The sequence below is a fragment of the Biformimicrobium ophioploci genome (assembly GCF_030270605.1).
Taxonomy (GTDB): Bacteria; Pseudomonadota; Gammaproteobacteria; order Pseudomonadales; family Cellvibrionaceae; genus Biformimicrobium; species Biformimicrobium ophioploci.
On the sequence record NZ_BSYJ01000003.1, the window covers coordinates 460,504 to 517,694 of the forward strand.

53 protein-coding genes (2 of these 53 only partly in view) are annotated in these 57,191 nt (G+C 58.8%); 35 read left to right on the plus strand and 18 right to left on the minus strand.

From position 1 onward, the window contains the following. From alr to QSJ80_RS08770, 7 genes are all read right to left on the minus strand, one after another. Positions 1–836, minus strand: the 5' portion of a protein-coding gene (alr, locus tag QSJ80_RS08740) for an alanine racemase (protein ID WP_285764054.1). It extends 295 nt beyond the left edge of the window; only the first 836 of its 1,131 coding nucleotides appear in the window; it begins with the start codon at positions 834–836; its stop codon lies off the left edge, out of view. A 2-nt stretch (positions 837–838) separates the two neighbouring features. Beyond that, positions 839–2,416, minus strand: coding sequence for a serine hydrolase (locus QSJ80_RS08745; protein ID WP_285764055.1), 1,578 nt, complete (start codon positions 2,414–2,416; stop codon positions 839–841). Positions 2,417–2,726: 310 nt separating this feature from the next. Further along, a complete protein-coding gene (locus QSJ80_RS08750) occupies positions 2,727–3,983 on the minus strand; it encodes a ribonucleotide-diphosphate reductase subunit beta (RefSeq protein WP_285764056.1) in 1,257 nt (418 codons plus the stop codon). 134 nt (positions 3,984–4,117) lie between these two features. Then, on the minus strand, positions 4,118–6,988 hold the full coding sequence (locus QSJ80_RS08755) for a ribonucleoside-diphosphate reductase subunit alpha (RefSeq protein ID WP_285764057.1): 2,871 nt from the start codon (positions 6,986–6,988) through the stop codon (positions 4,118–4,120). A gap of 506 nt (positions 6,989–7,494) precedes the next feature. Beyond that, positions 7,495–8,571 carry an ABC transporter ATP-binding protein gene (locus QSJ80_RS08760; protein WP_285764058.1) on the minus strand — a complete coding sequence of 359 codons (1,077 nt, stop codon included), beginning with the start codon at positions 8,569–8,571 and terminating at the stop codon, positions 7,495–7,497. Position 8,572: 1 nt separating this feature from the next. Further along, positions 8,573–9,484, minus strand: a complete 912-nt coding sequence (gene argF / locus QSJ80_RS08765; protein WP_285764059.1) for an ornithine carbamoyltransferase — start codon at positions 9,482–9,484, stop codon at positions 8,573–8,575. 39 nt (positions 9,485–9,523) lie between these two features. Continuing rightward, positions 9,524–10,708: an aspartate aminotransferase family protein gene (locus QSJ80_RS08770; RefSeq protein ID WP_285764060.1), complete on the minus strand. Its 1,185-nt coding sequence runs from the start codon at positions 10,706–10,708 to the stop codon at positions 9,524–9,526. Positions 10,709–10,977: 269 nt separating this feature from the next. Between QSJ80_RS08770 and grxD the strand changes: the two genes are divergently transcribed. Beyond that, positions 10,978–11,319 (plus strand): Grx4 family monothiol glutaredoxin, encoded by a 342-nt coding sequence (gene grxD, locus QSJ80_RS08775; RefSeq protein ID WP_285764061.1) that lies wholly within the window; start codon positions 10,978–10,980, stop codon positions 11,317–11,319. An 86-nt stretch (positions 11,320–11,405) separates the two neighbouring features. Here grxD and bfr read toward each other — a convergent pair whose 3' ends face one another. Together bfr and QSJ80_RS08785 are read right to left on the minus strand one after the other, a co-directional pair. Then, positions 11,406–11,891, minus strand: a complete 486-nt coding sequence (gene bfr, locus QSJ80_RS08780; RefSeq protein ID WP_285764062.1) for a bacterioferritin — start codon at positions 11,889–11,891, stop codon at positions 11,406–11,408. Positions 11,892–12,239: 348 nt separating this feature from the next. Then, a complete protein-coding gene (locus QSJ80_RS08785; protein ID WP_285764063.1) occupies positions 12,240–12,455 on the minus strand; it encodes a bacterioferritin-associated ferredoxin in 216 nt (71 codons plus the stop codon). Positions 12,456–12,807: 352 nt separating this feature from the next. Here QSJ80_RS08785 and QSJ80_RS08790 point away from each other — a divergent pair, with 352 nt between their 5' ends. Continuing rightward, positions 12,808–13,410 (plus strand): peroxiredoxin, encoded by a 603-nt coding sequence (locus tag QSJ80_RS08790; protein WP_285764064.1) that lies wholly within the window; start codon positions 12,808–12,810, stop codon positions 13,408–13,410. A gap of 201 nt (positions 13,411–13,611) precedes the next feature. Then, on the plus strand, positions 13,612–14,775 hold the full coding sequence (locus tag QSJ80_RS08795; protein ID WP_285764065.1) for a serine hydrolase domain-containing protein: 1,164 nt from the start codon (positions 13,612–13,614) through the stop codon (positions 14,773–14,775). Between the two features lie 151 nt (positions 14,776–14,926). Here the strand turns inward: QSJ80_RS08795 and QSJ80_RS08800 are convergent, their stop codons facing one another. Further along, positions 14,927–15,865: a D-2-hydroxyacid dehydrogenase gene (locus QSJ80_RS08800; protein ID WP_285764066.1), complete on the minus strand. Its 939-nt coding sequence runs from the start codon at positions 15,863–15,865 to the stop codon at positions 14,927–14,929. A 236-nt stretch (positions 15,866–16,101) separates the two neighbouring features. On the opposite strand from QSJ80_RS08800, the gene htpG reads away from it, so the two are divergent. From htpG to QSJ80_RS08825, 5 genes are all read left to right on the plus strand, one after another. Beyond that, positions 16,102–18,024, plus strand: coding sequence for a molecular chaperone HtpG (gene htpG / locus QSJ80_RS08805; protein WP_285764067.1), 1,923 nt, complete (start codon positions 16,102–16,104; stop codon positions 18,022–18,024). Positions 18,025–18,256: 232 nt separating this feature from the next. Continuing rightward, a complete protein-coding gene (locus tag QSJ80_RS08810; protein ID WP_285764068.1) occupies positions 18,257–19,276 on the plus strand; it encodes an NAD(P)H-dependent glycerol-3-phosphate dehydrogenase in 1,020 nt (339 codons plus the stop codon). After that, on the plus strand, positions 19,276–19,812 hold the full coding sequence (locus QSJ80_RS08815; RefSeq protein ID WP_285764069.1) for a DUF4389 domain-containing protein: 537 nt from the start codon (positions 19,276–19,278) through the stop codon (positions 19,810–19,812). Before QSJ80_RS08810 ends, QSJ80_RS08815 begins: the two co-directional genes overlap by 1 nt. After that, positions 19,812–20,261 (plus strand): phosphohistidine phosphatase SixA, encoded by a 450-nt coding sequence (gene sixA / locus QSJ80_RS08820; protein WP_285764070.1) that lies wholly within the window; start codon positions 19,812–19,814, stop codon positions 20,259–20,261. The genes QSJ80_RS08815 and sixA overlap by 1 nt, the downstream gene beginning before the upstream one ends. A 111-nt stretch (positions 20,262–20,372) precedes the next feature. Further along, positions 20,373–21,260, plus strand: coding sequence for an alpha/beta fold hydrolase (locus QSJ80_RS08825; protein ID WP_285764071.1), 888 nt, complete (start codon positions 20,373–20,375; stop codon positions 21,258–21,260). Here QSJ80_RS08825 and QSJ80_RS08830 read toward each other — a convergent pair. After that, entirely contained in the window at positions 21,240–21,584 is a 345-nt protein-coding gene (locus QSJ80_RS08830) for a 5-carboxymethyl-2-hydroxymuconate Delta-isomerase (RefSeq protein WP_285764072.1), read from the minus strand. The genes QSJ80_RS08825 and QSJ80_RS08830 overlap by 21 nt on opposite strands. Positions 21,585–21,621: 37 nt before the next feature. Next, on the minus strand, positions 21,622–22,164 hold the full coding sequence (gene folE, locus QSJ80_RS08835) for a GTP cyclohydrolase I FolE (RefSeq protein ID WP_285764073.1): 543 nt from the start codon (positions 22,162–22,164) through the stop codon (positions 21,622–21,624). Between the two features lie 172 nt (positions 22,165–22,336). Here folE and prmB point away from each other — a divergent pair, with 172 nt between their 5' ends. From prmB to QSJ80_RS08865, 6 genes are all read left to right on the plus strand, one after another. Further along, positions 22,337–23,254 carry a 50S ribosomal protein L3 N(5)-glutamine methyltransferase gene (prmB, locus tag QSJ80_RS08840; protein WP_285764074.1) on the plus strand — a complete coding sequence of 306 codons (918 nt, stop codon included), beginning with the start codon at positions 22,337–22,339 and terminating at the stop codon, positions 23,252–23,254. Positions 23,255–23,372: 118 nt separating this feature from the next. Then, entirely contained in the window at positions 23,373–24,470 is a 1,098-nt protein-coding gene (aroC, locus tag QSJ80_RS08845; RefSeq protein ID WP_285764075.1) for a chorismate synthase, read from the plus strand. 221 nt (positions 24,471–24,691) lie between these two features. Further along, on the plus strand, positions 24,692–25,255 hold the full coding sequence (locus QSJ80_RS08850; protein ID WP_285764076.1) for a thioredoxin domain-containing protein: 564 nt from the start codon (positions 24,692–24,694) through the stop codon (positions 25,253–25,255). Between the two features lie 213 nt (positions 25,256–25,468). Then, complete coding sequence (locus QSJ80_RS08855) at positions 25,469–25,594, plus strand: hypothetical protein (protein ID WP_285764077.1); 126 nt, start codon at positions 25,469–25,471, stop codon at positions 25,592–25,594. A 50-nt stretch (positions 25,595–25,644) separates the two neighbouring features. Next, positions 25,645–25,938 (plus strand): class I SAM-dependent methyltransferase, encoded by a 294-nt coding sequence (locus tag QSJ80_RS08860; RefSeq protein WP_285764078.1) that lies wholly within the window; start codon positions 25,645–25,647, stop codon positions 25,936–25,938. A gap of 220 nt (positions 25,939–26,158) precedes the next feature. Further along, a complete protein-coding gene (locus QSJ80_RS08865) occupies positions 26,159–26,665 on the plus strand; it encodes a Tll0287-like domain-containing protein (protein WP_285764079.1) in 507 nt (168 codons plus the stop codon). Between the two features lie 66 nt (positions 26,666–26,731). Here the strand turns inward: QSJ80_RS08865 and QSJ80_RS08870 are convergent, their stop codons facing one another. Beyond that, positions 26,732–28,546: an ABCB family ABC transporter ATP-binding protein/permease gene (locus QSJ80_RS08870; protein ID WP_434219175.1), complete on the minus strand. Its 1,815-nt coding sequence runs from the start codon at positions 28,544–28,546 to the stop codon at positions 26,732–26,734. A 305-nt stretch (positions 28,547–28,851) separates the two neighbouring features. Between QSJ80_RS08870 and QSJ80_RS08875 the strand changes: the two genes are divergently transcribed. Continuing rightward, on the plus strand, positions 28,852–29,061 hold the full coding sequence (locus tag QSJ80_RS08875) for a cold-shock protein (protein ID WP_285764080.1): 210 nt from the start codon (positions 28,852–28,854) through the stop codon (positions 29,059–29,061). A gap of 93 nt (positions 29,062–29,154) precedes the next feature. Here the strand turns inward: QSJ80_RS08875 and QSJ80_RS08880 are convergent, their stop codons facing one another. Both QSJ80_RS08880 and QSJ80_RS08885 read right to left on the minus strand, forming a co-directional pair. Beyond that, positions 29,155–29,898 (minus strand): TIGR04219 family outer membrane beta-barrel protein, encoded by a 744-nt coding sequence (locus tag QSJ80_RS08880; protein WP_285764081.1) that lies wholly within the window; start codon positions 29,896–29,898, stop codon positions 29,155–29,157. Positions 29,899–29,996: 98 nt separating this feature from the next. Further along, a complete protein-coding gene (locus tag QSJ80_RS08885) occupies positions 29,997–30,890 on the minus strand; it encodes a LysR family transcriptional regulator (protein WP_285764082.1) in 894 nt (297 codons plus the stop codon). A 120-nt stretch (positions 30,891–31,010) separates the two neighbouring features. Between QSJ80_RS08885 and leuC the strand changes: the two genes are divergently transcribed. The 20 genes from leuC to QSJ80_RS08985 all read left to right on the plus strand — a co-directional run bounded on the left by leuC (position 31,011) and on the right by QSJ80_RS08985 (position 55,310). Next, positions 31,011–32,438, plus strand: a complete 1,428-nt coding sequence (gene leuC / locus QSJ80_RS08890; RefSeq protein WP_285764083.1) for a 3-isopropylmalate dehydratase large subunit — start codon at positions 31,011–31,013, stop codon at positions 32,436–32,438. Positions 32,439–32,454: 16 nt separating this feature from the next. After that, complete coding sequence (gene leuD, locus QSJ80_RS08895; protein ID WP_285764084.1) at positions 32,455–33,102, plus strand: 3-isopropylmalate dehydratase small subunit; 648 nt, start codon at positions 32,455–32,457, stop codon at positions 33,100–33,102. A gap of 18 nt (positions 33,103–33,120) precedes the next feature. Continuing rightward, positions 33,121–34,194, plus strand: a complete 1,074-nt coding sequence (gene leuB, locus QSJ80_RS08900) for a 3-isopropylmalate dehydrogenase (protein WP_285764085.1) — start codon at positions 33,121–33,123, stop codon at positions 34,192–34,194. Between the two features lie 105 nt (positions 34,195–34,299). Further along, positions 34,300–35,421 (plus strand): aspartate-semialdehyde dehydrogenase, encoded by a 1,122-nt coding sequence (gene asd, locus QSJ80_RS08905; protein WP_285764295.1) that lies wholly within the window; start codon positions 34,300–34,302, stop codon positions 35,419–35,421. A 174-nt stretch (positions 35,422–35,595) separates the two neighbouring features. Beyond that, positions 35,596–36,597, plus strand: coding sequence for an Asd/ArgC dimerization domain-containing protein (locus QSJ80_RS08910; RefSeq protein WP_285764086.1), 1,002 nt, complete (start codon positions 35,596–35,598; stop codon positions 36,595–36,597). A 194-nt stretch (positions 36,598–36,791) separates the two neighbouring features. Further along, positions 36,792–39,626 carry a FimV/HubP family polar landmark protein gene (locus tag QSJ80_RS08915; protein WP_285764087.1) on the plus strand — a complete coding sequence of 945 codons (2,835 nt, stop codon included), beginning with the start codon at positions 36,792–36,794 and terminating at the stop codon, positions 39,624–39,626. A gap of 84 nt (positions 39,627–39,710) precedes the next feature. After that, the gene (gene truA, locus QSJ80_RS08920; RefSeq protein ID WP_285764088.1) at positions 39,711–40,595 is read left to right on the plus strand and encodes a tRNA pseudouridine(38-40) synthase TruA; all 885 of its coding nucleotides are present in this window, start codon (positions 39,711–39,713) and stop codon (positions 40,593–40,595) included. A 124-nt stretch (positions 40,596–40,719) separates the two neighbouring features. Then, the gene (locus tag QSJ80_RS08925; protein WP_285764089.1) at positions 40,720–41,367 is read left to right on the plus strand and encodes a phosphoribosylanthranilate isomerase; all 648 of its coding nucleotides are present in this window, start codon (positions 40,720–40,722) and stop codon (positions 41,365–41,367) included. A 111-nt stretch (positions 41,368–41,478) separates the two neighbouring features. Further along, positions 41,479–42,663: a tryptophan synthase subunit beta gene (gene trpB / locus QSJ80_RS08930; RefSeq protein ID WP_285764296.1), complete on the plus strand. Its 1,185-nt coding sequence runs from the start codon at positions 41,479–41,481 to the stop codon at positions 42,661–42,663. A 9-nt stretch (positions 42,664–42,672) separates the two neighbouring features. Further along, positions 42,673–43,476, plus strand: coding sequence for a tryptophan synthase subunit alpha (trpA, locus tag QSJ80_RS08935; RefSeq protein WP_285764090.1), 804 nt, complete (start codon positions 42,673–42,675; stop codon positions 43,474–43,476). Between the two features lie 143 nt (positions 43,477–43,619). Beyond that, a complete protein-coding gene (gene accD / locus QSJ80_RS08940; RefSeq protein ID WP_285764091.1) occupies positions 43,620–44,480 on the plus strand; it encodes an acetyl-CoA carboxylase, carboxyltransferase subunit beta in 861 nt (286 codons plus the stop codon). A 92-nt stretch (positions 44,481–44,572) separates the two neighbouring features. Beyond that, positions 44,573–45,832: a bifunctional tetrahydrofolate synthase/dihydrofolate synthase gene (gene folC / locus QSJ80_RS08945; RefSeq protein ID WP_285764092.1), complete on the plus strand. Its 1,260-nt coding sequence runs from the start codon at positions 44,573–44,575 to the stop codon at positions 45,830–45,832. Then, positions 45,825–46,388, plus strand: coding sequence for an SPOR domain-containing protein (locus QSJ80_RS08950; protein WP_285764093.1), 564 nt, complete (start codon positions 45,825–45,827; stop codon positions 46,386–46,388). The genes folC and QSJ80_RS08950 overlap by 8 nt, the downstream gene beginning before the upstream one ends. Before the next feature lie 109 nt (positions 46,389–46,497). Next, positions 46,498–46,992, plus strand: coding sequence for a CvpA family protein (locus tag QSJ80_RS08955; protein WP_285764094.1), 495 nt, complete (start codon positions 46,498–46,500; stop codon positions 46,990–46,992). Positions 46,993–47,016: 24 nt separating this feature from the next. Further along, positions 47,017–48,522 carry an amidophosphoribosyltransferase gene (gene purF / locus QSJ80_RS08960; RefSeq protein ID WP_285764095.1) on the plus strand — a complete coding sequence of 502 codons (1,506 nt, stop codon included), beginning with the start codon at positions 47,017–47,019 and terminating at the stop codon, positions 48,520–48,522. Positions 48,523–48,673: 151 nt separating this feature from the next. Further along, complete coding sequence (locus QSJ80_RS08965) at positions 48,674–49,861, plus strand: O-succinylhomoserine sulfhydrylase (RefSeq protein WP_285764096.1); 1,188 nt, start codon at positions 48,674–48,676, stop codon at positions 49,859–49,861. 213 nt (positions 49,862–50,074) lie between these two features. Beyond that, positions 50,075–50,992: an AAA family ATPase gene (locus QSJ80_RS08970; RefSeq protein ID WP_285764097.1), complete on the plus strand. Its 918-nt coding sequence runs from the start codon at positions 50,075–50,077 to the stop codon at positions 50,990–50,992. 1 nt (position 50,993) lies between these two features. Further along, a complete protein-coding gene (locus QSJ80_RS08975; RefSeq protein WP_285764098.1) occupies positions 50,994–52,031 on the plus strand; it encodes a DUF58 domain-containing protein in 1,038 nt (345 codons plus the stop codon). Next, entirely contained in the window at positions 52,028–54,058 is a 2,031-nt protein-coding gene (locus QSJ80_RS08980; protein WP_285764099.1) for a transglutaminase TgpA family protein, read from the plus strand. The genes QSJ80_RS08975 and QSJ80_RS08980 overlap by 4 nt, the downstream gene beginning before the upstream one ends. A 1-nt stretch (position 54,059) precedes the next feature. Next, the gene (locus QSJ80_RS08985) at positions 54,060–55,310 is read left to right on the plus strand and encodes an MFS transporter (protein ID WP_285764100.1); all 1,251 of its coding nucleotides are present in this window, start codon (positions 54,060–54,062) and stop codon (positions 55,308–55,310) included. Here QSJ80_RS08985 and QSJ80_RS08990 read toward each other — a convergent pair. The 3 genes in view from QSJ80_RS08990 to QSJ80_RS09000 are tightly spaced (at most 22 nt apart) and all read right to left on the minus strand, a layout consistent with a single transcriptional unit that may run on beyond the window. Then, a complete protein-coding gene (locus QSJ80_RS08990; RefSeq protein WP_285764101.1) occupies positions 55,307–56,074 on the minus strand; it encodes a TrmH family RNA methyltransferase in 768 nt (255 codons plus the stop codon). The genes QSJ80_RS08985 and QSJ80_RS08990 overlap by 4 nt on opposite strands. A gap of 22 nt (positions 56,075–56,096) precedes the next feature. Next, complete coding sequence (locus QSJ80_RS08995; RefSeq protein ID WP_285764102.1) at positions 56,097–57,029, minus strand: Rossmann-like and DUF2520 domain-containing protein; 933 nt, start codon at positions 57,027–57,029, stop codon at positions 56,097–56,099. Then, positions 56,989–57,191: the 3' end of a pyridoxine 5'-phosphate synthase gene (locus QSJ80_RS09000; protein ID WP_285764103.1), read on the minus strand. 559 nt of this gene lie beyond the right edge of the window; the window shows 203 of its 762 coding nt (coding positions 560–762); its start codon lies off the right edge, out of view; its stop codon occupies positions 56,989–56,991. The genes QSJ80_RS08995 and QSJ80_RS09000 overlap by 41 nt, the downstream gene beginning before the upstream one ends.

The window sequence follows — 57,191 nt, forward strand, 5'->3', positions numbered from 1 at the left end:
CGGGCAGTCTGTGGGTAGCCATCGGCATAGCCGCAGGGAATTGTTGCGATCAGGGAGTCGCGCTGTGCCTGCCAGACGCCGCCGTAGCCCACCGTTTCCCCCGCAGCAACCCTGCGTATGGCCATAACGGCGCTCTTGAAGGTCATTGCTGGTTCCAGTGGCAGGGCAGGTGGTGCGGGCAATGGCGAATAACCATATAGCATGAATCCCGCGCGGCCCCATTCGTCGCCGCGGCTCTGGCGCAGTTGCAGGCCCGCAGAGTTGTTCAGGCTGATTTCAAAAGGGCCGTCTGGCAGGTGCGACAGGAACTGGCTTTCCTGTTGCCGGGTTTGCGGCTTGTCAGGTTCATCCGCAGAGGCAAAGTGTGTAGCGATCACCAGTCGGTCTGTATAGGGTGCCGCCTTCGCGCAGGCTGCGGGTATCTCTGCGAGGGTGAAACCAAGGCGATGCATACCGGAATCGACTTTCAGCCAGAGCCCCGGCAACTTCGTTTTTGCTGGCAACAGGTCCAGCCAGTCGAGCTGGTGCGTGCCGTGCAGCATTACCCAGCAATCCCGTGTAATCGCCTCGCGCAGGTCGCCCGCGTTGAATACGCCTTCGAGCAGGAGAATCGGCTTTGTGATGCCGGCGGCCCTGAGTTCGAGCGCTTCCTCGAGAAAAGCCACCGCAAACGCCGGTACCTGTGATTCCAGAGCGCGCGCGGTCATCACCCCGCCGTGGCCGTAGGCGTTGGCCTTTATTACCGCCAGGTTGCGGCTGCGCGGTGCCAGCAGGCAGGCGGTCCTGTAATTGGACTGGATCGCAGAAAGGTCAATTTCTACACGGGTAGGTCGCATTGCTATTCCTGACTGCGGGTAAATGTCAGGTCCTGGAAGTCATAGCTGAAATCGATACCCTTTTCTGCCGGCTGCATGTCGAAGCCGATTACGCTGCCGTTCTTCTCGCGCCTGAAGTTGATCAGGGCATCGGCATTGAGCTGTCGATCATCCCAGTTCACCCGGAACTGGTCGCCACCGAGCCAGGACAGGCTGCCGATCAGGCGGGGAGATTTTTCTGAAACAAACCGCAGCGCACCATCCTTCTCTTCCAGGCGCACCTCGCCGAACCAGGGATCAGTATAAGTACCGGAAAAAGCAGCATTTTCCGGCGCTGTTCCCGGAGGGGCGGACACCGTGGCGACCTGCTTTTCAGATTTTTCCTCCTGGGACTCCTCTGCAGGCTCGGGCGTGTAAGCGGCAAACCAGTCGGCATCCTTGTCACTGATAAAGGGTTTGAGCAGGCTGAACATGAGGCCGCGGCGGGCGATGGAGGAGTGCTGGTTCATCAGGATAACCGCGCCGATATTCTGCTCGGGGATCATGGCGGCGTAGGCGTACATGCCGGAAAGGCTACCGGTATGGTGTACCAGCAGGTGGCCATTTACATCCTGCAGGCGCCAGGCCAGCCCGTAAGCCGCAAAGTGGCTGTTATGGCGTTCCTTCTCTTTGTCGGATAGCGGCATCAGGGTATGCGGTTTCCACATCTCTGCAGATTGTTTCTCGGAGAAGATACGCTTGCCGTGGATCTGGCCCTCGCCGAGCTGCAGTTTTACCCAGTGCGCCATGTCCCGGATGCTGCAGCGAATACCCCCCGCTGCGGCCCAGGTCAGGGTCTTGTTGGGTTTGGGCATCAGCTTTTCAATCTTGCCATCGAGGGTACCGTGCGGTTTTGCCACATTGGTCCAGTCGCCTTCCTGAATTTCGCCGGCATAACAGCGTTTCATGCCCGCGGGCTTCATCAGGCGTTTTTCGACAAACTCCTTCCAGCTCATACCTGTGATCCGCGGTACCAGCTCGCCGGCGACTATGTAGAGAAGGTTGTCGTAGGCATAGTCCTTGCGAAAGCTGCGCGTGATGGGGAGGTAGGCTAGGCCATTGAGGATATCGGTGCGGGTGAAGTTATTGGGCTCGGGCCAGAGCATCAGGTCCCCGGCGCCCGGCCCGAGACCGCTTCGATGAGTCAGCAGGTCGCGAATGCGAAACTCGTTGGTGATCCATTCGTCCTGCAGGCGGAACTCGGGGATATGGTCTGTTACGCGGTCATCCCACGTCAGCTTGCCCTCATCGACGAGCAGGGCCAGTGCAGCCGTTGTGAAACTTTTACTGACAGAGGCAATTCCGAAAAGGGTCTCTGTGTTGACTTTCTGCTCAGAGCCGATTTCTGCGATTCCGTAACCCTTTGCATGCAGTATTTCACTGTCAGTGACGAGGGCGATGGCGACACCGGGGACGAGATAATCCTTCATCACCCGCTCGGCGAGGGCGTCGATGGTTGCGGCATCAATCTCGGGGCGGCTGAAAGACTTGCTGGCGTCCGCAGCGCTGGTGATAAGTGGCAGCAGGACGCTGCAGCCTGCGATCAGATTCCGGAGTTTCATTGCGCGTGCTAGTTCCCTATGAGTTCAGGCTTCGCTGGTTAAATCCTGCGCACCCGAGCTTGATTTTTATCACCGGATATTCGCAGTTTTTGGCATTAATGTCGACAACAGGGGGGCAGTATCGGGGCCGGGCGCACACTGCGGGCGGAAGTATTCTGCGGGCTGCTTAAAATTTGCAAATAAATTCTGCGGGATCTAATGAGGGGCGTGAAGCGTGGAAAAACAATGCGGGCCGAAGCCCGCGCAATGGTCCTGTGAGCCGTAGATTACAGCTTTTAATTGTTTTTAGAGGTGCTGGGAAATTCTGTGTTTACCACTGTAGTGCGCCACCGGTCTGGTATTCGATAACACGGGTTTCGAAAAAGTTCTTTTCCTTGCGCAGATCCATGATCTCGGACATCCAGGGAAACGGATTCTGGGCGCCGGGGAATTGCTCTTTCAGGCCAAGCTGGACGAGTCGGCGGTTCGCAATGAAGTTCAGGTATTCCTCCATCATCTGTGCGTTCATACCGAGCACTCCGTGGGGCATGGTGTCCCGGGCATAGGCAACTTCCAGCTCCATACCTTCGAGAATCATCTGGGTGACCTCGGCCTGGAAGGCATCGGTCCACAGGTGCGGGTTTTCCAGCTTGATCTGGTTGATGACGTCGATGCCGAAATTCAGGTGCATGGATTCGTCGCGCAGGATGTATTGGAATTGCTCGGCGACACCGGTCATTTTATTGCGTCGGCCCATGGAAAGAATCTGGGTAAAGCCGCAATAGAAGAAAATACCCTCCGTCACGGCGTAGAACGCGATCAGGTTACGCAGCAGTTCCTGATCCGACTCGGTTGTACCGGTGCGGAAATTCGGGTTGCTGATTGCTGCTGTGTGGGAAAGGCTCCACGAGGCTTTCTTCGCAACAGCGGGTATTTCACGGTACATATTGAAAACTTCGCCCTCATCCATGCCCAGCGACTCGACACAGTATTGATAGGCATGGGTGTGGATGGCCTCTTCAAAGGACTGGCGCAATAGATACTGTCGGCATTCCGGATTGGTGATATGGCGGTAAATGGCCAGCACCAGGTTGTTGGCCACCAGGGAATCTGCGGTGGAGAAATAACCGAGCGAGTACTCGACGATGCGGCGCTCATCGGCGGAAAGACCCTCGGGGTCCTTCCACATGGAGATGTCCTTGGTCATGTTGACCTCTTGTGGCATCCAGTGGTTTGCGCAGCCATCGAGGTACTTTTGCCAGGCCCAGTCGTACTTGAACGGTACCAGCTGATTCAGGTCCGCCCGGCAGTTGATGATCCGTTTTTCATCCACCTGCACGCGGGCTGCACCCATTTCCAGCTCTTCCAGCCCGGGTGCGCTGTCGATACTGGCAACTGCGCTGCGCGCAGCTTCAATCGCGCTGCCTGCCGGCTTCTGGTCCGCCGTCGGCGCCGAGGCAGGGGACTGTGCGCTGTAGGTGGCTACAGGCTCCTGCACGGCCGGCGCCGGTTGCGGTTCTGGCGCGGGCTGCGGATGGGTTTTGCCCTTGTTCGGTTCTGTTTGGTTGTAGTCGTCCCAGCTCAACATGTTCTGAATCCTGGTCTTGTTATTGATTACCGCTCCGGCCCTTTGGCATTCCCCCTGGAAACTGATTGCCGCCGGGCCGTCACGTACTGCGCGGATGCTTCGCATCCGCTTGCTCTCCCCCGAGCTTGAAAACTCTACTGGCAGGCCTCGCAGTCCGGGTCGTCGAGGCTGCAGGCCTGGGGCACCGCAGCGGGGCCGGCCTGTGTCGCACTGCCATTGGCGCTGACAGCATTCAGTGCGCCAGTGTCGATGGTGGACTTTTCAGTTGTGGTGGCCGCCAGCGCACGCAGGTAGTAAGTGGTCTTGAGGCCCCGGTACCACGCCATGCGATAAGTCAGGTCGAGCTTGCGACCATCGGCCCCGGCGATGTAGAGGTTCAGGGATTGGGCCTGGTCGAGCCACTTCTGGCGCCGACTGGCGGCATCGACGATCCAGCGCGGCTCCACTTCAAATGCGGTGGCATATTTGGCCTTCAGTGCATCCGGAATGCGATCGATTTTCTGGACCGAGCCCTCGTAGTACTTGAGGTCGTTGACCATCACCTGGTCCCACAACCCCAGCGCTTTCAGCTCGTGCACCAGGAATGGGTTGACCACGGTGAACTCGCCGGACAGGTTAGATTTTACGTACAGGTTCTGGTAAGTCGGCTCGATGGACTGGGATACCCCGGTGATATTGGCGATTGTTGCCGTGGGCGCAATCGCCATCACATTGGAATTCCGCATGCCGTTGTCGCGTACCCTGTCGCGCAGGGAGTCCCAATCGAGCGTCTGGCTGCGGTCCTGGTCGATATACTGGTGTCCGCGGTGTTCCGCCAGCAGTTCAATTGAATCGATGGGCAGGATGCCCTTGCTCCACAGCGAGCCTTCAAACGAGGAGTAGCTGCCGCGTTCCCCGGCCAGTGCGGAGGAAGCCTCGATCGCATAGTAGCTGATGGCTTCCATGGAGCGGTCTGCAAACTCCACGGCCTGATTGTTGGAGTAGGCGATGTCCATCTTGTACAGCGCATCCTGGAACCCCATCAGTCCCAGTCCGACCGGGCGATGACGTAAATTGGACTGGCGCGCGGTATCGACGGAGTAGTAATTGATGTCGATGACATTATCCAGCATACGCACCGCAGTGGTGACGGTAGTGCGCAGCTTGTCGAGGTCCAGCTCGCCTTCCGCGACGTGTTGCGCGAGGTTTACAGAGCCGAGGTTGCACACGGCGATCTCATCACCGGCGCGGGTGTTGAGTGTGATCTCCGTACACAGGTTGGATGAATGTATGACTCCGGCGTGCTGTTGCGGGCTACGCAGGTTGCAGCTGTCCTTGAAAGTAATCCAGGGATGGCCGGTTTCGAACAGCATACCTAGCATCCTGCGCCAGAGGTCTGCGGCGCGGACTTTTTTGTGGAGCTTGAGTTTTCCTGCCGCTGCGAGCTGCTCGTACTGCGTATATTTCTCCTCGAATTCTGTACCGAACAGGTCATGCAACTCAGGCACATCGCTGGGTGAGAACAGGGTCCACTCGGCATCCTCGAAAACCCGCTTCATAAACAGGTCTGGTACCCAGTTGGCGGTATTCATGTCATGGGTGCGGCGACGATCGTCACCGGTGTTCTTGCGCAGCTCCAGGAATTCCTCGATATCGAGATGCCAGGTTTCCAGGTATGCACAAACTGCACCCTTGCGTTTGCCGCCCTGATTGACCGCGACGGCGGTATCGTTGGCGACCTTGAGGAACGGGACCACGCCCTGGGACTTGCCGTTGGTGCCCTTGATATAGGCGCCGAGGGCACGCACCGGGGTCCAGTCGTTACCCAGGCCGCCTGCCCACTTGGACAGCATGGCGTTATCCTGCATCGCGCCATAAATGCCGTGCAGGTTGTCGGGAATGCTGGTGAGGTAGCAGGAGGATAATTGCGGCCGCAGTGTGCCGGCATTGAACAGGGTAGGGGTGGAGCTCATGTAATCAAATGAGCTCAGCAGATTGTAGAATTCTATTGCGCGGGCGTTGATGTCGTCTTCATTGAGGGCCAGCCCCATGGCCACCCGCATGAAAAAAATTTGTGGCAATTCGATGCGGGTGTCATTGTCGTGCAGGAAGTAGCGGTCGTACAGGGTCTGCAGGCCGAGGTAGGTAAACTGGGCATCGCGTTCCGCGTCCAGCGCCTCGCCGAGCCTTTCGATATCAAACTGGGCAAGTGCCGGGTCCAGCAGTTCCAGCGCGATGCCTTTCTCAATGTAGGCCGGAAGCGCCTCCGCATAGCGGGACTTCATTTCCGCCGCGGTCGCTGTCTCCGCGACTTCGAGGTAAGTGAGCGCTTCTGCACGGAGCTTGTCGAGTAGCAGGCGCGCTGTCGCGAAAGTGTAATCCGGCTCCTTCTCCACCAGCGTGCGTGCGGTGATCACCAGTGCGGTATTGATGTCATCCGGGCTGACGCCGTCGTACAGGTTTTTCAGGGCCTCCTCGCGAATGAGGGCGCCGTCCACGTCGCGCAGGCCGGCGCAAGCCTCATCGATGATGACCTGCAAGCGCGCCATGTCCAGTGGTTCAAGGCTGCCATCGGACTTCTTGACCCGGATGGACGGGTGGGGCTCTACCGGGGCCTGGCTCTGGGCACGCAGTCGCGCGTGTTCTTCACGATAGAGTACATAGTCCCGGGCTACCTTGTGCTCACCGCCGCGCATCAGCGCCAGCTCCACCTGGTCCTGGATTTCCTCGATATGGATGGTGCCGCCGGATGGCATGCGGCGATGGAAGGTTGCACTGATCTGCTCAACCAGCTGCTGCACTGTCTCGTGAATGCGGCTGGAAGCGGCTGCAGTGCCTCCTTCCACGGCAAGGAAGGCCTTCGTCATGGCCACTGCAATTTTGCTGTCGTCGTAGGAGACCAGGGTGCCGTTGCGCTTGATGACGCGAATCTGGCCCGGAGCGGTGGCGGTGAGGCTGGTATGTGGTGCTTCGCCCGCTGCTGTCGGGACGTTCGACGGGCTGTGGCGCTCGGTTTCAGTGCGCATGAAAATCTCCGCAATTCTTATTGTGTTGGTGTACCACCGCAGTGGTGCTTCCTGCTCGCTGGCGCTCGGGCCAGTCGTGTCGGGCGGGTGGCCCTGGTGGCCGGCGAGCCCTTCTGCCGCATTCCCGGCGGCACGGAATCTGGTTGTTAAACCGGGTACTTCAGGGTGTGCACGCCCACCATGAATTGTGGGTGTGACAGGTCGAAACCCCAATATGTTGGGGTTTGTTGTGGTGCGGGAAACAAGATAATGCGGTCAGGTGACCATTTCAATACGAAGAAACTATGGGTAGCTTGTGGATAAAATGTGGGTAATCGCGCAGGTCAGTGAGCGCTTTCGCGACACCCCGCGGTAACGCTGAGGTTTGCGTTAAATGGTACGAACGTGGCGCAGTTATATTTTTTTTTAATAAAAGCGATTCGATTATATCGGCATGGAATAGAAGCCCGGAGGTGGGCCAAAATTCGCGCGAAGTGGTACCCCGGTTGCCCGGTCTGGGTGATTTGTCAGGACTGCCGCTTGAAAGCGATAAAGTGATCGGCCTCTACGCGGATGCCGACCCGATCACCAATCCGATAATCGCGGTGGCTGCTGAATGCCGCCTGGACGCGGCTGCCGGTGGGTAGTGCCAGCGTGTAGAGGGTAGAGGTGCCGGCAAACACCTTGTGCTCGACCGTGCCCTGGTAGGGGCTGTCCTCGCTGGGGACTATGTCGTCCGGGCGCAACAGCACTTCTACCGGTGCGTCCGGCAGCCAGTCGTAACAGCGATTGCCGGAGAGCGTACCCAGCTCGGTGGTCACGCTGTTGGTGTCCAGCGCGTGGCCGGGCAGGAACGCGCCCTTGCCAACAAAGTCGGCGACAAAGCGATTGGCGGGTTCATGGTAAAGGTTGAACGGGGTATCCCACTGTTGCAGGCGTCCCTCCGACATGACGCCGATGCGGTCGGCGAAGGCAAAGGCCTCCTCCTGGTCATGGGTAACCATGATGGCATTGACCTGCTGCTCTTGCAGTATCTCGCGGATTTCCAGAGTCAGGTCGCGGCGCAGGTCCACATCCAGGCTGGAGAACGGCTCATCCATTAAAAGCAGGCGAGGCTTGCGGGCCAGCGCACGCGCGAGCGCGACACGCTGTTGCTGGCCGCCTGACAGTTCATCCGGGAAGCGCTTGCCGAAACCCTGCAGACGCGTGAGCACCAGCAGCTCGTCGACGCGCCTGTGCTGTTCGGAATTGCTGAGGTGGTTGATACCGAAGCGGATATTGTCTTCCACCGACAGGTGCGGAAACAGTGCATAGTCCTGGAACACCATGCCCATTTCACGTCGCTCGGGGGCAACCGTGCTGCCGGGGCCGGAGAGCAACTGGCCGGAAAGGTAGATATTGCCGGACGATACCGGCTGGAACCCGGCTATCGCCCGCAGGGTAGTAGTTTTGCCACAGCCGCTGGGGCCGAGCAGGCATGCGATATCCGCGCCGTCCAGGTTGAAGCCCAGCTCGTCAACAACCAGGTCGTCCCCATGCCGGCACGACAGGTTTTCGACCTTGAGCAGCGGCTGGTCGGGCAGCGGAACATCGTGCGCGTGCAAGTCAGTGGCTCTCCAGCAGGAATTCCATCAGGGCTTTCTGGGCGTGCAGGCGATTTTCCGCCTCGTCCCAGACCACGGAGATGCTTTCGTCCTCGAGCAGTTCGCTGCTGACTTCCTCATCGCGATGCGCCGGCAGGCAATGCATGAAAATCGCATCCTTGTTGGCGTGCGCCATCAGGGGGTGGTCCACCAGGTAGCCCTTGAACGCTTTTTCGCGTTCCTTCTGCTCGGTTTCCTGACCCATGGAGGCCCATACGTCGGTCGCGACCCAGTCGGTACCGCTGACCGCGTCCTTCGGGTTGCGGAAAATCTTGACGCGATCACCGGCGGCGGCGAGGACGTCCTCGTCCGGCTCATACCCCTCGGGGCAGGCGATATGCAGGGTAAAGTCGCACATGCGTGCGGCATTGATATAGGAGTTACACATATTGTTGCCGTCACCAACCCAGGCAACCACCTTGCCCCTGGGGCTGCCACGATGCTCCTGATAGGTCATGATATCCGCGAGCAGCTGGCATGGGTGGAAGGTGTCCGTCAGTGCATTGATCACCGGGACCTGGCTGTGCGCGGCAAAGCGCTCGACCACGTTGTGGCCGAAGGTGCGGATCATCACGATGTCCACCATGCGTGAAATCACGCGCGCACTGTCTTCGATTGGCTCGCCGCGACCGAGTTGCGTATCGCGCGGGGACAGGAACAGGGAGCTGCCCCCCAGTTGCGCCATACCTGCCTCGAAGGAAACGCGGGTGCGGGTGGAGGACTTTTCGAAAATCATGCCGAGCACCTTGTTGCGGAAGGGCTCGCCGGCGCCTCCCTGGCGGTGCAGCGCTTTCATTTCGATGGCTCTGTCGACGATAGCCTGCAGCTCTTCCGGGCTCAGGTCCGTCAGCGTGAGAAAATGTCTGATTGCCATCGTTGTTATTCCTCCCTTCCTGGTGTTACTTCGTGCAATTCAATTTGTTTCTTCTGCAAATGCTACTACCAGCTCCGCAACGGTGCTGGTGATAAACTCACAATCTTGTTCCTTGAGTGTCAGCGGCGGCAGCAAGCGGATGACGTTGCCCGCGGTGACATTCAGCAGCAGGCCGCGCTCCCTGGCGCGGTCCACGAGTTCGGGGCAGGGCGTTGTGAGCTCGATGCCGATCATCAGGCCCTTGCCGCGCACTTCCACGAATGCAGGGTTATCTACCAGTTTCTCGCGCAGCTTTTCTGCCAGCAGCGCGCCCATCTTTTCTGCATTCTCGATCAGCACTTCGGATTCGATGGTATCCAGCACTGCGAGCCCTGCTGAGCAGGCAAGTGGGTTACCGCCGTAGGTGGACCCATGGCTACCCGGGCCGAACAGGGCAGCCGCCTGCCCGCGTGCCAGGCAGGCGCCGATGGGGACGCCGTTGCCAAGGCCTTTCGCGGTGGTCACTACGTCCGGGAGTATATTGCTGTGCTGGTAAGCAAAGTAGCGCCCGGTGCGGCCGTTGCCGGTCTGCACTTCGTCCAGCATCATCAGCCAGCCGCTCTGGTCGCAAACCTGGCGCACGGATTCGATATAGCCCGGATCGGGAACACCGATTCCGCCTTCTCCCTGAATAGGCTCCAGTAGGATAGCGACAATATCTTCATGCTCTGCAGCGAGCTTTTCCAGCGCCGCGACATCGTTGAAGGGCGCGCGAATGAAGTTTTCCGGCAGCGCGCCGAAACCGTCCCGAACCTTGGCATTGGCGGTCGCGGTCAGGGTTGCAAAAGTGCGCCCGTGAAAGGCGCCCTCCATCACCACGATCCGGGGCAGGGCCAGCCCACGGTTGTGGCCGTGGCGCAGTGCGAGCTTGATCGCTGCCTCATTGGCTTCCGCGCCGGAGTTGGAAAAAAACGTGTTGTCCATGCCGCTGATTGCGGACAGGCGCTCGGCCAGCGCCTTTTGCGCCGGTATCAGGTACAGGTTGGAGGTGTGCAGCAGGGTTTTGGCCTGCTCTGCAACTGCGGCAGCGACTGCGGGGTGGCAGTGGCCAAGGCCGCATACGCCGATGCCCGAGATGCCGTCAAAATAGCGCTGGTCACGGTCGTCCCAGACGTAGTGACCTTTGCCGCGCACAAGAGTGAGTTTGCGCTCACCATAGGTGTTCATCAGTGCGGTTCCGGGCATTACATCTCCTTGTGACTAGTACTACCGTTGGCTCTGGACGGGGCAGCCATACTAGCAGGCGCGCCGGTCGGAGTGCCATAGACAAGGTGGCGAATATCGGCCATATACCCCTTAATTACGGCAATCGGCGCAGTTCCATTGGGTGAGGCAGGGGTGCGCAGACCCGCCAGCCGCATGGGGCAGGGTGGGTAGGGGCGGAAAATTGCAATGGAATGGAGTAGAATGCCCGCCGCTATTCCATTATCCACGTGAGGCGGTAAGCAAAAGCCATGGCAATCATCGATACCATCAAGCAGCAGATTTCCGAAAACCCGATCCTGATTTACATGAAGGGTTCACCCAACGCGCCGCAGTGTGGTTTTTCCATGCGCGCTTCTCAGGCGCTGATGCAGTGCGGACAGCGTTTTGCCTACGTAGATATCCTGTCCAACCCGGAGATCCGTGCGGAGCTGCCGAAGTATGCGAACTGGCCGACTTTTCCGCAGCTGTGGGTAAACGGTGAGCTGGTAGGTGGCTGCGACATCGTTATCGAGATGTTCGAAAGTGGCGAACTGAAGACGCTGATCGATGAAGCGGCAGCGCAGAGCGGTGAGGAAGCCAAGGGCGAGTAATCGTTACGGTATTCACAATAAAAAAGGCCCCGACGGGGCCTTTTTTTGTGCCTGGCTTTTGTACCTGGCGCCATCATTGCAGGGGGTTAGCCCTCTTCTGACGCTGACTCCATCTGTGTCTGCAGGTAGTTCTGGATGCCAACCTTGTCGATCAGGCTGAGCTGGGTTTCCAGCCAGTCCACATGCTCTTCCTCAGACTCGAGGATCTTTTCCAGTAGTTCTCGGCTGCCGTAGTCCCGCACTGATTCACAGTAGGCGATACCTTCTTTCAGGTCCGGGATGGCCTGCTGTTCCAGTTTCAGGTCGCAAGCCAGCATCTCCTGGGTGTTCTCGCCGATCAACAGCTTGCCCAAGTGTTGCAGGTTGGGGATGCCCTCGAGGAACAGGATGCGCTCTATCAGCCAGTCGGCGTGCTTCATCTCATCGATGGACTCGTGGTACTCCTTGTCCGCCAGCTCCTTCAGGCCCCAGTCCTTGAACATGCGAGAGTGCAGGAAGTACTGGTTGATGGCGATCAGCTCATTGCCCAGCGCCTTGTTGAGATGCTCGATTACTTTCGGGTCGCCCTTCATATAACTGGCTCCATGTCATTCTTCTTTGGTTTGTCCGGTGATCAGTACTGAGAGGTGTTAACGCACCAATCCGATGACCGAAAAGTTCAGCTAGTGTGAAACCGCAACACCGCCAAGTCAAGTGTAGGGCCGTTGCTGGCAGATTCCGCTAAGCTATTGATTTTATTGGGAAAAGAGATTGCTGTTGCGAATCATTTGAATTCTGGTTTGGCTGGAGGCGCTGTCATTGCGGGCGGGATGGTGCAGGGCGGATGCCCGTTGCGAAGGAGCCTTGCCGGACGGCTGGGGCTTGTCTGAGTACAGATCGGAGTACAGAGGCCTGACGGGCATCAGGCCTCGGAATACGGGTCAGACCGCGGAGTAGAACAGGCCCGGGTTGGCGCCAGGCTGGGTGGTGCCGCCGGCCATGGACTCATTGATGATTTCCTGGGCCAGTTCCGCACAGCGACCGCACTGCGAAGAAACACCAAGCGCGCGACGCAGGGATTTGATGGAGGTTGCGCCATCATAGATCGCTTCTTTGATGTGGCGGTCAGTGATGCCTTTACAGATACATACGTACATCGTTTTGCCCTGAATGAAATTCATTCTCATTTAAATTTTAGGGCATGTTAGTGATAATGAGAATGAGTGTCAATAAGCTTTAGTGGGTAATTGGTCAAAGTTTAGCCTATTGTGTCGGGGTGAATTTGGCGGCTTTTTCTGCGGCCAGCTCTGGAAATTTGTGGCTAACTTGCGCGGGCTGTTAGGCAACTGTTTCCCGCGCGCCTTAGGGCGCAACTATCGCACTTATATAGAAAATCTATGGGACTTATGCATTCCTCTCTGTATCATAGCGTCCCACTATTTAGCATAATCATCTCATAGCTAGTGATTATAAATTAACCAAGTCTTATCTAATATTGAGGAGAAGCACATGGGCGTACTGGTAGGCAAACCGGCACCGGACTTTACCGCCGCAGCTGTACTGGGCAATGGCGAAATCGTAGATTCCTATACCCTGTCCGAAGCAATCAAGGGCAAGAAGGCTGTCATCTTCTTCTACCCGCTGGACTTCACTTTCGTGTGCCCGTCCGAGCTGATCGCGTTCGACCACCGCTATGAAGAATTCGCCAAGCGTGGCGTTGAGGTGATCGGTGTTTCCATCGACTCCCAGTTCTCCCACAACGCCTGGCGCAACACCCCGGTAAACGACGGTGGCATTGGCCCGGTCAAGTACGCACTGGTTGCAGACGTCAAGCACGAAATCTGCCAGGCGTACGATGTTGAAGCGGATGCGGGCGTTGCTTTCCGCGGCTCCTTCCTGATCGATGAGGAAGGCACTGTGCGTCACCAGGTAGTAAATGACCTGCCGCTGGGCCGTAACGTAGACGAAATGCTGCGCATGGTTGACGCGCTGGCATTCCACCAGGAGCACGGCGAAGTTTGTCCGGCTGGCTGGCAGGAAGGTGACAGCGGTATGGACGCTTCCCCGACTGGCGTTGCCAAGTACCTGAGCGAGAACGCCGACAAGCTGTAATCAGCTGGTTGCTGCAGAAAGGCTGCCTTCGAAAGAAGGCGGCCTTTTTTTGTTTACGCACCCTTGTTGTGCATTTTGCGAATGCCGCCAAATGCTACCGAGCTTTGTCTGAAAAGTGATTTTCCCGCTGCTAGGCTTAATAGGTTTACGGAATCATCCGTGTGTGCCGGGCCTCCAATCCATCCTGATACCGAGTCGTAGATGCCGTTTCGTTGTTACAGGTTTTTTTACGCCATTCTGTTTGCTGTCGCATCTGCGGCCAGCCCAGTATTGCTGGCGAGTGACATCCAGCAATCGGCCCGGTATTTCGACAAGTATTTTCGCCAGGCGATCAAGGACAAGCGTATTCCCGGCGCCGCCTACGTCATCGTAGAGCGGGACAAGGTTGTCGCCATGAAAACCTATGGCGTCAAGACCCAGGGCAAGAAGGACCCAATCGACAAGAACACCGTTTTCCGGCTGGCCTCGGTGTCCAAGACTTTTGCTGGCACCGTGGCGGCGCTGCTCGAGCAGGAAGAGAAGTTTGGCTGGGATGACCGGGTCATCAATTATGTGCCCGAACTGAAGTTCAAGACCCGTAACCTGTCCAGCAAACTGACGGTGGGCCATCTGCTGAGCCATTCATCGGGCCTGGTGCCGAACGCTTACGACAACATGTTGGAGGCGTCCAAGTCCGTAGAGCAGATCCTGCCCAAGTTTTCCCTGATAGATCCGTTCTGCCCGCCGGGGCAATGCTACGGGTACCAGAATGTGCTGTTCAGCCTGATCGAACGGGTGATTGAGAAGTCCACCGGGGTGGCTTACGAAGAGCACCTGCAGGAGCGCGTTTTTACGCCCCTCAAGATGGAAAATGCCTCCATCGGTTACAAGGCCTTCACCACCGCCAGTAACCGGGCGACGCCGCACGTAAAGACCAGGAAGGGCTGGCGCGCGGTCAAGGTGAAGAAAGGCTATTACTTTGCGCCCTCAGCGGCTGGCGTCAACACCAGCATCACCGACCTGGCCGAGTGGCTGAAAGCCCACATGGGTTTTTATCCGAAGGTACTGGCCCCGGAAACGATCGCGGAGATCACGCAGCAGAGAATCGAAACCAAGCAGGACAGGCGTCGCCGGATCTGGCGGGACTACGTCAGCGATGCCGGCTACGGTCTCGGTTGGCGGATTTACAGTATTGGTGACGACCGGGTGATCTACCACGGCGGCTGGGTTGCAGGCTTCCGCGCAGCGGTGGCCTATTCGGAAAACGAGAAGATCGGGATTGCGATCCTGATGAATGCGGAATCCAAGGTGATCAACGAGATGACCGCAAACTTTATTATCGATATTACCGGCAAGCGTTCGCTTGCCAAGCTGGTTGATCGTTAATGACGAACGGGGTCAGAGCGAATGCTCTGACCCCTTAAGTTACGCGATTCATGGGGTCAGAGCCTTGGCTCTGACCCCTTAAGTTACGCGATATATGGGGTCAGAGCTTTCGCTCTGACCCCTTTTATCACGCGCTCTGACCCCATCGGTCTCAATAACCCCGCTCAAAATCCACCAGATACTCCAGCGCCTGCCCGCGCTTCCAGCGCTCGAGGTTGCCCAGAAAAATCCTGGCAATGTCTTCCGGAAAACTCTCCGCCGCACAGTGCGGCGTAATCACGAGGCCCGGGCAATCCCACAGCGGGCTGTCCTGCGGTAACGGTTCCTGCCTGAAGACATCCAGTACCGCGCCGCCTATTACTCTCTTCTCAAGAGCCTGAACCAGGTCTTCCTCGACAACAGCGCTGCCACGGCCAACGTTAATAAACAGCGCTTCACCCTTCATTCCTTCAAACAGGGCGCGATTGAAAAGGCCCTGTGTTGCCGGGGTATCCGGCAGTACGGAAACGAGAAAGTCGCACCGGGCGGCCATAGCCGCAAGCTGATCGCCGCTGAAGGTCTCGTCGGTGTTGGCGGCGGGGCCCGGTGTGCGTTTCCAGCCCAATGTACGCATCCCAAGCGCTTTTGCTGTTGCCGCAATTTGCTGTCCGATGGATCCCAGCCCGCAGATGCCCATGGTCAGGCCCGCAAGGCCGCGGTAGCGGTTCGGCTGCCAGATTTTGGCCTCCTGCTGTTTGGCCAGTTGCCCGATGCGGCGCTCCCTGGCGAGGATATTCCCGAATACATATTCGCTCATCAGTGGGCCGAAGATGCCCTTGATCCCGGTGAGCTGGTAATCGCGGCGCAGGCCATCGCGGCAAAATGGCTCGATGCCCGCAAATGTGGACTGTACCCACTTGAGGGCGGGCATCTGCGCGAGGCAGGGGGCCACCAGTGCCGGCTCGCCCAGCACGATTTCCGCGTTGGCGAGGATGTCGGCAGGTGGGCAGTCGTTTGGGCTGCTGATTTGCAAACTGCCGGCGGCAGGGTGGCGGGCGATCAATGCCTCGTATCGGGCCGCATCGCGGGAGAGGATCAGCAGGTTGGTCATGAGCTCCGGGTCCTTGGTGTCGATGGCATCTTATCAGTATTCAAGGGGCAGTATTCACGCCCGTACTGACGGGGCATGGAGGGCTGGTTGAAATTTGCACAGTTGGAATGGTCGGTCGCACTCCGTGCCGGATCTCTCTGACAGAAGTCCTTGAAACCGCGCAGGCAAGCCCCATATCCGATGCCAGTACAACTAATTCGTTATCCAACCCTACCTGACCGGAGATTTTCGACGCCATGACAGTAGAGGCCCAGAAAGAAAGCCGCGGATTCCAGACGGAAGCAAAACAGCTGCTGCACCTGATGATTCACTCCCTGTATTCCAACCAGGAGATCTTCCTGCGGGAGCTGGTATCCAACGCCTCGGACGCGGCAGACAAATTGCGCTTTGAAGCCCTGTCCACCCCTGAACTGATCGCGAACGACGCAGACCTGAAAATCCGAATCGAGTTCGACAAGGAAGCGGGTACCCTCACCATTGCCGACAATGGTATTGGTATGAGCCGTGACGAGGTGATCGAGAACCTTGGCACGATTGCCCGCTCCGGCACCGGAAAGTTCCTGGAGCAGCTGACCGGAGACCAGAAGAAGGATTCACACCTGATCGGTCAGTTCGGTGTGGGTTTCTATTCCGCATTTATCGTCGCGGACAAGGTTGATGTGTTCACCCGTCGCGCCGGCGCCAGCGCGTCTGAAGGTGTGCACTGGGAGTGCCACGGCGAGGCCGAGTACACCATCGAGAATGCGGAGAAGGACAGCCGCGGTACCACCGTGGTGCTGCACCTGAAGGAAGATGCCAGGGAGTTCGCCGACGGCTGGCGCCTGCGTTCTATTATCAAGAAGTACTCCGATCACATCGCACTGCCGGTGGAAATGCTGAAAGAAGCTGCGCCGGCAATGGGCGAGGAAGGAGAAGAAAAGGCGGAAGACGCAGCCCCGGAATACGAGGTGGTGAATGCCGCCAAGGCGATGTGGACCCGTCCGCGCTCCGAAGTGACAGCGGAGGAGTACAAGGAATTTTACAAGCACATCGCACATGACTTTGAGGACCCGCTCGCCTGGAGTCACAACAAGGTCGAGGGCAAGCTGGATTACACCAGTCTGCTATTTATTCCGTCCCGTGCGCCTTTCGACCTGTACCAGCGAGATGCCGCCCGCGGCCTCAAGCTGTACGTCCAGCGCACCTTCATCATGGACGATGCCGAGCAGTTCCTGCCGCTGTACCTGCGCTTCGTGAAGGGTGTGCTGGATTCCAACGACCTGCCGCTGAACGTTTCCCGCGAAATCCTGCAGAACGATCGCAATATCGACGCGATCAAGTCCGCGCTGACCAAGCGTGTGCTGGATATGCTGGGTAAGCTGGCCAGCAAGGATGCCGAGCAGTACGCGAAATTCTGGGACCTGTTTGGCAATGTACTGAAGGAAGGTCCCGCGGAAGACTTCGCCAATAAGGAAAAGGTGGCCAAGCTGCTGCGCTTCAGCTCCACCCATACCGACAATGCGAAGCAGGACCAGTCCATCGAGGACTATGTCAGCCGCATGAAGGAAGGCCAGGACAAAATTTATTACGTGTGCGCAGACAACTTTGCCACTGCCAAGTCCAGCCCTTACCTGGAAGTATTCCGCAAGAAGGGGATTGAGGTACTGCTGCTTTCCGACCAGATTGACGAGTGGTTTGTAGGCCACATGAACGAGTTCGACGGCAAGCAGTTCCAGGACGTGGCCAAGGGTGCACTGGACCTGGGTGAGGCGGAGACCGAAGAGGACAAGTCCGCACGGGAAGAGGCGGAGAAGGCCGCTGAAGGCCTGGTGGAGCGCGTCAAAGGTGTGCTGGAGTCACGCGTGGATGAAGTCCGCGTTTCCACGCGCCTGACCGAGTCGCCGGCATGTCTGGTGGTCAGCGAGCACGATATGGGCCCGCAGATGCGTCGCATTCTGGAGCAGGCCGGGCAGGCGCTGCCGGAGTCCAAGCCGATTTTCGAGCTGAACCCGGAGCACCCGCTGGTGAAGCGCCTGGACCAGGAGGCGGATGAAGACCGCTTTGCGGATCTGACCAATGTACTGATGGATCAGGCCAGCCTGGCCGCGGGGGACCAGCTGGAGGACCCGGCGGATTACGTGCGTCGCCTGAATTCGCTGCTGCTGGAGCTCAGCAAGTAAGCTTGCACTGCGTGAAAAGAGGTCGGCCCAGCCGGCCTTTTTTTATGTTCATGGTGCATTTCTGTGCGTAAATTGTGCAGTCTGCGGGGCCGGCCCAAATTGGGTTTTGGCTGCAGGGCGCGGGCACCTATAATCGCGACAGATACAAAAGGGGGCGATTGGTCACTTTTTGTGCGCCGGCTCTGCGCCGGCATCTGATTCCAGAAAATACGGAAAGCGGAAAAATAACAATATGACGCAGAAAAATACCATCGCGGTACTGGGTGGTGGCAGCTTCGGCACGGCAATTGCCAATATCATCGCCGGCAACGGACACGACACGCGCCAGTGGATGCGCAATGCCGATAAGGCGGCCAAGTGCCAGGAGGCGAGGGAAAACAGCTTCTACCTGCCGGGCGTGCCGTTGCATGAAAACGTGCAGGTGACCAGTGACCTACAGGCGGCCGTACAAGACTGCGAGATCGTTTTCGTAGCCATCCCGAGCTCTTCATTCCGTGAAGTCGTGCGCCTGAGTGCGCCGTCATTGCAGGAAAATTGCATCCTGGTCAGTACCACCAAGGGCATCGAGCCCGGTGGCTTCAAGTTTATGAGCAACGTCCTGCATGAAGAGGTGCCGGGCGCGCGCGTGGGGGTGCTGAGCGGCCCTAACTTTGCCAAGGAAATCGTCGCCAACCATTACACGGCAACGGTTGTTGCCAGTGAGCAGGAGGACGTCTGCCGCACAATCCAGCAGGTGCTGCATTCCGATACTTTCCGGGTTTATTCCAGTGAGGATGTTTTCGGTGTCGAGCTGGCGGGCTCGCTCAAGAATATCTACGCGATTGTGACCGGTATGGCCGCTGCAATCGGCGTTGGCCAGAACACCAACAGCCTGCTGATCACCCGTTCACTCGCGGAAATGATGCGTTTCGCCGACGCACTGGGCGCTGACCCGATGTCCCTGATTGGTCTCGCCGGTGTCGGTGATTTGATCCTGACCTGTTCGTCGGACCTGAGCCGGAACTACCGGGTTGGCTACATGGTCGGCCAGGGCAAGCCCCTGGAACAGGCCATCGCGGATATCGGCCAGGTGGCCGAGGGCGTGAACACGGTGAAGCTGATAAAACACAAAGCCGATGAATTAGGCGTCTACATGCCCTTGGTTTCTGCTATTCACGCCATATTATTTGAAAAGTGCCCGATTCCCGAGGTAATCAAAGGTCTGATGTCGGGTGCGCAAACCTTCGATGTGGCTTACTCGGTGAAAAACTGATGGACGAAAAACTCAAGAAAAACCTGACCGCCAGCAACGCCTGGGTGCGGCTTGTATACATGCTGCTGTTCGCACTGTTGCTGGAGATCGCCGGTGTGGTCATGCTGGTGATCGTTGTGCTGCAGTTCGTGTTCTCCCTGCTGACGGGCAGCAGCAACGACAACCTGCGCCGCTTCGGAGACCAGCTGGCATCCTTTATCTACCAGGCCCTGCAGTTCCTGATCTACAACACCGAAGAGAAGCCGTTCCCGTTTTCCGAGTGGCCGGAGGCGGAGAAGGAAGACCTGTCCGTTTATGAAAGCGCTGCGGTCGATGTGGAGGCCGAGGCCGAGATTGTGGTGACCGAGCCCGACAGTGGTGCGCCGGTGGAAAAGGGCAAGGCCATTCGTGAGACCGTTATCGAGCTGGGAGCAGATGAGCAGCCCGGAACCGAAGCGGACAAGCCGGAAAGCAAGGGCCAGCCCAAGGGCCAATCCAAAGACCAGCCCAAGGATCACAACAAGGAGCAGAACAAGGAGCAGAACAAGGAGCAGTAATGCGCCTGCTGATTCTTCGCCACGGCCAGGCTGCCGCCGGTGCGGTAGATGCCGAGCGCCCACTGACCGAACTCGGCAAGGACGAGGTGCGCTGGATGGTGGGCCGGCGCCGAGAGGACCTCGCGGGCGTCCGCACCATCTGGTCCAGCCCCTATGTGCGTGCACTGGAGTCAGCCCGCATTGTCGCTGACTCGCTTGGGCTGGAAGTCCACGAGCAGCCGCTGCTGGTCCCCAATGCGCGTATGCCGGAACTGGTAGAGGCTTTGCGTGCGGCCGACATTGAATCTCTCCTGCTGGTTTCCCATCAGCCCTTGGTCGGCAATCTGGTCGACTCACTCTCCGGTGGTAACGGTGCCCTGGGTACCGCAAGCCTGACGTGCCTGGAAAGTGATATCTGGGCTGCCGGCTGTTGCGAGCAGCGCTGGGTTGAGCATGTTCGCCTGGGTTGAACCCCCGCACCTGAAAAAATGTCGCCAATACTGGCGCAGGCTGTCATTGGCGCAGGTATTCCCGCCGCGGCATACTGCGCGCAGTCTTTTACAGCAGTAAAAACCAAATCTATGCAGATTCCCGCAGAACGTCGCTTTCTGGTCGGCCAGAAATCTTTTGCGGCGCAGGAATGGCAGCTGCCCGATGCGCAGGGCCGTATGCTCCCAGTGATCGGCCTGCACGGCTGGCTGGATAACAGTGCGACCTTCACCCGCCTTGCACCTTTGCTCAGAGGGGTGCACTTGATGGCGCTGGATATGGCGGGGCACGGCCAGAGTGATCACCGCTCTGCGGATGCCACCTATAACCTTGTCGAAGACGTGGGTGATGTTATCGCCATCGCAAATGCCCTGGGGTGGGAGAAATTCCTGCTGCTGGGGCACTCCCGGGGTGCTGCGGTTGCCATGCTGGCAGCCGGTGCTTTCCCGGAAAGGGTGCAGGGTGTCGCACTGATCGACGGCATCATCCCCCTCCCGCAGAAAGAGGCGGATGCGCCGGCGGATCTCGCCAGGGCGGTCATGGATGCCGAAACATACCGGCACAAGAAGCCTCGTCGCTTTGCTTCGATTGAAATCGCCATCGAGGCGCGCCTGCGGGGTATGTTCAAGCTGTCGCGACAGGCGGCGACGCTCTTGACCGAACGCGGTGTGCGCCCGTATGAAAACGGCTTTACCTGGAGCACCGACCCGCGCCTGATGGCAACTTCCAGCTCCAAGCTGAGTGTCGAGCAAATCAGGGCATTTCTGGGGCGCCTGGATATGCCGGTGCGCCTGCTGTTGGCGACGGAGGGGTTGTCCGAGCTGCGCGCCGGCATGCAGCGCGTGGTAAGCGGTTTCCCGGGTCTCGATGTGCGCGATGTGAAGGGCGGACATCACCTGCACCTCGAAGCCGAGGCGCCACTGGTGGCCGACGAATTGAATGGCTTTTTTACCGAATTGTCAGAAGGCTGTGCGCTTTGAGTAGCAGTCGCGTTCCATGTCACGCACTTCAACGGAGACCGCCGGTACGGTTTCTGCCTGGCGACACAGGGCATTGAAAACTTGTTCGCTGAGCGCCCTTTTCTGGTCGCTCGTGCGGCCGTCCAGAATACGCACTTCGGCATGGATAAAGCTGGCGTCGTGCTCGCCGGCAATATAGTGCTGCACGGGGATTGCCCGGCTCTTGATCGCGTTACTGTTGAATAGCCCGGAGTCCACCATGGCCTTGTGGCCAGCGCTGATCAGCGCTGGCAGCGCGACTTCTTCCTCGATATCTGCTGAATATTCAATAACCAAGTGTGGCACAGGTCACTCCACCGTTGCAGGTTTTATTTTAGCTTAGTCAGCTGTTCAGCAGGGTCAGGAACTCGTTGCGGGTTGCCTGGCTGTTACGGAAACTGCCCAGCATGGCAGAGGTCTTCATGACCGAGTTTTGCTTCTCAACGCCGCGCATCATCATGCACATGTGCTTGGCTTCGATAATCACGCCAACACCGGCAGCGCCGGTTACCTTCTCGATAGTCTCGGCAATCTGTACCGTGAGTTGCTCCTGAATCTGCAGGCGGCGCGCGAACATGTCGACAAGACGTGCAACCTTGGAGAGGCCGACAACGGTGCCGTTCGGGATGTAGGCAACGTGCGCCTTGCCGATAAATGGCAGCATATGATGCTCGCACAGCGAGTACAGCTCGATATCCTTGACCATTACCATTTCACTGGCGTCGGAGGGAAATAGTGCGTCGTTTACGATCTCTTCCACGCTCTGCTGGTAGCCCTGGCAAAGGAACTGCATCGCCTTTGCGGCGCGCTTTGGCGTGTCTACCAGCCCCGGCCGGGAGAGGTCTTCACCAACAGCTTCAATGATTCGGGCGTACTCTTCTTTCATGAATTGGTCCTGTTACACTGGCCGCGCCATTGTCTAGATTCTAGTGTGCCACGTAAATTAAATGCGTCACCCATATGATGCAAGCGGCGCAGTTTAACGCAATGATGGCGCGGGATACACTGCGGAGCGGTCAAACTCCCTGCATGTGCGGTGACAGGAACGGGAAATTCAGGTGATTGAAAAAAGAGAAGCGCTCACTTCAGAGTTGCATACGGTTCTGGACTTTATTCGCTGGGGCGCCAGCCGCTTCAATGAGGCTGACCTCTGGTTTGGGCATGGTACCGACAACGCCTGGGACGATGCGGTTTTGCTGGTGATGCACGGCCTGCATCTGCCGGTTGGCAGCAAGCCGGAGGTATTGTCTGCCAACCTGACCATGGACGAGAGAAAGTCCGTACTGTGTCTGCTGGAGCGACGCTTCAAGGATCGCGTGCCAACCCCATACATTACCAATGAGGCCTGGTTCTGCGAGATGCCGTTCTATGTGGACGAGCGGGTGCTGGTACCCAGGTCCCCCATTGCGGAGCTGATCCAGACCGGCTTTGGCCCCTGGGCAAAAGGTGAGCTTACCTCGGTGCTTGACCTCTGCTGTGGTAGCGGGTGTATCGGTATCGCCACGGCGGCACAGTATCCTGACGTCGAGGTGACGCTGAGCGATATTTCCGCGGATGCGCTGGAAGTTGCACGTGTGAACGTCGATATGCACCACCTGGCGGACCATATGATGCTGGTGGAATCGGACCTGTTCAATAACCTGAAGGGTGCCAGCTTCGACCTGATCCTCTGCAATCCGCCCTATGTAGACGCCGATGACCTTGCGCAGATGCCGCCGGAATACCAGGCTGAGCCCTCGCTCGCGCTGGGTTCCGGGGACGATGGCCTCGATTTTACCCGTCGCCTGCTCAGGGAGGCGCCAAACCACCTGCATGCAGAGGGTGTGCTGATCTGTGAAGTGGGGAACAGCTGGGTCAACCTGGAGCAGGCCTTCCCGAATGTACCGTTCACCTGGATAGAATTTGAGCACGGCGGGCATGGGGTCTTCGCCATTACCCGCGAGGAGCTGCTGGCCTACAAGGCCTTCTTCGCCTGATTATCCTGCCTGGTCCCGCTCTGCAAGGGCGGCGCCAGGCGCCTGAATCCTGTTATACTGCGCCATTCTCACCAATAAAGAGTCAAAAACTCGGTTTACCAGCGCGGACAGGGATTTTATGTCGGGCAACTCTATCGGAAAGCTTTTTACCGTCACCACTTTTGGCGAAAGCCACGGCCTGGCACTGGGCTGTATCGTTGACGGCTGCCCGCCGGGGCTGCCGCTGACTGAGGAGGACCTGCAGCTGGACCTCGACCGGCGCAAACCCGGCACGTCGCGCTACACCACCCAGCGCCGTGAGGCGGACCAGGTGCGAATCCTGTCTGGCGTATTCGAGGGCAAGACAACGGGTACGCCGATCGGCCTCCTCATCGAAAATACCGACCAGCGCTCCAAGGATTATTCCAATATCTCCGAGCAGGTGCGCCCGGCGCACGCCGACTACACCTACTGGCAGAAATACGGCATTCGGGATTACCGCGGCGGCGGCCGTTCTTCTGCGCGCGAAACCGCGATGCGCGTCGCCGCCGGGGCCATTGCCAAAAAGTGGCTGCAACAGCGTTACGGGATCCAGGTGCGCGGATACCTTTCCCAGCTCGGGCCGATCAAGGCTGAGGCGTTCGACTGGGATCAGGTGGAGCAGAACCCTTTCTTTTGCCCCGATGCGGCGAAGGTGCCTGAGATGGAAGCGTACATGCAGGCCCTGATCAAGGATGGAGACTCCATTGGTGCCCGCATCTCAGTGGTCGCCAGCGGCGTTCCTGCGGGGTGGGGCGAGCCGATTTTTGACCGCCTTGATGCAGACCTGGCGCACGCGCTCATGGGCATCAACGCGGTCAAGGGCGTTGAAATAGGCGCTGGTTTCGATAGCGTCGCGCAGCGCGGCACCGAACACCGCGATGAAATCACGCCGCAGGGTTTTCTTTCCAATAACGCCGGTGGCGTACTCGGCGGTATCTCCAGCGGCCAGGATATCTGCGCACATATCGCACTCAAGCCGACGTCCAGCCTGCGCATCCCCGGCCGCAGTATCGATATCAATGGCAACCCGATCGAGGTGGTGACCAAGGGGCGCCACGACCCCTGTGTGGGCATTCGGGCAACGCCGATTGCCGAGGCAATGACGGCCATCGTGCTGATGGACCACTGCCTGAGGCACCGCGGGCAGAACGCGGACGTGGCTTCGGCGGGACCGGCAATTCCGGCCGGCACCTGATTTTGCGCTCAAGTTCTTAGATCACTTAACGGATGCTTCTGGTTGAATTACATTAACCAGTTCCGGAGCAGTAAAAAATTGATGGTACTTTGAGTGGTGGCTGTCTCTTAAAAAGATAAATATTTGGAGGCGTCGAGAAATTCTTGTCTGGTATCTCCGTCGCATTATCGAAGTAGAAAAAATGCGCACATTATAGGTTCAATAGTTGGGGTGTTGACTCAATGAAGATGTTGGCGCTTTTCCTGTTGCTTATGTTTTCTCCTGTTCTCGGTTTTTCCGACGATGATCCAAAAGAAAATGTAAATTTTATTGGCACAAATCTGTCAGGAGAAAAGATTTATTTGTCAGACTATGTGAATAAAAATTTAATTGTTTTTCTCTGGGATAGCTCCGATCGATATAGCAATGCCATTTTGGAAATGCTCGCGCATATTAAGAAAGGTAAATATGGCTCTTCCATAGAAGTTGTTGCGGTTCATGAAAGTGTAGGGCTTTGTGTCGGGTCTAGAATCGATTGCGGAAACAAAGTTCAGAGGGGTGTAGATGATTTTTTGTCAAAGAATGATATAGGGAATATCTTCGATAAAAGATCTATTGTTTTCAATAAATTTAGGGTAAGGGTAACACCAACCCTAGTTTTCATTAACGAATCAGGTCAAACGGTAAAAAAACTTTCTGGCGAAGCGATATATAGATCAGTTCGTGCCGGAAAGCCTCTTGAATTTCTGAAAAGAGTAATAGCAGAGGTGGAGGGGATGGTGGCTAAAAAGCATGCTGGATCCTAATAGGATAGTACTTACAGTCTGGTGATTCAGGGGCGTCGTATTCTTTCGAAGGAGATTGATGGACAAGGGTACCAATACCTCGGAATTGAAACTGTGTAGTGCCGGTTGCCAATACCACGACCGCGTTTTTTGTTTTTGTAATTGTCGGGGGAACGAGGTACAAATATTGCTGCGGAGAGGGATTGCTCCGCGAAAGAACCTTTAGGAGGAACGATGGAAACGTTCGCATTGTTAGGGGTTATCGGCTTTATATTTGGTATTGCGGCGCTCAGTAAGGCCAATGCACTCGAGAAGGCGCTGAAAAAACGTGGTGTTCTCGACGAAGAGTTGGAAGCCTAGCAGCCGGGGGTAGAAGCTCCGGGGTGACGGTCAAGATGAGGAGAAAGTAGATGGATGATTTTCAGCTGCTCATCGATTTGCACCTGAATAATGATCGCCAGGGTCCCGGTGGCGACCGGGAGACGCAGCAGGCGATGGAAATTGCGTGTCTGCACCAGTCAGGGCCCCTCAGGATTGCCGATATTGGTTGTGGTACCAGTGCATCAACTTTGACGCTCGCCCGGTCGCTCGATGCAAGCGTCACGGCGGTCGACTTCCTGCCTGAATTTGTTACCGGCCACTTCAGCAGGCTCTGCCGGATTTCCTGTCCCGAAATGGCAATTCCGAAGCGGCAAAGGCGATAGCCGCTGCGGAGGAAAAAGAAATCGCCCTCTATGAGCGCTTCAAGGATTACTACAGCTACGGATTCTACATTGCGCGCAAGACTGCCTGATTCGGTGTCATGTAGTCATCAATAAAATCAGGATGCAAATAGTGAATAAAAAGATCGTTTTTTGCTGCTCAACCCTGCTTTCTTCTGTGCTTTCTTACGCGCTTTCTTTTCAAGCTGGCGCAGAAGAGTCTGTGAATGAGAGTGAATTAACTGCGGAGGCCCGGAGTATCGTCAGATCCTTTGCCGGCACACTGAAACCGAAGCTGAAGGAGGCGATTGCTACGGGTGGCTTCGAGCATGCCATCAGTATCTGTTCAGTCGAGGCGCCAGGGATTGCAAAAAGCCTGAGCGAAACAAGTGGCTGGAGCGTGAAACGGGTCAGCCTCAAGCCGAGAAACAAGTATAGCGGCACGCCGGATGCCTATGAGCGCGAGGTGCTGGAGCGGTTCGATGCTCGCCAGGCCAGCGGTGAATCGCCGGCAACCATCGAACAGTCAGCGCTGGTAAATGGCGAGTTTCGTTATATGAAAGCGCAGCCGGTGGAAGGCGTCTGCCTCGGTTGCCACGGAGAATCGATTGCGCCGCCAGTGCGCGCGGCACTGCAGAAATATTATCCGGACGATGCCGCCTCAGGCTATAACCTCGGTCAGATTCGCGGCGCCTTCAGCCTATCCAGGGTGCTGGAGAATACCCCGTAGTGTGAAGCCGGGCGCCTTGGTGACCATTGATGGTGTGAGGGACGGATGCCCCTGTGAAGAGGGGAATCAATGACTCTCCTGCTCACTCTGCTGCAACTGCCACGCCCTTGTGTAAAACCCATCCAGTGCCAACAGCTCGCGATGGTTGCCTTTTTCCACCAGCCTGCCTCTGTCCAGCATAATGATCTGGTCGGCATCGACGATCGTGCTGAGGCGGTGGGCGATTACCAGGCTGGTGTGGTTCTGCGCGACTTCGTTGATGGCCCTGAGAATGGCCTTTTCCGAGTGGCTGTCCAGTGCCGAGGTTGCCTCGTCGAACAGCAAGATCGGGGAGCGCTTGAGTAGCACGCGGGCGATGGCGATACGCTGTTTTTCCCCACCGGAGACTTTCAGGCCGCGCTCGCCGACAATCGTGTCGGTCCCCTCTGGCAGGCTGGCAATGAACTGGTCCAGGTGCGCCAGTGAAATCGCTTTGCGTACATCCTCGTCGCTTGCGCCAGGGCGCCCGTAGGCCACGTTGGCATAAATGGTATCGTTGAACAGCACGGTATCCTGCGGTACTACACCGATAGCCTGGCGCAGGCTCTGCTGCGTGACCTCATCAATGGGCTGGCCGTCGATCTCTATGCTGCCACCGGTTACATCGTAGAACCGGAATAGCAGGCGTGCGAGGGTAGTTTTGCCGGAGCCGCTACTGCCAACGATGGCCACCTTCTGCCCCGGCTCCACCGTAAAGCTGACGTCCTGTAGAATAGGGCGCTCGGCCTGGTAGTGAAAATCCACGTTCCTGAATTCGATACGGCCAGCGCTCACCTGCAGCTCGCTTGCACCCGGTGCGTCCAGCACTTTCGGAGTCTTGTCCAGCAAGCCAAACATGTTTTCAAGGTCCGTCAGCGAGCGACGCACCTCGCGGTAGACAAAGCCGAGGAAATTCAGCGGTACGAACAGCTGCAGGATGTAGGCATTGATCATCACCAGGTCGCCGATGGTCATCTGACCCGCAACCAGGTCAGTGGCGGCCATCCACATCATCCACACCACGCCCGCACTGATGATGAGGGCCTGGCCGCTGTTCAGTGCGAGTAGCGTCAGGCGGCTGTTCAGGCGCGCGGACTCCCAGTTCGCCAGGTTCCGGTCATACTGGCTGGCTTCGAAGTGTTCGTTGTTGAAGTACTTGACCGTTTCATAGTTGAGCAGGCTGTCGATAGCGCGGGTGGTTGCCTGCGAGTCCTTCTCGTTCGCGTCGCGGATAAAGCGGGTGCGCCACTCAGTGGTGCGGATGGTAAAGGCGATATAGATCACCACCAGGGCCACCACGATCAGTGCGTAGGAGAGATTGAACTGCACCAGCAGGATGCTGGCGACGAGCCCGATTTCCACCAGTGTGGGCACAATGTTGAACACCAGCATCCGCATCAGGAAGCCGAAGCTGTTGCCGCCGCGTTCGATATCGCGCGAAATGCCACCTGTCTGCCGGGACAGGTGAAAATCCAGGTCGAGCTTGTGCAGGTGCCCGAACACCTTGAGCAATATCCGGCGCATGGCGCGCTCGGAGATCCTGCTGAATACCGCATCCCGGGCTTCGGCAAAAAACACACTGCCGAAGCGCAGCAGGCCGTAAAAAACAATAAACAGTACCGGAATGGCAATGACCTGGTGCTGGGTCTTGTCCAGGCTGTCTACGATGACCTTGAGGGCAATAGGGATGGTGACGGTGGCGACTTTGGCGGCGATCAGCAGCGCGATGGCGATCGCCAGATGGCCTTTGAATTCCAGCAGGTAGGGCCAGATCTGCCTGATCAGGCGGACGATTTCAGTACTGCCGGGCGGCGGACCTGCATCGGCCCGCGAGAAATGCTTGCGCCCCCTTCCGTGTCCCACTGGTGTCCTCGGTCTTTCGTTGAGAAAGGATATCCAGTTTAACAGCAAGGGCAGGCGCGCCGGAGGAATATGACCATCTGGTTGCGTTTCAGGAGGCTGAAGGTTAAAAAGTAAACAAATTTGGACGACAAGGGCGGATTCCTGTAGAGTTCACCCCAGCTAGAAAGAAGGCCAACTATTTACACCCCAGATTGCGCTGTCTTATTCGTAATACTCCGTTCTGAAGCTTTAAATTCCAGTCTTTGTTTTCAAGCACCTAAAGCCTTTAAAAGGCTCCTTTTAATTTAAAAATTCAGGATATTATTATGTCTAATTCAGTTACCGGCACCGTTAAGTGGTTTGACGAAGCCAAAGGTTTTGGCTTTATCGAGCAAAAATCTGGTCCAGATGTTTTTGCCCATTTCAGCGCAATTTCAAGCTCTGGTTTCCGTACTCTGGCCGAGGGGCAGGCGGTTGAATTTACCGTTAGCCAGGGCCCGAAAGGCCCGCAAGCTGAAAATATTGTCGTCGTATAATATTTCCGGCACATAAAAAAGGGGCAGGCCTCAACGGGCCTGCCCCTTTTTTTATTGTGTTTTTACTGTTGCACCGAACGGGGATGCCCGATTTTACAGGTGCAGGCTCAGGCCGATGTAAGGGCCACTTACATCGATATTTGCATTGAGTACGTCCAGTTCCTCGGTCTTTAGGCTCATGGCGCGGTAGCCCGCTTCAATGGCAAAGTCGATGGCAGGAACGAAGTCCCAGCGCAGCTTGGCGGTGGCGTCGGTCAGGGTATCGCCGTTGTAGCCAATGCCACTGCCCTGTGCAATCAGGGACAGGCCGGTCAGCGGCAGGTCGAAGCGGGCCATGAGATAAGCCATCGGCAATACGCCGTCCAGTTCGATCAGCTCGGATTCGGCCAGATCGACACTTTCAACATACAGCTCGCCCTTGTACTGGCGCGCTGCGAAGCCGATGTCCAGGTTTACCCAGTTGTCCAGTACCTCGTAGTACAGGGTCAGGTCAGTGTGGGTCAGGTCGATCTCGGTATTGACCTCGGTATCCGCAGTAAAGGTTTCATCACCAAACATGTAGTCCTGGCTCAGGGTGCTGGTACCGTCTGTGGACAATGCGGTCTGGCCTACCATGATGTTCGGCAGGCCCGGTACCGGGTGCTCGACGGCCAGCTGCAAGACCGTGGCATTTTCGTCGGCAAACGCCAGCTCATCTGTGTCGACCTGGTCGACACCCACGTCACCGGAGATTTCCGGCTGCCATGCGCCGGCATTGGCGTGCACACCGAAAATGGTGTCGGCTTGTGCGGTGGAAGCGGCGATAGTCAGTGCAATCGCGGAAGTGATTTTTTTCATAAAGCAGTACCCGGGACCGATTTATTCAGGATTATTGGATTTGAGCGCTGCATCATAGCGGGAATCTGGCACCATTTCATTGATCTGGCACCCCGGTTTTAGTGTTGTTGCCTGCTGTTTTGTGCGCCATATCCCATTATGAGCTCCAGCAGCGCGTTGCCCGCGTTGCTGAGGGTGCGCTCCCGGTGCCGGATTACCCCCAGGCTGCGGGTAACCTCGATTTGCGGGCTGCGCAGGACCTTGAGGCTGTCATCGGCGAGGGTCTCTGGCAATACGCTCCAGCCGAGCCCCACGCTCACCATCATCTTGCATGTCTCCAGGTAATTGGTAGCCAGCTTGGCCTTGAGCCTGAGGCCATGCTCGTCAAACAGCTGCTTGATCAGCCGGCCGGTGTAGGTCTTGAGATCAGGCAGTATGGCCGGGTATTCCGCCAGCTGCTGCAGGGTAATCCTGCTCTCCGCCGCAAGCGGGTGGTCCGGGGCCACTACTACCTGGCAGGGGTCGGGCCACACCAGTTGCGCCACGATGGTCGGGTAGTCCTGCAGCGCCAGTGTCACCACCGCCAGTTCGTATTTGCCCAGGGTCATGGCCTCATAGGCCTGTTCGGAGTCGAGGAAGTCGATGTCCAGGGTGACTTTCGGGTACCGGTTGCTGAACGCCTTCAGGATCGGTGGCATATGGTGCAGGCCAACGTGGTGGCTGGTGGCAATGCGCAGCTTGCCCTCTACCCGGGTCGCCAGGTTGTGGATTTCACGCTCCGCATCCGCCACCTCATCCAGAATCTGCCGCGCCCGGGGCAGCAATGCCTGGCCGGCGCCAGTCAGGTGCAGGTTGCGGCCGATACGGTCAAAAAGCCGGGTGCCGAGCTGCTCCTCCAGCGAGGCCAGGCGCTTACTGACCGCTGGCTGGGTGACGTGCAGGCGGTCGGCTGCCTGGGACACGCCGCCCTGTTCCGCAACGGCCAGGAAAGCCCGCAATAACTGCAGTTCCATAAAGTCGGGCCCCTCCAGTCGTATTCCTTTTTGGAATCCAAAGGATAATAAAGATGAATTGTTGTTATTAGGCCAGCGGCGCTACACTGGGTCAAATTTTGTTTCCCCGGAGAGAGACAGGTGTCAGGAAAAACACTCTACGACAAATTGTGGGACGCCCACGTGGTAAAGAGCCGCGAGGACGGAACCGCCCTGATTTACATCGATCGCCACCTGATTCACGAGGTGACTTCCCCGCAGGCGTTTGAAGGCCTGCGTCTTGCTGGCCGCAAGCCCTGGCGGGTGGATTCCGTGGTAGCGACCCCGGACCACAATGTCCCGTCCGATGCTTCCGAGCGCGCCGGTGGTATCGACGGCATCGTCGACGAGGTTTCCCGCATCCAGGTCAAGACCCTGGACGAGAACTGCGAGGAGTTCGGCATCGTCGAGTTCGGTATCAATGACCCGGGCCAGGGCATCGTGCACGTGGTGGGGCCGGAAACCGGTGCAACCCTGCCGGGCATGACCGTGGTTTGTGGCGACTCACATACCTCCACCCACGGTGCCCTCGGTGCGCTGGCGCACGGTATCGGCACCTCCGAGGTGGAGCATGTGCTGGCCACCCAGTGCCTGATCCAGAAGAAAATGAAGAACATGCTGGTGCGCGTCGACGGTGTGCTCGGTGAGGGCGTTACTGCCAAGGACGTGGTGCTGGCTATTATCGGCAAGATTGGCACTGCCGGCGGCAACGGCTGCGCGATCGAATTTGCCGGCGAGGTCATCGAGAAAATGTCGATGGAAGGCCGCATGACCGTGTGCAACATGGCCATCGAGGCCGGCGCGCGTGCGGGTATGGTCGCGGTGGATGACATCACCATCGACTACGTGAAAGGCAAGCCATTCGCGCCGAAGGGTGCGGAGTGGGAAAAGGCCGAGGCTGCCTGGCGCGACCTGCACTCCGATGCCGATGCGAAATTTGATGTGGTGGTCGAGCTCAAGGGCGAGGAAATCCAGCCGCAGGTCAGCTGGGGCACTTCCCCGGAAATGGTGCTGCCAGTCGATGGTGCCGTCCCCAACCCGGCAGAAGAACAGGATCCGACCAAAAAATCCGGCATCGAGCGTGCCCTGCAGTACATGGGGCTACGCGCCGGGCAGAAAATCACTGAGATCCCGGTGGATCGCGTGTTTGTGGGCTCCTGCACCAACGCGCGCATCGAGGACCTGCGTGCCGCTGCCGAAGTGGCCAAAGGTCGCACCAAGGCCGATTCCGTCAAGCAGGTACTGATCGTACCCGGCTCGCAGTCGGTCAAGGCGCAGGCGGAAAGCGAAGGCCTGCACAAGGTGTTTGTGGAGGCGGGCTTCGAGTGGCGTGAGCCATCCTGCTCCATGTGCCTCGCCATGAACTCGGACAAGCTGGGTGCCGGCGAGCACTGCGCTTCCACTTCCAACCGCAACTTCGAAGGCCGTCAGGGCTTTGGTGGCCGCACCCACCTGGTGAGCCCGGCCATGGCCGTTGCCGCGGCGGTTACCGGTCATTTCACCGATGTGCGCAAGCTCGGCAAGGCGTAAGGCGAAGGAGAATACGATGAAAGCATTTACCGTACACAAGGGCCTCGCGGCGCCGATGGATCGCGCCAACGTCGATACCGACCTGATCATCCCGAAGCAGTTCCTGAAGTCCATCAAGCGCACCGGCTTTGGCCCGAACCTGTTTGACGAGCTGCGTTACCTGGACGAGGGAGCACCGGGCCAGGACTGCAGTACCCGCCCGGTTAATGAGGAGTTTCCATTGAACTTTCCGCGTTATAAGGGAGCCTCCGTGCTGCTGGCGCGCGAGAATTTCGGCTGTGGTTCCAGTCGTGAGCACGCGCCCTGGGCGCTGGAAGACTACGGTTTTCGCAGCGTAATCGCGCCCAGTTTTGCCGACATTTTCTTCAATAACTGCTTCAAGAACGGCATGTTGCCGATCGTGCTGGACGAGAAGATCGTCGATCAGCTGTTCGAGGAGATGTATGCGAATGAAGGCTACGAGCTGACCATCGACCTGGAAAACCAGAAGGTCGTCAAGCCGAACGGTGACGAGATCCCATTTGAGGTGGATAGCTTCCGCAAACACTGCTTGCTGAACGGCCTCGACGATATCGGTCTGACTTTGCAGGACGCCGATGCTATCCGTGCCTATGAAGAAAAGCGCCGTGCCTCTGCGCCGTGGCTGTTTGACGCCGTTAAGTAAAAGGAAACAGGTTTAACAATGTCCAAGAAAATCATGATCCTGCCGGGCGATGGCATTGGCCCGGAAATTGTTGCGCAGGCAGTCGAAGTCCTGAAGACCGTCGACGCCAAATTTGGCCTGGGCCTGGAACTGTCCGAAGGCAAGATCGGTGGTGATTCCATCGATGCATTCGGCGAGCCGCTGACCGATGAAACCCTGGCCGCGGCCGGTGCCACTGACGCAGTACTGCTTGGTGCAGTGGGCGGCCCCAAGTGGGACCAGCTGGGGCGCGACATCCGTCCGGAGCGCGGCCTGCTGAAAATTCGCAGCAAGCTTGGCCTGTTTGCCAACTACCGTCCGGCCATCCTGTACCCGCAGCTGGCCGACGCCTCCTCGCTGAAGCCGGAAGTGGTTGCGGGGCTGGATATCCTGATTGTGCGTGAGCTGACCGGTGGCATCTACTTTGGTGAGCCGCGCGGTATCCGCACCCTGGAGAACGGCGAGAAGCAGGGCTTCAACACCTACGTCTACAGCGAGTCCGAGATCGAACGCATCGCCCGTACAGCATTTGAAGCGGCGGAAAAGCGCAACGGCAAACTTTGTTCCGTAGACAAGGCCAACGTACTGGAAGCGACCGTACTGTGGCGCGAAGTGCTGGACCGCCTCGCCCCGGAATACCCGAATGTAGAGCTGTCGCATATGTATGTGGACAACGCCGCGATGCAGCTGGTGCGTGCGCCAAAGCAGTTCGACGTGATGGTAACCGGCAATATGTTCGGTGACATCCTGTCTGACGCCGCCGCCATGTTGACTGGTTCCATCGGCATGCTGCCATCTGCGTCCCTGAACGAGACCGGCTTTGGCATGTATGAGCCGTGTCACGGCAGTGCGCCGGACATTGCCGGGCAGGGCATTGCCAACCCGCTCGCCACCATTCTTTCCGCAGCCATGATGTTGCGCTACTCACTGGATGCGGAAGAAGCGGCGAAAGCGATTGAGGCCGCGGTGAGCAAGGTGCTCGATAGCGGCCTGCGCACCGCAGACATCTATACCGATGGTATGAAGAAAGTCTCCACCGCGGAGATGGGTGCGGCGGTTGTTGCGGCACTCTGAGGTTTGTCAGGACTGATTGTCTGGACGCAAGCCGGCTGCTGAGCTGCCCGGCAACGTATATTGAACGAAACCGGCCCGCTGGGCCGGCCACAGCAAAAGGGAGAGATGAGCGTGGAAAGTGTAGGTTTTGTAGGCTGGCGGGGCATGGTCGGCTCCGTCCTGATGGAGCGCATGCTGGAAGAGGGCGACTTTGCCCATATCGCCAAACCGGTATTTTTCAGTACTTCCAATGCGGGCGGCAAGGCACCGCAGGTGGGGGTGGAAGTGCCGCCGCTGGGGGATGCCTACGATATCGAAACACTGAAGACGCTTGATGCGATCGTCAGCTGCCAGGGTGGGGATTACACCAAGGCCGTTTATCCCAAGCTGCGCGAGGCTGGCTGGGATGGCTACTGGATTGATGCGGCCTCCAGCCTGAGGATGGATGAGGATTCGGTGATCGTGCTGGATCCGGTCAACCGGGATGTCATCGACAGGGCCATTGCGGAAGGCGGTAAGAAATTTATCGGCGGTAACTGCACCGTGAGCCTGATGCTGATGGCGCTTGGCGGCCTGTTCAAGGCCGACCTGGTGGAGTGGGTTTCCGTGCAGACCTACCAGGCCGCTAGCGGTGCGGGTGCACGCAATATGCGCGAGCTGATTTCGCAGATGGGCGCCATCCAGGATTGCGTGGCCGATGAGCTGGCCGATCCTTCCAGTGCGATCCTCGATATTGACCGCAAGGTGGCGGAGCAGATGCGCAGTGGGGATTTCCCGACGCAGGCATTTGGTGCACCACTGGCCGGCAGCCTGCTGCCCTGGATCGACACGCAGCTTGAAAACGGCCAGAGCCGCGAAGAATGGAAAGGGCTCGCAGAGACCAACAAGATCCTGCGCACCGACAGTGAGATACCGGTCGACGGCAACTGCGTACGCATCGGCGCAATGCGCAGCCACAGCCAGGCATTCAATATCAAGCTCAGGAAGGATGTGTCACTCGAGGAGCTGGAGAGGATCATCGGTACGGCCAATGACTGGGTTGAAGTCGTGCCAAACGAGCGTGAAGCCACGCTGGAAAAGCTCACGCCCACCTATGCAACCGGGTCCCTCAAGATCCCCGTGGGTCGCCTGCGCAAGCTGAACCTGGGCCCAGAGTACCTGTCTGCCTTCACTGTGGGTGACCAGCTTTTGTGGGGGGCGGCGGAGCCACTGCGCCGCGTACTGCAGATCCTGCTCGGCCGCCTTTAAACACGTTTAATCAGATTCCCGCCATATCCGGCAGCGCCTCGTGAAACGCGGGGCGCTGTCAGGTAGAATCCCGCACCTTTCTTTCCTATATCTACATCTTTGGATTGGATACCCTAGTTCCGGCCGATCGCAATTCGCACATGGGTGCCGGAAAAATAACCAGGCAGGATATCTATGTCGCAGGAATCGCGTGAGCGCGAGTTGGTCATTGTTGGTGCGAGTTCAGCTGTTGCCGGACCGCTTCTTGAAGTTATTGAGGAAGCCGAGCTTTTTTCCGGGGGGCAGGTACACCTGCTCGACAACAGTGAGAATGTGGGGCTGCAGCATGTCTTTGCAGGCAAGAGCCTGCAGGTCGAGGAGCTGGAGGGTTTCGGGTTCTCAGCGGACCAGATTGTTCTTTTCTTCTGTGATGCCGTGGATGCGGCCAAGTGGATGCCGCTGGCTCAGAAGTCCGGCGCGTGGTGTGTAGACGCCAGCGGCCTGAGCCGTGGTGATGAAAGCGTGCCGTTTGTCCATCCCCTGTTCAACGGGCAGGACCTGCAGGCTGCGGAAAACCGGGTCGCCGGGCTGCCTGTGGCCGCTGCCGCGATGCTGCGTGAGGTGCTGGCGCCTTTCGGGGAGGCAGTAGACTCAGTGCAGGTGACACTCTGCCAGCCGGTGTCGGAGCTTGGCAATCGAGAAGTGGAGCTGTTGGCAAAGGAGACCACCCAGCTGTTTAACGGCCAGGAGCCGGAGGTGGACCCCGCTATCGGCCAGCGTCTGGCGTTCAGCCAGATGAGTGCAGCAGGAAAAATTACAGATACAGGCTATACATTCACCGAGCTTTCACTGATTCATGACCTTAAGGCGCTGCTACCGGAAGGGGTAAAAGTGGCGGCAGACGTGATGACGGTACCGGTGTTTCACGGGTTGTTGGCAAATATAAGAATTCGGCTCGCGGAACCCATGGATACGGAACAGGTTTCCGCATTACTGGGTAATGGTGCAAGGTTAAAAATTGTCCAGAATCCTTCTTCGCAGGAATCGCTGGGTAAGGAAGAGACGCTGGTTGGTCGAATTCGAGCAGATTTGGATGATAATCGCACAGTTATTTTGTGCGCTGCGTCAGATAATCTCAGAAAAGACGTTGCGATGAACTGTCTGCAGATTGTCCGATTGTTGCTAAAAAACTATTGATAATTAATACTTAGCCGCCATAGTGAAGGTTTCTTCTCAACAATTGTTTGTAAGGCCTGTATCGGGAGACCGGTGCGGGCAGTAAGTATGAAGTGGGGTGGCGATTTTTTCGCCAGTTGGGCGCAGGCAGTCGTTAGCTGGTTCGTACTGCCCTCGACGATGACATAAAGCTCTAAAAATAAAAGGAATCGGATATGCGTGTGCGAAAGCTAGCATTAGCGGTAGGTCTGGTAAGCGCACTGGGTACCAACGCAGCCTTCTCTCTCGGGCTGGGCGAAATCAAATTGAAATCTGCCCTGAATGAACCGCTCGATGCCGAGATCCAGCTGCTGCAGACCCGGGGACTAGGAGGGTCCGAAATCCGTGTGCGTCTTGCAGGTATTGATGATTTCGAGCGCGCGGGTGTCGATAGGGCATACTTCCTCAGCAGTCTTAAGTTTGATGTGGTCATGGTCGATGGTGAGCCAGTGGTCCGCGTCACCTCACGCGGCCCGGTCCGCGAGCCTTACCTGAACTTTCTTGTCGAAACGCGTTGGCCGAGTGGCCGCCTGTTGCGTGAATACACGCTGCTGATGGACCTGCCCGCATTCGGTAACGAGCCGGCGCAGCCAGTACAGGCCGCCGAGCGCGAGCGCCAGCAGATTCGTCGCCAGCCGCCGCAGCCGGTACAGCCCGGCCTGCGTGAAACTGGCCAGCCTGAGCCTGTTTCGCAGCCGGATGCCCGCGAGCGCACCGCACCGGAACCACAGCCGGGTAACAGCCGTGTGTTCGGCCCGGTTTCCGCATCGGATACGCTGTGGGAAATTGCCCGCGACGCGCGCCCGAGCCGTGATGTCACCATCCAGCAAACCATGGTCGCCATTCAGGCAATGAACCCCCAGGCGTTCATCCGCGGCAATATCAACCTGTTGAAGCGTGGCCAGGTACTCCGCCTGCCGGATGAAGCTTATATCCGCTCCATCGGGGCCGGCTCTGCTGTCGCCCAGGTAGCACAGCAGAATAGCGAATGGCGCAACACAACCGGCGCACCGCTGGATGCCCGCAGTGCATCGGCGAGCGATTCTGCTGAAGCTCCGGTTGAGGGCCGCCTTTCCCTGTCCGCCCCTGGCGACAACGAAACAGTCCAGTCTGGTGCAGGTACCGGTTCTGCCGATACTACGGCCCTGCGTGGCCAGCTTGTCCAGACTGAGGAAGAGCTGGACAAAACCCAGCTTGAAAACACCGAGTTGCGCTCACGCGTTGCGGAGCTGGAAGAGCAGATCGCAACCATGGAACGCCTGGTGGAGGTTTCAAGCGAGGAGCTTCGCGCTATCCAGCTGACTTCCGAGGCCGCCGTCGAGGAGTCTTCTGAAGCAGACGCTGCTGGCATCGACACCATGGAAGAAGGCCTCTCGCTGGAATCCCCTGTCGAGGAAGCTGCTGCTGAGGAATCTGCTTCACCGTTTGCAGAAGCGGTGGATGCACCTGCGGAAGAATCCGCGGGTAACTTCGATGACATCGCTGCCGATGCAGCTGAGGCGAGTGCGGAGCCTGCGCGGGTTGATAACCGCTCACGTGTAATCAGCGCGCCTGCCGCACCGAAAGAGAGTCTGGTAGACACCCTAATGGCCAACATCCAGTACATCGGTGGTGGTGCCGCGGCGCTGCTGCTGTTGCTGGCGGGTATCATGCGTTCGCGCCGCAAGAAGGCGGAAGAAGAGGCTATTCGCCAGATCGAGGAAGAAATGGCGGCCTTCGAAAATGAGGGTGCCGAAGCTGACGCCGGCGAGGCTGAAGACAGCCTGGACGAATCTCTCGAGGGTGCAGCCGGACAGGACACAGGCCTCGGTGAGATGGAAATTGAAACCGGTGATCCGGTGGCAGAAGCCGAGATTCACCTCTCTCTGGGCCAGTATGCAGAGGCCGAGCAGAAGCTGGCTCAGGGGCTGCAGTCTGCACCTGAAAATGTGGATGCACGCCTGAAGCTGCTGGAGGTATACGCCCAGCAGCAGGACGTCGAGAGCTTCGATAGCCACTACGGGCAGCTGCTCCAGTACAGTGACGGCCCGGTGGCTGATCGTGCAGCGCGTCTGCGTGAAACCATTGCTGGCGCGGCGCCGTTTGTTGCGCCTGAAATGTTGAACAGTGATTCCCTGGAAGCGGCAGAAATGTCCGGCAGCGACAGTGAGCTGCTTGAGTTCGACCTGGGGCTCGACAGCGATACTGCAGATCCAGGTAGCGAAACGGACGAGTTCACCCTGGACTTCGATACCGCTGAGCCGGCGGTTGAGGATGACCTGACCCTGGACTTCAGCCTGGATGACGATGGTCCGGCTGTTGCCGATACCGCCGCTGATTCAGCAGTAGCAGTTGAGAAAACTGATGACCTGTCCCTGGATTTCGACCTGGATCTGGATGCCGGGGCCGACCAGCTAGGGGAAGATCAGTTAGAGGAAGATCAGTTAGAGGAAGATCAGTTAGAGGAAAAAGCCGCGGAAGCTGGCGTAGACGAGGGCCTGGATTTCAGCCTCGATCTGGACGCAGTCGGCGCGGACACGCAGTCCGAGTCTGTAGCTGCCGACCTGGAATTCGATCTGGACCTGTCCATCGATGAGCCGGCGGAATCCGTTGCCGAGGAAGAAACCTTTGCCGATGGGGCAGAAGGTGGTCTCGACCTTGAGCTGGACGACCTGGACCTGGATGGCATTGAGCTGCCTGAAGACACCGGTCTGGAGCTGGAAGCAACCCTCGAAGAGCCGGTAGCCAAGTCGGCTGTCGTGCAGGAACCTGCTGTGGAGACTGCATCGGCGGACGCTACGGCTGTCACCACGGATCTGGGCGACCTGGATTTCGATCTTGAGGGTGACCTGGATTCGGAGCTGAGCCTGATGGATGGCAGCGACGAGGTTTCGACCAAGCTGGAGCTGGCCCAGGCTTATATCGACATGGGTGACAAGGACGGCGCCAAGGATATCCTCGACGAAGTCATCGAGGAGGGCGGTGATGAGCACCAGTCCAAGGCGCGTGAAATGCTCGAGCGCATGACCTGATGCCACGCATGATCGAAAAGGCGCCAGCCTTTGCCTGATCGAGAGAGGCCCCGCTAAAATGCGGGGCCTTTTTATTTGGGATGGATGATTTTGAACGAGTCGGACTATAGCTACACGCCCAACTGCGAGGTGCCGGATGGGTGCTCCCTGCCGGAGGGCGTGCGGCGGGTTGCGCTGGGGGTGGAGTACGACGGCAGCGACCTGCATGGTTTTCAGTCACAGAAGTCCGGGGTGCCCACAGTGCAGGGCGCGCTCGAGGTGGCGATATCCAGCGTTGCCGCCGAGCCCGTTACCCTGGTCTGTGCTGGCAGGACCGATGCGGGCGTACACGGTACCGGCCAGGTGGTTCATTTTGACACCAGTGCAGTCCGGCCATCCAAAGCCTGGGTGCAGGGTGTCAACACAAAGCTGCCATTCGGTATCCGGGTACGCTGGAGTAGAGAAGTTAACCCCCAGTTTCACGCGCGTTTCAGTGCCCGAGCGCGCACCTACCGCTATCTCATCGAGAGTGCGCCGGTGCGCTCCGCCATCAGTCATCGACAGGTAACCTGGGTGGAGCAGGCGCTGGACGTTGCCGCCATGCGCGAAGCCTGCCAGTACCTGCTGGGAGAGCATGATTTCAGCAGCTTCCGCGCGAGCCAGTGCCAGGCTCGCAGTCCGGTGCGTTGTGTGGATTACCTGCAGGTTTCGGAGCGCGGGCGGGTGCTGGTGGTGGAAGTGACAGCCAATGCGTTTCTGCACCATATGGTGCGCAATATCGTCGGTGTGCTGTTGCGCATTGGCCGCGGCAGCAAGCCGCCGGAGTGGGCACGGGAGGTGCTCGAGGCCCGGGATCGCAGCGCCGGCTGTGTGACCGCACCGCCGTTTGGTCTGTATATGGTGCACGTCGAGTATCCGGAGAGCTTCGGATTGCCCCGGGGTGACATAGGTCCGTTACTGGCTTCCGGTCCGTTGAGGACTTTTGCCTAAAACCGCGTGGCGAGTGTGTGTTTTGTGTGGCCTGTAGCAGCTGTGCAAACTGGTCGGAAATAGACCTGAACGCGCCCTGCTGATAGTATCCAAGCCTTGGGAACCAGGGAGTGGTACGTCGGTAATGGCAACCCGTGTAAAAATCTGCGGTATTACTTCTGCGAATGATGCGCAGCAGGCACAAGCGGCGGGCGCCGATGCGCTGGGGCTCGTGTTTTACCCGGATAGCCCGCGTTATATCGATCCGCTTGCTGCACTGGAAGTTGCCGAGGCTGTCGGCCCCTTTGTCACGCTTGTGGGGCTGTTTGTGGACGCCACTGAGGCCGAGGTAAACAGGATTGTCGAGCGTGTTCCCCTCAATTTGCTCCAGTTTCACGGGAACGAACCCCCTGAATTCTGTGCTTCCTTTTCCCGGCCCTATATCCGCGCGTTACGCATGCGTGAAGGCTTGAATCTCGGTGCGGCAATGTCTGCACACCAGCATGCTCGCGGATTCTTGCTGGACGCCTACGTGCCCGGTATTCCTGGCGGTACGGGGGCGCGCTTCGACTGGAGCCGGGTGCCGCAGATTGCCCCGAAGCCCCTGGTCCTGGCCGGCGGGCTGTCGCCGGAGAATGTGGCGGAAGCGATTTCTATAGCGCGCCCCTGGGCGGTGGATGTCAGTGGTGGTGTAGAGGTTTCGCCGGGCGTGAAGGATGCGGAAAAGATGGCATCCTTTGTGCGCGCTGTCAGGGATACGCGGCTTGCCGCCGCCGGTCCTGTCGATAAGTGATGTGATTTGCCGCGCGGGAAATCGCGCGGTCCCGAATTGAGTTCTGCCTGAGTTTTAAGTTTTGGAGATGTCGCAGTGAGTGCCAGCAAAACCCCCTTTGATTTCAGCAGTATGCCGGATGCGCGCGGCCATTTTGGTCCGTACGGCGGGCGCTTCGTTTCGGAAACCCTGATCCACGCGCTCGATGAACTGGATGCAATGTATCAGCGGCTGAAAGACGACCCTGAGTTTCGGGCTGAATTCGATCGCGATCTCGCCTATTACGTCGGCAGGCCGTCCCCGCTTTACCATGCTGAGCGCCTTTCGCGGGAAAACGGCGGTGCCCAGATCTGGCTGAAGCGTGAAGATCTCAATCATACCGGCGCGCACAAGGTAAATAACACGGTGGGGCAGGCACTGCTGGCCAAACACAGTGGCAAGACTCGCGTGATCGCGGAAACCGGTGCGGGCCAGCACGGTGTGGCAACGGCAACTGTTGCAGCGCGTCTCGGTCTCGAGTGCGCGGTGTTTATGGGCGCAGAGGACGTAAAGCGGCAGTCCCCCAATGTCTACCGCATGAAGCTGCTCGGCGCCGAGGTAATTGCCGTGGAGTCCGGCTCCAAGACCCTGAAAGATGCCATGAACGAGGCCATGCGGGATTGGGTTACCAACGTCGACAACACTTTCTACATTATCGGTACCGTGGCCGGGCCACACCCATACCCGATGCTGGTACGCGATTTTAATTCCGTGATCGGCCGCGAAGCGCGCAAGCAAAGCCTGGAGCAATTCGGCCAGCTGCCGGATGCGCTGGTGGCATGCGTGGGCGGTGGCTCCAATGCGATTGGCCTGTTCCACGAGTTCCTCGGTGACGAGCAGGTTCAGATTTTCGGTGTGGAAGCCGGTGGCGATGGCGTGCAGACGGGCCGCCACGCCGCGCCGCTCAGTGCGGGTGTGCCCGGGGTTCTGCACGGCAATCGCACCTACCTGATGGAAGATGAAGATGGCCAGATCATCGAGACGCATTCGGTATCGGCGGGTCTCGATTATCCGGGGGTCGGTCCGGAACATGCGTGGCTGAAAGACATCGGGCGCGCAAATTACGTGGCGATTAACGATGATGAGGCGCTGGCCGCGTTTCGCAAGCTGACACGCACGGAAGGCATCCTGCCCGCACTGGAGTCGAGCCATGCGGTGGCGTATGCACTCAAGCTGGCGGCGGAAATGACGCCAGAGCAGAATATTGTGGTCAACCTTTCCGGCCGCGGTGACAAGGATATTTTCACGATAGCCGCAATTGACGGCATCGAGGTTTAGGGGGAAATCGTGGCAAACCGTATCGACAGCCTGTTCGTGCGCTTGCGGGAAGCGGAGCGCAAGGCACTGGTCACCTATATTGTGGCAGGGGACCGTTCTCTCGAGGCAACAGTACCGGCGATGCACCAGCTGGTGCAAAGTGGCGCGGACATCATTGAGTTAGGGGTGCCTTTCTCGGATCCCTCGGCAGAGGGGCCTGTTATCCAGCGCGGGCACGAGCGTGCGCTGGCCAACGGCGCGTCGCTTAGAAAAATCCTGGGCATGGTGGCGGAATTCCGCCGTGACGACAGTGAGACTCCGGTGGTGCTGATGGGATATGTGAACCCCATCGAGCGTATGGGGTATGAGGCATTTGCGGATGCGGCGCGCGAGGCCGGCGTGGACGGCATGCTGACGGTCGACCTGCCGGCGGAAGAATCGGCCTCTTTTGCGAGGCAGCTATCCGAGCGCGAGATGCGCAATATCTTCCTGCTGACCCCGACTACCGATGATGCGCGGGCCAGGTCGATTGTTGACGCCGCCAGTGGCTTCGTTTACTACGTGTCGCTCAAGGGCGTGACCGGGGCGGGTCACCTGGACCTGGAATCGGTCTCGACAAACCTCAACCGTTTCCGTGAGATGACAGAGCTGCCGATTTGTGTCGGCTTTGGCATCAAGGACGGCGCATCCGCCCGGGCGGTTTCCGAAGGCGGCGATGGCGCGGTGGTTGGCAGCCTGCTGGTAGATGCCATGGGGGCCGCCGAGACAGATCAGGCGGCCCTGGAAAAGATCGGGGCGCTGGTCGCGGAAATCCGGCAGGCGCTGGATGGCTAGAAAGCCACGAAGGCGTGTCTTTTTTGCCTGTGACCGCGCAGCATGGCGGCACTAGAATTACGCGATTGGATGTCGTGGTCATACGCCGGTTTTTTGTGCAGGCGTAAAGGCGCAGACGGCAAAATGAACGAAAGGGCGTTGCAATGAGTTGGCTTGAAAAGATTGTCCCGTCGGTGATTCGTACGGAGCGCCGCAAGGGCGAAAGCAAGGTACCTGAAGGGGTCTGGAAGCAGTGCGTCAAATGTAACTCGAGCCTGTACCGGCCCGAGCTTGAGCGCAACCTGGATGTCTGCCCCAAGTGTGACCACCACATGCGCATCGGTGCGCGCAGGCGTCTGGATATTTTCCTGGACGAGGAAGGCCGCGAGGAGCTGGCGACGGATGTCACCCCGGTGGATCGTCTCAAGTTCAAGGATGTGAAGAAGTACAAGGATCGTCTCACCCAGGCGCAAAAAGCGACCGGTGAGGACGATGCCCTGGTGGCCATGCGCGGCACCCTGAAGGGGCAGTCGGTGGTTGCGGTGGCCTTTGAGTTTGCTTTTCATGGCGGTTCCATGGGGTACGTGGTTGGTGAGCGCTTCACCCGCGCAGCCCAGGTAGCGCTGGAAAACGGCATTCCGCTGGTGTGTTTCTCGGCAACCGGTGGTGCGCGTATGCAGGAGGCGCTGATCTCGCTGATGCAGATGGCCAAGACCTCCGCGGTGCTGGAAAGAATGAAGCAGGCGGGTGTGCCGTTTATCTCGGTGATGACAGATCCGGTGTACGGCGGTGTGTCCGCATCCCTGGCATTGCTGGGTGATATCAATGCTGCCGAGCCGGGCGCGCGCGCCGGTTTTGCCGGCCCGAATATCATCGAACAGACCATTCGCCAGAAACTGCCGAAAGGCTTCCAGCGCAGTGAATTCCTGCTGGAGCACGGTGCCATCGACATGATTATTGCGCGCAAGGACATGCGCGATACGCTTGCCCGCCTGCTGTCCAAGCTGAGCGGCGCGCCAGCCTGACGCCCCCGCATACGGCAGCCGCCAGCAGGCGGTTGCCGACCTCCCGGTTCGGGATTACCCTGCGCAGATTCCAGACTTATCGAAGCTAAGCCATGTCAGAGCTTGAGCGCTGGCTGCAGCGCCTTGAAAAACTGCACCCCTCGGAAATTGACCTGGGCCTTGACCGCATCCGCGCTGTCGCAGAGCGGCTGGCGCTCGGCAAACCCGCGAACAAGGTAATCACCGTCGCCGGTACCAATGGCAAGGGCTCCTGTGTTGCCGCGGCTGGTGCATTGTTGAGGGCTGCGGGATACTCCGTCGGTAGTTATACCTCGCCACATCTGCTGGCATTCAACGAACGGATCCGGGTCAATGGCGAGTGCGTCGGCGATGTTGAGATTGTGGCCGCGTTCGAGGCCATAGAGGCTGCGCGCGGGGAAACCAGCCTGACCTATTTCGAATACACGACGCTGGCCGGTTTACTGATTTTCTCCAATGCCGGCCTGGATTTCGCGGTGTTAGAGGTCGGGCTGGGTGGGCGCCTGGACGCGGTGAACCTGGTGGATGCCGATATCGGCATAGTGACCAGTGTCGATATCGATCACGTGGACTGGCTGGGCGACGACATCGAGGTAATCGGGCGCGAAAAGGCGGGAATATTCCGCGCCGGCAAGTTTGCCATTATCGGGGATCCGCACGCGCCGGCGAGTGTGGCGCAGGTTGCGAAGGAAAAGGGCGCGGTACTTTATCAGGCCGGCAAGGCGTTCTCGATGCAGCCGGTTGCAGATGGCTGGCACTGGCACCTGAATGACCTCAGGCTGGCGTTGCCTGTGCTGCAGCTGCCGCCGGCCAGTGTTGCCAGCGCTCTTGCGGCATTGTCCCTTGCCGCTGCGCTGCCGGAACCTGCGGTGATTCATTCCGTGCTGGCGGGGCTGACGCTACCCGGTCGCTGCCAGCAGGTTGAGGTGCTGGGCCGGAGGGTGATTCTGGATGTGGGTCACAACCCGCAGGCGGCCCGCTATCTGGCGGCATGGCTGGATAGTAGCGACTGCAAGGGCCGCACCTTTGCGCTGTTCGCGGCGATGGCCGACAAGGACCTCACGGGGCTGCTGCAGCCGCTGCGGGAGCAGGTGCGCACCTGGGGCGTGGCGCCGCTGCCCGGCAACCCGCGTGCAGCGACACTGGAGCAGCTCGGTTCTGCCGTCGAGAGTGTTGCTGTGGAAGGGGCGTGCCACCGCTTTGGCAGTGTGCGAGTGGGGCTCGAGCAATTTTGCCGGTCCATGGCGAGTGAAGACAGGTTGCTTGTATTCGGTTCTTTCTTTACCGTTGCGGAAGTATTGCAGTATCTACGGGAGCGGGGTCAGGGTGGCTGAAGAAAACCGGATTCACGACGGGCGTCGACAGCGGCTTGTGGGCGCCCTGGTTTTGGCGGCGCTCGCCGTGATTTTCCTGCCGAGCCTGTTCGATCGTGAGGGCGGGCGTTATATCGACCAGACCTCCCGCATACCGCCGGCACCCGAGATGGCAGTGGTCGAGATCGCCGAGCCGCAGCGGCCTGTAGGCGTTGCCATGCCGCCGCAGCCGGAGGAGCTTTTTCAGCCGGATGAAGCCGATGCCGAGCCGGTCACCGAAACCGTGGAGTCATCATCCCCTGTCAGTCCCGAGCCAATTCTGGACGCCAGCGATATGCCCAATGCCTGGGTGGTGCAGGTTGCGTCCTACCGCAAGGAGGGGCAGGCCAGGGAGCTGCGCGACCGCTTGATGGGCGACGGCTTCAGGGCCTACACACGCCTCGCGAAAACCGGCAAGGGCAATATGTATCGGGTGTTTGTCGGTCCCAAGGTTGACCGGCAGGCAGCGGTGCAAGCCAAGCGCGAGCTGGACCAGCTGCTCAAGATCGACTCATTGGTTCTGCGCTTCAAGGCTTAGTGCTCGAGATTGGCGGTTAAAAATTAACCGCTGGTCCTGCTTTTTTCTGGGCGCGACATTCCCCCTCTGGTAAAATGCCGCTCCTTATTTAGCGACTGCGGAAGCTCGAATGAACTGGGCGGACTGGACTATTCTCGGGATCATCCTGATCTCTGCGCTAATCAGCCTCTCTCGGGGCTTTGTAAAAGAAGTCATTTCCCTGGCTACCTGGGTGGCCGCGTTTCTTGTTGCAGTCACTTTCCGTGACTCCCTGGCGCCGCTGCTGACCAATCTTGTGGACACACCGTCGTTGCAGGTTCTGGCGGCCTCCGCAATTCTTTTTGTTTTTACCCTGCTGGCGGGCGCCGGCCTCAATATGTCGGTTTCGGCGTTTGTCGAGGCGACAGGCCTGAGTGGAACCGACAGGACCCTCGGCCTGGTTTTTGGTATGTTGCGCGGCGGTATGATCGTGCTGGCGCTCCTGATGCTGGCGCCGATGCTGCTGCCGGTCGAGCAGGACGGCTGGTGGTCCCAGTCTGTACTGATTCCGCATTTTCTCGAGTTTGAAGACTGGGCCTTGGGCGCGATGGGTGCTGCCAAGGAATATGTCGTAAAGTTATTTTGACGCACCGCTAAGGGGTTGTTTTCTATGTGTGGCATTGTGGGAGTTGTTGGCAAAAGCGACGTCAACCTTCAGTTGTATGACGCTTTGACCATGTTGCAGCATCGTGGGCAGGATGCCGCCGGCATCGTGACCTGTGATCGCAACCGGTTGTGCCAGCAAAAGGCCAACGGCCTGGTGCGTGATGTTTTCCGGACGCGCCATATGCAGCGCCTGACCGGTAATTTCGGTATTGGCCACGTGCGTTACCCAACCGCGGGCAGTTCCGGCCCGGCGTTGGCGCAACCGTTTTATGTGAATTCCCCTTACGGTATTTCACTGGCGCACAACGGTAACCTTACCAATGTGCAGGAAATCGCCGACGAAATCTTCCAGCAGGACCTGCGCCATATCAATACGGATTCCGATTCCGAAGCACTGCTGAACGTGTTTGCCCATGAACTGCACAAGCAGGGCAAGCTGCAGCCTTCGCCGGAGGATATCTTCGAAGCCATGCGTGCGGTGCACAAGCGCATTCGCGGCGGCTATGCCTGCGTGGCATTGATCGTTGGCTATGGCATTGTCGCGTTTCGCGATCCGAACGGCATCCGCCCGCTCGTTTACGGCAAGCGTGAAACCGATGCCGGCACAGAATACATGGTGGCTTCCGAATCCGTTGCGCTGGATGTACTGGGCTATGAGGTCGTGCGCGATGTGCGCCCGGGCGAGGTGCTGTACATCGAGCTGGACGGTACCCTGCACGCGGAGCAGTGCGCAGAGGACCCGAAACTGCACCCGTGTATTTTTGAGCATGTCTATTTCGCCCGTCCGGATTCCATCATCGACGGCATTTCCGTGCACAAGGCGCGCCTGCGCCAGGGTGAATATCTGGCAGAAAAAATCCTGCGCGAGCGCCCGGACCACGATATCGATGTGGTGATTCCGATCCCGGATTCATCCCGGTCGGCCGGCCAGGCAGTTGCGCACAAGCTCGGGGTGAAGTTTCGCGAGGGTATGGTGAAAAACCGCTATATCGGCCGGACTTTCATCATGCCGGGGCAGAAGCAGCGCAAGAAATCAGTGCGCCAGAAACTGAACCCGATTCCGCTGGAGTTTCGCGGCAAGAATGTGTTGTTGGTGGATGACTCGATTGTGCGTGGCACCACCTGCAAGCAGATCGTACAGATGGCGCGTGAAGCAGGTGCTGCGAAGGTGTACTTCGCCACGGCGGCGCCTGCGGTGAAATACCCGAATGTGTACGGTATCGATATGCCGAGCGCGTCCGAGCTGGTGGCGTCAGGCCGTACCGAGAAAGAGGTGCAGGACGAGATCGGTGCGGACTGGTTGGTCTATCAGGATCTGCAGGACCTGGTGGCGGCATCCGCCGAGGGCAATACCGAGGTCGATGGCTTCGACACCTCGGTGTTTGACGGTACCTATGTCACCGGCGATGTCGATGATGACTACTTCGCGGCGCTCGACCAGGCGCGCAGCGATGCGGCCAAGGAAAAGAAAGCTGCGGGTGACGGGGCCGGCCAGAGCGCCGTAATCTGAGTTCGCTCCTCAGCAGTTGATAAAACGCCGGGATCTTCCCGGCGTTTTTGTTTCCGTGGTAGCGGATCCCGTCGACACCTCTGTTCACTCGCTACCTGAATGGTTAGTATCGGGCCTGAATATTAAGAAGTTGATTTGGCAGGAAGGAACCATGTTCGAAGACGATGGCTATGCACTGGAAACCCTCGCTGTGCGGGCCGGTCAGATACGCTCCCCGGAGGGCGAGCACGCCGAAGCGCTGTTCCCGACCTCCAGTTATGTCTTTCCCTCTGCGGCGGAAGCCGCTGCGCGTTTCTCGGGCGAGCGCCCGGGGAATGTCTACTCCCGCTATACCAACCCGACTGTGCGCATGTTCGAGGAACGTATTGCGGCGCTGGAGGGCGGCGAAGCGGCAGTGGCCACGGCGTCGGGCATGGCCGCTATTACCAGCGTGTGCATGGCTTTCCTGTCTGCTGGTGACAAGGTGGTCTGTTCGCGCAGTGTGTTCGGTACCACCACCGCACTGTTCAACCGCTATATGCAGAAGTTTGGTGTCGAGGTCGAGTTTGTAGACCTGACCGATATGTCTGCGTGGCAGGCCGCAGTAGACGAAAAGACCAGGCTGGTTTTTCTGGAAACGCCCTCCAACCCATTGTGCGAGGTTGCGGACGTAAAGGCCCTGGCGGATATCGCGCACGCAAAGGGTGCGTTGCTGGTAGTGGATAATTGCTTCTGCACCCCGGCATTGCAGAGGCCGCTCAAGCTCGGGGCGGACATCGTCGTGCACTCCGCGACAAAATACCTTGATGGCCAGGGTCGCTGCGTGGGCGGTGTCGCTGTGGGTCGCCGTGAATTGATGGAAGAGCTGGTGGTCTATTTGCGTACGGCAGGGCCGACCATGAGCGCCTTCAACGCCTGGGTATTCCTGAAAGGACTGGAGACTCTGGGGCTGCGCATGCGCGCGCATTCTGAGAGCGCAATGCAGCTGGCGCGCTGGCTGCAGGAACAGCCGCAGGTGGAGGGCGTAAACTATGCGGGGCTGGAAAGCCATCCGGGGCATGAGCTGGCACGGGCGCAGCAAACCGCGTTTGGCGGGGTGCTCAGTTTCCGGGTCGCAGGTGGACGGGACGCGGCCTGGCGGGTGATCGATGCAACCCGAATCATGTCACTGACTGCGAATCTCGGAGATGCAAAAACCACGATCGTGCATCCGGCCACCACCACCCATGGACGCCTGAGTGAGGAAGAGAAGGCCCGGGCGGGCATAACGGAGAACCTGATCCGGGTTTCAGTGGGCCTTGAGAATATCGAGGACCTGCAGGGAGACCTCGCACGCGGGTTCGCGTTACTGGACGCTTGAGTCCCTGCGCATGTGCAGACCCACGCCTGTAGGGGGATGCGGGTCACGCCAGCAGGAGGTGTTTGCCGCCAAATGTGATTGGCGCCACGGCAGCCCGCTGTGGCCCACCTATCATTGAGGCTGGTGCAGTTTCGCCCGGCTCCCGCAGTATGGGGCGGGGCGCAGAATAATAATCGGCCCGCTGCCGGGTTCGGGGAAAATAAAGGGTAAGACGTGCAGAAAATAATTCCCGCCATTGTGGCTGATGTCGGCAAGGTTTTGCTGGGCAAGGAACACCAGATCAAGCTCGCAATTGCCTGCCTGCTCGCAAGGGGTCACCTGTTGATTGAAGACCTGCCAGGCATGGGCAAGACCACACTGGCACATACCATTGCCGCCGTAATGGGGCTGTCCTACAAGCGCGTACAGTTCACCAGCGATATGCTGCCAGCAGATATTGTCGGCGTTTCCATTTTTGACCGTGAAAGTAGCAGCTTCCGTTTTCATGAAGGGCCGGTATTCAGCCAGCTGCTGCTGGCGGATGAAATTAACCGTACCTCGCCCAAGACCCAGAGTGCGCTGCTGGAAGCCATGGAAGAAGGGCAGGTAACGGTGGACGGGGAGACGCGCTCGCTCCCGCAACCTTTCTTTGTCATTGCCACCCAGAACCCGCTGGAGCAATCCGGTACCTTCGGCCTGCCGGAATCCCAGCTCGATCGTTTCCTGATGCGGATTTCGCTTGGTTACCCAACCCCGGAAGCAGAGCGGGCGCTCTATTCCGGAGTGGACTCACGCGCTGAGCTGGCCCGCCTGCAGCCGCGTATCAAACCGGAAACACTGCAGAAAATGCAGGCTATGGTGTCCCAGGTAAAGGCAACCGAAAGCCTGCTGGATTACCTGCAGCGTCTGGTGCAGCACACCCGCCAGAGCCCGGACTTCGCCTGCGGCCTCTCCCCCAGGGGCGCACTGGCCCTGCTGCATGCCGCTCGGGCATGGGCACTGATGCATGCGCGCACCCATGTGATCCCGGAAGATATCCAGGCTGTTATTCCCGCAGTTGCCGCGCACAGGCTGCAGTCAGTAACCGATGGCAGTTCGGACAGCACCCTGGTGGATCGCTTGCTGAACCAGGTCGATGTGATCGCCGCCTGACATGGCAAGCAGGAGTATTGCGGGGAATGTCCGTGAATCGTCGAGTGATGGCCTGCGTGGCTGGATAAAGGCGCGGGTGAAAGCCTGGCTTGGCAAGCGCCTGCCGCCGGCACACCGGGTCACGCTGGATCATTCCCGCCTTTTCGTTTTTCCCACTCGTGCTGGCCTCGGCTTCCTGGTGATACTGCTGGGGCTGTGGCTGCTCGGCACGAATTACGAAAATAATGTCATTCTTGGCCTGACCTTCCTGCTGCTGGGGCTGTTTGTTGTCGTTCCCCTGCACACCTTCTCCAATCTCTCCGGTGTGACGGTAGCACTGCGTGGCACACAGCCTGCATTTGCCGGTGAGCACGCCGTGGCCAACCTGAGAATCGAGCGTCGCGGTAAACAGCCGCGTGAGCGGATTGGGCTCTACTGGCCGGGGGAGGTTCCGGTGGAGGTGGACCTGCTGGAGAAGGGCAGTACGGAATTCCAGTTGGCGTTGCCGGTGCTGGAGCGCGGCCTGGTCAGTGCGCCGCGGGTTTGTATTGAGTCCAGTTTTCCGCTTGGCATCTTTCGTTGCTGGAGCCACCTCGACCTGGATGCGAAGTTCCTCGTATACCCGCGCCCGTTGCCGGCGGGTCCGTTGCCAGTGGGGGTTGCGTCGGGGGAGGGCAAGGAAAAGAGCACCATAGCCGGCATGGATGATTTTGCCGGCCTGAAAAACTTCCAGCCCGGGCACCCCCTGAAGCAGGTCGCGTGGAAGCAATACGCGCGCGGACGCGAGCTCTATAGCAAGGAATTTGAATCCTATCGCGATGAGCGCCTGTGGCTGGATTGGGACTACCTGCCGGGCCGGGATGTGGAAACCCGCCTGTCGCTACTCTGCGACTGGGCCTTGCAGGCGCATCGCCAGCAACTGGCTTTTGGCCTGCGCATACCAAATAAACTGATCGAGCCGGATAAGGGCCGTGCCCACCTGAACAAAATTTTGGAGGCCCTTGCACGTTTCCCCGTGCGCGGTGCCCGCGACCCGCTGGGGCAGGGAGGAGCGGCATGACCGAATTGCGTTCACTCCTGCCGCGCGACACACTGCTCTGGATCCTGGTGGTACAGGCTGCGGTGCTCCTTCCCTATGCCCTGACACTGCCGTGGTGGGTATTCGCGTGCTGGATCGGGGTTACCTACTGGCGCCTGCAGGTCTATCTCGGAAAATGGGAACTGCCCGGAAATTTCGTCAAGTTTGTCCTGATCCTGGGCTGCACTGCCGGGCTGATCCTGACGTTCAAGCGCTGGTATGCACTGGAGCCTCTCGTGACCCTGCTGGCGGTGGCGTTTACCCTCAAGAACGTTGAGTTGGCAACGCGGCGCGATGCCTTCTTTATCGTGTCGCTGGCATTTTTTGTGGCCGCGACCCATTTATTGTTTGAGCAGGGCATTCCGCAGGCCGTCTATGCGCTGGGCTGTATCGTCCTGGCCACCGCGGCCCTGCTGGCAATGAACAGCCCGGCCTCGGCCGCCGCGCCACGACGCACGCTCAAGCGCGCGGGCAAGATGTTGCTGCAGGCGGTGCCCCTGATGTTGATCCTTTTCATCGTGTTGCCGCGCCTCGGCCCCATGTGGTCGGTGCCGCAGACCGGCGGGGAAGCCAGTACGGGGCTCAGCGATTCGATGGAGCCCGGCGCATTCGGAAAGTTGTCCAAGTCAGCGCGGCCGGCGTTTCGCGTGACCTTTGCTGACGGCATGGCGCCACCGGCCCCGCCCGAGCGCTACTGGCGTGCGCTGGTATTCAGTCACTTCGACGGGCGCAAGTGGACCCAGGGGCACCGGGTCGACCCGTTGCTGGGCGGCAAGGTGTACTGGAAGTCCCGGCGCGAGGATATTGATCGCAGCGGTAATGCGCGCCATTACCAGGTGATTCTCGAGCCGACCCGCCAGACCTGGCTGCCGGCGCTCGCACAGCCGGAATCGGACACTCGCGGTGTGGGTGAAAAACCCGAGAACCTGCTCGCCTATATCCGTCCCGTTACCAAGCGTATGGCGTACGAGGTTGTCAGCTGGCCAGGCAGCGCCGGCATTGCCGCTGGTGCGGGACTTTCCGAGGTGGAGCGGGAGATCAACCTGCAGCTGCCGAGTCGCGGTAACGAACGTGCGCGGGCGCTGGCGGAAAGCTGGCGTAAAGACGGGATGGATGCACACGAAGTGGTGCAGGCTGCACTCGGTGAATATTACCAGTCTTTCGTATACACCCTGAACCCGCCCGTGCTCGGCCGCGACAGTGTCGACGGGTTCCTGTTCGAATCACGCGCGGGCTTCTGTGAGCACTTCGCCGGCAGTTTCGTCTACCTGATGCGCGCGGCGGGTATCCCGGCGCGGGTGGTGACCGGTTATCTGGGCGGCGAATGGATTGAGCAGCAGAACTACATGATTGTGCACGACTTCGACGCGCATGCATGGGCAGAGGTATGGCTGCCGGGCGAGGGCTGGACCCGAGTGGACCCGACGGCTGCGGTGGCGCCCGAGCGGGTACTGGACGGGCTGCAGAATGCATTGCCGGAAGAATTCCGCGCGGAGGATTTTGGCTTGATCGAGTTCAGTCACATCGGCTGGCTCAATGCTCTGCGTATCCAGTGGGATATGCTGAACTACCGCTGGTACCGGTCTGTGGTTTCGTTTGACGCGGACCAGCAGGAAGGCCTGCTTACGCGCCTGCTGGGTGAGGTTAGTGGCCGCCGTATTGCGCTGGCGCTTGGCAGCGTTTTCGGTATCGCGCTGGTGGTGCTGGCGGCGTGGTTGCACCTCATTAATCGGGGTAAGCCCGCGCCGCGGCCGGAGCGACTCTACCGGCGCTTCTGCCAGCGCCTGGCCCGAGCAGGGTTGCCGCGTGAAAAGGGCGAGTCGCCACGGGATTATGCCCTGCGTATCTGCCGGGTCGCGCCGCACTGGGGTGGTATGGTAAACAGTATTACCGCGGCCTACGAAAAAGCCGCGTACTTTGATGACAGTACTGCCGAACAACAGCTTGCGCGCCTGCTGAAAACCTTCTGGCCGGCCTCCCGCGCATCAGTGCAGGAAGCAACCAGCTGAGATGAGTAATGGCCCGATACACACTGGCGGTGCCGGCCGGGCATCGCTGCGACGTTTTCTGACCGGTTACAGCTGCAGTGCCATCGCGACCGGCCTGCAGATTGTGCTCCTTCCCTGGCTGGCAATTTCCCTTGTAAACATCACCCCGATCCAGCTGGGCTGGTTACAGGCGGCGGTACTGTTACCCAATCTGGTATTCCTGTTGCCGGCGGGTGCGCTGGCAGATCGCGTCGATCCCGCGCGGATCAGTACAGGCGCGGCACTGCTGCTGGGGTTCTGTCACCTGCTGTTCGGTTTTTATATCTCCGGTGGTGACGTCGTCCTGGGGGCGCTGTTCGCCTATGCGATCAGCCTCGGTACGGCCACAGCGCTGCTACAGCCCGCCAGGGATGGGCTTGTGAGTCGGGTGACCCGCGACCGTGGCGATACCGGTATCCAGGATACGGTGACCTGGATGCTGCTGGTGCAGTATGGCGGACAGGCCATAGGCATATTGCTCGCAGGACTGTTTGACCGGATCGGCGCACCGCCACTGCTGTTTATCCAGGCCGCATTGCTGGCTCTGACAGCCTCGTCTTTTTTCCTGCTCCGTAACAGGGCGCCTGCAGAGATGGAGCGTAAACACGCCCCCATGCTGCAATCCGTGCGCTCCGGGCTGGCGCTGGTATGGCGCACACACACACTGCGGACCCTGGTGCTGCTCGTCGCATTCAATGGGCTGGTGCATATCGGCGTATTTCTGGTAGTGATGCCGCTGCTGGCCGCGTCCTACACCTCAGAAGTGAGTTATTACGCCGGCCTGCAACTGTCGTTCATTGCTGGAACAGTTGTCGCCTCGCTGATGTTATTGAAGCGCGGTCAGGGCAGTTCTCCAGGGCGGGGGATTGCCATGTGCCTGCTGTACAGCGCGGCGATTTTACTCGCCATCAGTTTCGGGCCGACCCCCCTGGGGTTGGTGTTGCTGAGCTGTTGCTGGGGTGCAGTGGCGGCTTCTTCCGCTGCACTCGGCAGGGCGCTGGTGCAGATACTGGCGCCTGCGGAATTTCGCAGCAGGGTTATTTCGATATACCAGTTGGCTTTGTTCGGCAGTGCGGCGATAGGTGCCTTGCTGGCCGGCTGGATCAGTAACTTTTCTGCGCCGCTGGGCACCATGCTGTGGGCGGCAATTGCCAGCCTGGTGGCCTTTGTCTGCCTGCTGTTTTCTCGTGGGCTGTTGTCAGTGCGGGTCGACGTTGAGGCAAAGCCGGATTAGAGCTGTTTGCGAAACGCGATCAGCGCGGCAGTGACTGCCACATTGAGGCTCTCTACCTGATTCTGCATCGGAATTCTGACGCTGCTGTCGGAAATCCGGCTGACCGCGTCACTGACGCCGTGGGTTTCATTCCCCAGCACGAAGATCCTGCATCCGCTCCCACCAATGTCGGACAGCGTGCGTTTCGCGTGGGAAGAAAGCCCGATGACTTCTGTGCCCGCTTCGCGGAATCGTGCAAGGGTATCGTGCAGGGTTTTGCAGCGCAGGATGCGGGTCTTGAATACGGTGCCGACGCTGCTCTTGATCACCAGTGGATCCACTTGCGCGCAGCCTTTCTGCGGCAACAGGATTCCGTCGATGCCGCCGGCGCAGGCGCTGCGGATGATCATGCCCAGGTTCTGCGGGTTGGTAATGCCGTCCAGGGCCAGTAGCTCAAAGCTGGCAGGAAGCGAATTCAGGAAAGAATCCGCAGTACCGTAATGTGGCAGGGCGAGGTCCAGCGCCACGCCCTGGTCCTGCTTGGCATTTCTGGATATGCGCGACAGCGCCTTGCGGTCGCACAGGTTGATTTCAATATTGCGCTTGTCGGCCGCGTCGCGAATGGCGCGCACAACGCTATCGTCGCGATTACTTTGCGCCAGGTGCAGCTTGTAGGCGGGAATACTCTCATCCTGCAGTGCCTCCAGCACGGGCTTGCGCCCGTAGATGGTCAGCAGGCTGTCAAAGAACGCTTTTTTCCTGAGGTAGTCTTCGGAGTCTTGCATGGCAGTTTCTTGCTGGTGCCGTTCAGGACAGGGCTTCGCGCAGTGCACGAACCTGTTCCTCGCTGAGTTTACCGTTGCGCTCGGCAAGTTGCAGGGTTTGCTGGCCTAGGCTGCGGTACAGGTCGGGGTTCAGTCCCCGGGCCTGCAGTTGCCGGAGGTGGTCGCGTACAGTGGCGGCGTCACCGCGCGCAATAGGGCCTGTTAGTGCACGCGCCGGGCCCAGCTGCATATTGTTGTCGAGTGTCTGTGCGGTGATTGGCGCCAGTAGCTGCGCGGCCTGCTCCCTCGGAATGCCGGCCTGTTCGAATACACTGAAACTGTAATCCATCAGTCCGCTCAGGTAATTGCAGGCGATGGCAGTGGCACAGTGGTAGAGGGATTTATCGCTCGCCTGCAGGTGAAAACAGTGCGCGCCGATGGCGCTGAAGCGCGTTTCCAGTAATTTTGTAGCGGGTCCCTCCAGTGCCACCCAGCTGCCGGTAAACTGCGACACGGATTTTTCAGGGGTAGCAAAGCTGTGTACCGGGTGGGCCGACGCCACCTCGCAACCGCACTCTGCCAGTTCAGCAAGAACCTCCGATGACAGGGCACCGCTGCAATGGAAGACGCAAGGCCTGGAGTCGCCTGCCGAGGCGTTTGCCGACAGGTGCGCCTCGAGCGCGGTAGCAACCTCGGCAATCGCGCTGTCCGGGACGGAGATCAGCCAGAATTCCGCTGGCGCGCAGGCATTGAGGCTTTCTGCCGCTGTGCCGGCACCGATAAAGCCCGCCGCGCGGGCGCTGCTTTCCAGAGTACGATTCACAATTTCGCCAATAGTGAACACAGCGGCTGAGTGCCACAGGTGCGCCAGCGTCTGGCCAAGGTGGCCGGCGCCGATGATGTTTAGGCGGGGCGGTGCAGTGTTGCCCATGCTTTCAGGTTCCGGCCAGGCAGACGCGGTATTTTCTAACGGCATTCGCCATGCCCATCGCAATAGAGTCGACGGTCAATGCATGGCCGATGGAGACTTCCTGCAAGCCCGGTACCTCGCGATAAAGCGGCAGGTTGTCGAGGTTGAGGTCGTGACCGGCGTTGATGCCAAGGCCGATATCCAGCGCGTGCTGGGCCGCATCCTTGT

Excerpts from the sequence above, each read along its gene's own strand:
- QSJ80_RS08995 (WP_285764102.1), bottom strand. The coding sequence starts at position 57,029 with ATGCCGTTAGAAAATACCGCGTCTGCCTGGCCGGAACCTGAAAGCATG.
- grxD (WP_285764061.1), top strand. The coding sequence starts at position 10,978 with ATGGCAATCATCGATACCATCAAGCAGCAGATTTCCGAAAACCCGATC.
- QSJ80_RS08975 (WP_285764098.1), top strand. The coding sequence starts at position 50,994 with ATGGCAAGCAGGAGTATTGCGGGGAATGTCCGTGAATCGTCGAGTGAT.
- bfr (WP_285764062.1), bottom strand. The coding sequence starts at position 11,891 with ATGAAGGGCGACCCGAAAGTAATCGAGCATCTCAACAAGGCGCTGGGC.
- accD (WP_285764091.1), top strand. The coding sequence starts at position 43,620 with ATGAGTTGGCTTGAAAAGATTGTCCCGTCGGTGATTCGTACGGAGCGC.
- trpB (WP_285764296.1), top strand. The coding sequence starts at position 41,479 with ATGCCGGATGCGCGCGGCCATTTTGGTCCGTACGGCGGGCGCTTCGTT.
- asd (WP_285764295.1), top strand. The coding sequence starts at position 34,300 with ATGAGCGTGGAAAGTGTAGGTTTTGTAGGCTGGCGGGGCATGGTCGGC.
- folC (WP_285764092.1), top strand. The coding sequence starts at position 44,573 with ATGTCAGAGCTTGAGCGCTGGCTGCAGCGCCTTGAAAAACTGCACCCC.
- QSJ80_RS08885 (WP_285764082.1), bottom strand. The coding sequence starts at position 30,890 with ATGGAACTGCAGTTATTGCGGGCTTTCCTGGCCGTTGCGGAACAGGGC.
- QSJ80_RS08955 (WP_285764094.1), top strand. The coding sequence starts at position 46,498 with ATGAACTGGGCGGACTGGACTATTCTCGGGATCATCCTGATCTCTGCG.
- QSJ80_RS08855 (WP_285764077.1), top strand. The coding sequence starts at position 25,469 with ATGGAAACGTTCGCATTGTTAGGGGTTATCGGCTTTATATTTGGTATT.
- QSJ80_RS08815 (WP_285764069.1), top strand. The coding sequence starts at position 19,276 with ATGGACGAAAAACTCAAGAAAAACCTGACCGCCAGCAACGCCTGGGTG.
- sixA (WP_285764070.1), top strand. The coding sequence starts at position 19,812 with ATGCGCCTGCTGATTCTTCGCCACGGCCAGGCTGCCGCCGGTGCGGTA.
- QSJ80_RS08990 (WP_285764101.1), bottom strand. The coding sequence starts at position 56,074 with ATGCAAGACTCCGAAGACTACCTCAGGAAAAAAGCGTTCTTTGACAGC.
- QSJ80_RS08785 (WP_285764063.1), bottom strand. The coding sequence starts at position 12,455 with ATGTACGTATGTATCTGTAAAGGCATCACTGACCGCCACATCAAAGAA.
- leuB (WP_285764085.1), top strand. The coding sequence starts at position 33,121 with ATGTCCAAGAAAATCATGATCCTGCCGGGCGATGGCATTGGCCCGGAA.
- QSJ80_RS08965 (WP_285764096.1), top strand. The coding sequence starts at position 48,674 with ATGTTCGAAGACGATGGCTATGCACTGGAAACCCTCGCTGTGCGGGCC.
- QSJ80_RS08985 (WP_285764100.1), top strand. The coding sequence starts at position 54,060 with ATGAGTAATGGCCCGATACACACTGGCGGTGCCGGCCGGGCATCGCTG.
- QSJ80_RS08790 (WP_285764064.1), top strand. The coding sequence starts at position 12,808 with ATGGGCGTACTGGTAGGCAAACCGGCACCGGACTTTACCGCCGCAGCT.
- QSJ80_RS08860 (WP_285764078.1), top strand. The coding sequence starts at position 25,645 with ATGGATGATTTTCAGCTGCTCATCGATTTGCACCTGAATAATGATCGC.
- QSJ80_RS08800 (WP_285764066.1), bottom strand. The coding sequence starts at position 15,865 with ATGACCAACCTGCTGATCCTCTCCCGCGATGCGGCCCGATACGAGGCA.
- QSJ80_RS08980 (WP_285764099.1), top strand. The coding sequence starts at position 52,028 with ATGACCGAATTGCGTTCACTCCTGCCGCGCGACACACTGCTCTGGATC.
- truA (WP_285764088.1), top strand. The coding sequence starts at position 39,711 with ATGATTTTGAACGAGTCGGACTATAGCTACACGCCCAACTGCGAGGTG.
- QSJ80_RS08875 (WP_285764080.1), top strand. The coding sequence starts at position 28,852 with ATGTCTAATTCAGTTACCGGCACCGTTAAGTGGTTTGACGAAGCCAAA.
- htpG (WP_285764067.1), top strand. The coding sequence starts at position 16,102 with ATGACAGTAGAGGCCCAGAAAGAAAGCCGCGGATTCCAGACGGAAGCA.
- QSJ80_RS08915 (WP_285764087.1), top strand. The coding sequence starts at position 36,792 with ATGCGTGTGCGAAAGCTAGCATTAGCGGTAGGTCTGGTAAGCGCACTG.
- QSJ80_RS08925 (WP_285764089.1), top strand. The coding sequence starts at position 40,720 with ATGGCAACCCGTGTAAAAATCTGCGGTATTACTTCTGCGAATGATGCG.
- QSJ80_RS08910 (WP_285764086.1), top strand. The coding sequence starts at position 35,596 with ATGTCGCAGGAATCGCGTGAGCGCGAGTTGGTCATTGTTGGTGCGAGT.
- argF (WP_285764059.1), bottom strand. The coding sequence starts at position 9,484 with ATGGCAATCAGACATTTTCTCACGCTGACGGACCTGAGCCCGGAAGAG.
- QSJ80_RS08795 (WP_285764065.1), top strand. The coding sequence starts at position 13,612 with ATGCCGTTTCGTTGTTACAGGTTTTTTTACGCCATTCTGTTTGCTGTC.
- purF (WP_285764095.1), top strand. The coding sequence starts at position 47,017 with ATGTGTGGCATTGTGGGAGTTGTTGGCAAAAGCGACGTCAACCTTCAG.
- QSJ80_RS08880 (WP_285764081.1), bottom strand. The coding sequence starts at position 29,898 with ATGAAAAAAATCACTTCCGCGATTGCACTGACTATCGCCGCTTCCACC.
- aroC (WP_285764075.1), top strand. The coding sequence starts at position 23,373 with ATGTCGGGCAACTCTATCGGAAAGCTTTTTACCGTCACCACTTTTGGC.
- QSJ80_RS08770 (WP_285764060.1), bottom strand. The coding sequence starts at position 10,708 with ATGCCCGGAACCGCACTGATGAACACCTATGGTGAGCGCAAACTCACT.
- QSJ80_RS08750 (WP_285764056.1), bottom strand. The coding sequence starts at position 3,983 with ATGTTGAGCTGGGACGACTACAACCAAACAGAACCGAACAAGGGCAAA.
- leuD (WP_285764084.1), top strand. The coding sequence starts at position 32,455 with ATGAAAGCATTTACCGTACACAAGGGCCTCGCGGCGCCGATGGATCGC.
- QSJ80_RS08850 (WP_285764076.1), top strand. The coding sequence starts at position 24,692 with ATGAAGATGTTGGCGCTTTTCCTGTTGCTTATGTTTTCTCCTGTTCTC.
- QSJ80_RS08755 (WP_285764057.1), bottom strand. The coding sequence starts at position 6,988 with ATGCGCACTGAAACCGAGCGCCACAGCCCGTCGAACGTCCCGACAGCA.
- QSJ80_RS08825 (WP_285764071.1), top strand. The coding sequence starts at position 20,373 with ATGCAGATTCCCGCAGAACGTCGCTTTCTGGTCGGCCAGAAATCTTTT.
- folE (WP_285764073.1), bottom strand. The coding sequence starts at position 22,164 with ATGAAAGAAGAGTACGCCCGAATCATTGAAGCTGTTGGTGAAGACCTC.
- QSJ80_RS08745 (WP_285764055.1), bottom strand. The coding sequence starts at position 2,416 with ATGAAACTCCGGAATCTGATCGCAGGCTGCAGCGTCCTGCTGCCACTT.
- QSJ80_RS08810 (WP_285764068.1), top strand. The coding sequence starts at position 18,257 with ATGACGCAGAAAAATACCATCGCGGTACTGGGTGGTGGCAGCTTCGGC.